Below are 49844 nucleotides of genomic sequence, written 5' to 3' on the forward strand. Positions count from 1 at the left end.
CGCCGGGATGGGCGAGGTCGCCGGGCCGATCGGCCAGCTGCAGGCGGGCTGGTCCCCGGGATACGGCTTCACGGCGATCATCGTGGTGTTCGTCGGGCGGCTGCATCCGCTCGGGATCGTGCTCGCGAGCCTGCTGATGGCGCTTCTCTACCTCGGCGGCGAGGCGGTGCAGACGTCGCTGCAACTGCCGCAGGCGCTCGCGGGCGTGTTCCAGGGGCTCCTGCTCTTCTGCCTGCTCGGCTGCGACCTGTTCGTCAACTATCGCGTGCGGCGCCGGGTTCCCGCGCATCACGCCGCGCATTCCTGATTCTTCCGGGGCTCATAGCAAGATGGACATCAATCAGGCCAGCACGCTCGCATCGAGCGCCGTCGTCGCCGCGATCCCGCTGATGTACGCGGGCGCGGGAGAGCTCGTCGCCGAGAAGTCCGGCGTGCTCAATCTCGGCGTCGAAGGGATGATGCTGATGGGCGCGGTGAGCGGCTACGCCGTCACCGCGATCACGGGCAGCCCGTGGCTCGGCATCTGCGCGTCGGTTCTCGCGGGGCTCGCCATGTCGCTCCTGTTCGGCTTTCTCACCATCACGATGCTCGCGAACCAGGTCGCGACGGGTCTGTCGCTCACGATCTTCGGCATCGGCTTTTCGGCGTACGTGGGCAAGCCGTACACGTCGGCGGCGGTGCGGGCGTCGATCGACGCGATGCCGATTCCGGGCCTCGCATCGATTCCGGTCATCGGCCCCGCGTTCTTCTCGCTCACGCCGCTTGGCTATCTCGCGTTCATCATGTTCGGCGTGATCGGCTGGTTCCTGTACCGCACGCGCGCGGGGCTCGTGCTGCGCTCGGTGGGTGAATCGCCGGCGGTCGCGCATTCGGTGGGCTTTCCGGTGGTGGGCGTGCGCTATGGCGCGACGCTCTTCGGCGGCGCGATGGCGGGCATCGCGGGCGGCTACTATTCGATCGTCTACCTGCACATCTGGCAGGAGCAGCTGACCTCGGGCCGCGGCTGGATCGCGCTCGCGCTCGTCGTGTTCGCGACATGGCGCCCCGGGCGGCTCATGATCGGCGCGCTCCTCTTCGGCGCGGTGATGGCGCTGCAGTTCTACGCGCAGGCCGTCGGCGTGCCCGTGCCGACGCAGTTTCTCGCGATGCTGCCGTATCTCGCGACGATCGTCGTGCTCGTGCTGATCTCGCGCAATCCGAACACGATCAAGCTGAACGCGCCGGCGTCGCTCGGCAAGCCGTTCTTCGCGGCAAGCTGATCGACGGCAATTGACGACGGCCGGCGTGCCGGGTCGCGCAACGGAAGGCAAACCGGCTGCGCACCGGGCGGCGCATCCGTGCTGCAGATTCGCCCGTCATCGCGACCCCGCGCATCGGGCGCCCGCTTGCAGCCCCTGTGTTGCGCAGCGGCAGCACGCGACCGCACGCGGTTCCGCTCCCATTTTTGACCGCCGAAACTGGCACGATTTCGTTTCATACACAACATCGCATACAACATCGACGAGGAGAATCACAATGAACAAGCCATGGCTGAACGCGGTGACCGCGGCGGGCGCGGCGCTCGCGCTGTCCGCGACGCTGGCGGCGGCGAGCGCGAACGCGGCGGACGCGCCGGGCATCGCGTTCGTCTATCTGGGCAATCCCGGCGACGCGGGCTGGACCTACGCGCACGACGTCGGCAGCAAGGAAGCTGAGGCGAAGTTCGGCAACAAGATCAGGATTTCGCGCATCGAGAACGTGCCCGAATCGGCGGATTCGGAACGTGTGTTCCGCGATCTCGCGAACAAGGGCAACAAGGTCATCTTCGGCACGAGCTTCGGCTATCAGGACTTCCAGCTGAAAGTGGCGAAGGACTTCCCGGACACCATTTTCCTGACGGCGACCGGCTACAAGAAGGCGAAGAACTTCGGCACCTACGACGTGCGCATGTACCAGGGCGCGTATCTGGCGGGCGTCGCCGCGGGCTACGTGACGAAGACCAACACGCTCGGCTTCGTGGCGTCGGTGCCTATCCCCGAGGTGATCCGCAACATCAACGCCTACACGATGGGCGCGCGCTCGGTGAACCCGAAAGTCCACACCAAGGTCATCTGGATCAACAGCTGGTTCGATCCGGGCAAGGAAAAGCAGGCGGCCGAAACGCTGATCGGCCAGGGCGCCGACGTGCTCCTGCAAAACACCGATTCGAACGCGACGCTCGCCACCGCGGCCGAGAAGAAGGTCTACGCATTCGGCTGGGATTCGAACATGAAGAAGTTCGGCCCGAGCGCGCATCTGGGCTCGGTGGTCGCGCACTGGGGCGTGTATTACACGGCGGTGATCCAGCAGGTCCTCGACGGCAAGTGGAAGAATGATCCGGTATGGCTCGGCATGCCGCAGAAGGCGGTCGACCTGGAGGACCTGAACGGCGGCGCGATCCCCGCCAACGCGATGCAGGCCGTGAGCGCGAAGCGCGAAGAACTGCACGGCGGCAAGTGGGACGTCTTCACCGGCCCGATCAAGGATCAGACGGGCGCGGTGAAGATTCCCGCCGGCAAGACGCTCACCGATCCGGAATTGCAGCGCATCAACTGGTATGTGGAAGGCGTGGACGGCTCGCTGCCGAAGTGATGTCGCGGTGATGCCGCGATGACGCCGACGTGAACCATGCGCCGGAACGGCCGGCGCGTGGCAAAAGGTACACGGCGCATGGAGCGGTCGCGCCGGGAAGGGAACAAAAAAGCCGCGCTTCGAACTGAAGCGCGGCTTTTTTCGTGTCGCGTGCACGCTCGGGTGTGGCGTGCGCGCCGTGCCCGCTCAGTCCTCGATGCGAAGTCCGACCTTGAGCGTCACCTGCCAGTGCAGGACCTTGCCGTCCTCGATGTGCCCGCGCGTCTCGGTCACTTCGAACCAGTGCATGTTGCGCAGCGTCCTGGATGCCTTCATCAGGGCGACACGCACGGCGTCGTCGCTCGATTGCGGGGACGAGCCGGTGAGTTCGATGTGCTTGTATACGTGTTCCGACATGGTCTTCTCCTTGGGGTGAGGCGGTTGGCGTTGCATCGCGAGGCGTGCAACGGTGTTGCAGCAAGGTGTGCGCCACGGCTTTGCTGGTTATGCTCTCGAGATGCGAGATGGCGGTGCGTTCGCCATGTGATTTCAATTAAAGGACATGAAGGAGCGACGGTGAAGATCGGATTTTGTGGGCCGGGGCTGATGGGTGCGCCGATGATCCGGCATCTGCTGAAGGCCGGGCATGCGGTGTCGGTATGGAACCGCTCGCGCGAGAAGGCGCTTGCGCTCGCCGCCGACGGCGCGCAGGTCGTCGATACGCCCGCCGCGCTGTCGGGCTGCGAGGCGGTGTTCCTGTGCCTGTCGAATGGGCAGGCGGTGGGCGAAGTCGTGTTCGGCGACGGTGGCGTGCTGAACGCGCCGGGTGCGGCGGTGCGCCCCGCCTGGATCGTCGACCATTCGAGCATCCGGCCCGACGCCACGCGCGATTACGCCGCGCGCGCAGCGGACCTGGGTGTCGCGTGGGTCGACGCGCCGGTGTCGGGCGGAGTCGGCGGGGCCGTGGCCGGCACGCTCGCGGTGATGGCGGGCGGCGACGCCGCCGCGATCGACGCGCTGCGCGGCGTGATTGGCGCGTATGCGTCGCGGGTCACGCACATGGGGCCGTCGGGCGCGGGGCAGACGTCGAAGCTGTGCAATCAGGCCATCGTGTCCGCGACGATCGCCGCCATTGCCGAGGCGGTGAACCTCGCGCAGAAGAGCGGGATCGACGCGGCGCGCCTCACCGAAGCGCTCGCGGGCGGCTGGGCGGATTCGGTGCTGCTCCAGACGTTCGTGCCGCGCATGACGCGCGACGAGCGCCCCGTGACGGCCACGATCCGCACGATGCAGAAGGATACCGAGGCGATCGCCGCGGCGGCGGCGCAGGCAGGCGCGCCGATGCCGGTGCTGGATGCGACGCGCGCCGTGCTCGCGCAGGCGGCCGGACGCGGACTGGCCGAAGCCGACCTGTCCGCGATGATCGAAGTGTTGAAGTCGCCCGGAGCGTGAGCCGTCCGGCGAAAGGGCAGAAGATTCAGCGCAGCGGCCGCGAGGCCGCGTCGCCGGCGTCCTGCCGGCGTGTGCCGCGACGCGTGCGCGACGAGGCGGTTGCACCAAATTCGCTCAGGATCTGCGAGCGGGCGCGGCTCGCGAACACGAGAAAGCCGAAGCCGTTTGCCTCGTACCAGTAGCCGCCGTTTTCCAGGCCGTCGAGCGGCTGTTCGAGCGCATTGGTGATCGATTCGACACAGCGCCGGTGCAGTTCCTCGATGGCGGGATAGGGCGGCTGCGCACCCCGCACGCTGCACAAGAGGACGTCGAGGCCGGGCAGGACGTGAGCGTAGAGCACCGGCTCGTCCTGCGCGCGTGCGCGCGCGATCTTCGTGTCGAGCTGGCCGAAGGCTTTGAAATGCCGAAGCACGGCGAGAAACGACTCGTCCCCGTCGACCTTCACGCGCTTACGCTTTTTCGGGAAGGACATAAAAATTCGCCTGAAAAAGAATTGCAAGAAACGCAGCGTCCTCATGCGGCCACTCCCGTCTTGCGGGCCGCACGTCGATCTTTTATAGCACATCGAAGTGGTCGATTCACGGCGATTCGGATGGACGCTGCACGTCGCCGGCGATTGTTCGCCCGGACGATGCGCTACGCGCACGAATCGTGCCGAAAACCTGCGGCGGCTCGCTTGGCATCAGTCTCAATAATAGTCCCGCAAATCTGCGCGCGACGAAAATTCGTGAAGAAAAAAGATGGTGTGCGCACGCTTTCAGTGTAGCGGCAATAAAAAACCCGCGCCGAAGACGCGGGTCGGGTGCGGCTCGAATGCGGGTCCGTTGCGGACCGCCGGGCGGCGCAGGTTTGGGCTTGCGCTTTACGCGCGCGGCGGATTCTTCAGCGAGTCGCGGATTTCGCGCAGCAGCAGCACGTCCTCGGGCGTCGCGGCGGGCGCGGATTCCTGGGGCTTCTTCAGATTGTTGATGAACTTGACCATCAGGAAAATGATGAACGCGAGAATGATGAAGTTGATCAGCACGGTGATGAACGAGCCGTAACCGAACACGGCGATGCCCGCCGTCTGGAGGTCCTTGTACGAGTCCGGATTGCCCTTGAAGGTGGGCGGTATGTTGCCGAGCCTCACGAACAGATTCGAGAAATCGAGTCCGCCCGTCGCGAGCCCGACGACCGGCATGATCAGATCCTTGACGATGGAGTTCACGATGGTGGAGAACGCCCCGCCGATGATCACGCCGACAGCGAGGTCCATGACGTTGCCCTTCAGGGCGAAGTTCTTGAATTCGTCGATCATGCTCATGCGTGGCTTCCTCGGGTTGAAGTTCGTGAAATCGGCAGCAGACGCGCCAGCAAGGGCCATGCCATGACAGGTGCAGTGGCGGGGCCGTTGCGCGGGCGCCGCGCCGGGAGCAGGTGAATGATAGCCAATCGATCGCGCGCCCGTGTGTAGTTTTTTCCGCTTTGCGTTGCGATCGTCTTCTCGTCACGCGCACTTTCCCTCAGGCGAAAATGCGCGCGGCGTCAGGACTTTTCTTCCGGTGCCGCCTCGATGCGCCCGCTCGCGATCGCCTCGGTGAACGCGGCGTGGTCCGCCACCGTCTGCGTGCCGTAGCGCTCGGCCCAGCCCGCGCAGGCGGCGTCGAACTTGTCGGAGCTGCCGCAGTAGCCGGCGATCAGCGCGGCGTCGCCGCTTCTCGCATGGGCGCGCGCGAGCAGGAGGCCGAGACACCACGCGTAGAAGTCGAAGGTCGCGCCGTGCAGCCAGTCGACGGGCACGGAGCCGCGGATGTTCTTCATCTGGCGCACGTAGAAGTCGCGCCCCGAGATCGTCGTCCAGCCGAGCAGCGGGTCCGACGAACTCTGCAAGAGGCGCTGGCCGTGCACGACGCGCCGCCCCTGATGCTGGAACGGCTCCTCGAGCGGCGGCACGAAGGGCGCGGCAGCCGGCACGATGCCTTCCTTCACCTGCATGAAAAGCGGGTCGCCGAGCGCGCGCCCGAGCATCAGCACGAGGTACGCGCGCGTGCCGACGCTGCCTACGCCCACCACCCGGTGCGCGACATCGGCGACGTCGTAGCGTTCGAGCATCATCCGCCATTCGCCTGCGATCGTCTGCAGCGACGCCTTCAGCCCGTCGATCACGTGGTTCTTCTCGGCAGCGTCTAGCTTCGTGAGGATCGGCGGGTCGACCTTGAAGCGAAAGCCCTTGCCCGCCGGCTCGGCGACCTTCGCCAGCATCGAGGCGTGCGAGCGCTTCATCGCGCGCTCCACGGTGCGCTCGATCGTGGCTTTCTCTTCGGCGTCGAGGGGCGTGGGCGGGTCGATGTGCAGCGCGCTTGCGTACGAGCGCATCTGCCAGAGCTCGTACGCGCTCACCTTCGCGAGGTCGGCCATCGTCTTGCGATAGGCGGCCGCGGCGGCGCACACGGCGCGCTCGCGGCCGCTCTCGTCGACGCCGTTCTCGCGTGCCGCGACATTGATGCTCGCCGTGAGCCGCTTGAGGTCCCACTCCCACGGCGCAACGAGCGTTTCGTCGAAGTCGTTCAGGTCGAAGACCACGTCGTGGCGCGGCGTGCGAAAGAGGCCGAAATTGTTCAGGTGCGCGTCGCCGTCGATCATCACGTTGTGGCCGATCGAGGGCGAATGCGCGAGGTCCCACGCCATCACGTTCGCCGATCCGCGCAGGAAAGCGAACGGCGACTCCGCCATGCGCGCCATGCGCAGCGGAATCAGCCGCTCCTGGCGCCCCGCGTTGTTGGCGAGCACGCGCTCGACCGGATCGGGGCGCGCGGGGGCGGGCTGCCAGTCCGCGTGGGCGTCGAACGGCACGGCGTCGCGCAGTTCGCGTCCCGCCGCACGGCTTTCGTCGGCGGTACCGTAGGCGGCCGCCTGGCTGGCGGGCGAATGCTTCGTGGCTGGCGGGCGGGTCGGCAAGCGGATTCTCCCTTCGCGGATGGGGATGGATGGACGCATCGGACGGCATGTTCGGCGTCATGAAAGCGACTGCGGGCGAAACGATTGAGCACATCAGGTAAGCACAACAGGCAAGCACAACGCACGCCATGCCGCGAGCGCGCCCGACGAGTATCTTTTACATCGTCCGCGGACATGCGCGGCATTTTTCTCCATCGCGCGCGACATGCTGCGGCGCACTCCCTGCATCATGCTCCGTATTCGCCTGCGTTCCCCGACACCGGCGGGGATACCTCACGAGTCAGTCGCACGCGGGCATGCAATCTGCTTCTAACGACCCGCCCGGAGCGGGACGCCGCGCCTCGCCGCCCGCGTGTCCATCCGCTCCGCCCGCCGCGCTGCGTCTCTCGCGCGGCGCACCTCAACTTCCGGGAACGATCATTCCATGCCGAACGATATCCGCATTGCCGAAGGGTCGCCGTTTCCGCTCGGCGCCACCTGGGACGGCGAAGGCGTCAACTTCGCGCTCTTTTCCGCGAATGCAACGAAGGTCGAACTGTGCCTCTTCGACGAGAAGGGCGAGAAGGAACTGGAGCGCATCGAGCTGCCCGAATACACCGACGAAGTCTGGCACGTGTACGTCTTCGGCCTGAGGCCAGGGGCCGTGTACGGCTATCGCGTGCACGGCCCCTACGAGCCCGAAGCCGGGCACCGCTTCAACCCCAACAAGCTGCTGCTCGACCCGTACGCGAAGGCGCACGTCGGCGAGCTGAAGTGGGACCCCGCGGTCTTCGGCTATACGCTGAACGCCGACGGCGACGACCTCACCTTCGACGAACGCGACAGCGCGCCTTTCATGCAGAAGTGCCAGGTGGTCGACCAGACCTTCACCTGGACCCACCCGACGCGCGTGCGCGTGCCGTGGGAGCACACGATCTTCTACGAGACCCACGTGCGTGGCTACACGAAGCGCCATCCCGCCGTGCCCGAGGCCATGCGCGGCACGTTCGAGGGGCTCGGGCAGCAGGAGGTGATCGAGCACATCAAGAGCCTTGGCGTGACCTCGGTCGAGCTGCTGCCGATCCACTCGTTTCTCAACGACAGCCATCTCACCGAGAAGGGCCTCACCAACTACTGGGGCTACAACACGATCGGCTTCTTCGCCGCCGATCCGCGCTTTTTCGCGCGCGGGCCGGGCGTCGTCGCCGAGTTCAAGGAGATGATCGACCGGATGCACGAGGCCGGTCTCGAAGTGATCCTCGACGTGGTGTACAACCACACGGCCGAAGGCAACGAGCGCGGGCCGACGCTGTCGTTTCGTGGCATCGACAACGCGTCGTACTACCGCCTGATGCCGGAGGAGAACCGCTACTACATCAACGACACCGGCACCGGCAACACGCTCAATCTCGCGCATCCGCGCGTGCTGCAGATGGTCACCGACAGCCTGCGCTACTGGGTGACGGAGATGAACGTCGACGGCTTCCGGTTCGATCTCGCGACGATCCTCGGGCGCGAGCCCTACGGCTTCGACGAGGGCGGCGGCTTTCTCGACAGCTGCCGGCAGGACCCGATTCTCTCCAGCGTGAAGCTGATCGCGGAACCGTGGGATTGCGGCCCGGGCGGCTATCAGGTCGGCGGCTTTCCGCCCGGCTGGGCCGAGTGGAACGACCGCTACCGCGACACGGTGCGCTCGTTCTGGAAAGGCGACGATGGCGTCGCCGCTGAACTCGCGACGCGCATCACCGCATCGGGCGACAAGTTCAATCATCGCGGACGCCGCCCGTGGGCGAGCGTGAACTTCATCACCGCGCACGACGGCTTCACGCTGAACGACCTCGTCTCGTACAACGAGAAGCACAACGACGCCAACGGCGAGGACAACAACGACGGCCACTCCGACAACAAGTCATGGAACTGCGGCGTCGAAGGCCCGAGCGAGGACCCCGAGATCCGTACGCTGCGCGAGCGCCAGAAGCGCAACATGCTCGCGACGCTGCTGTTCTCGCAGGGCACGCCGATGGTGCTCGCGGGCGACGAGTTCGGCCGCACGCAGCAGGGCAACAACAACGCCTATTGCCAGGACAACGAGATCAGCTGGGTGGACTGGGAGGGCATCGACGACGACGGGCGCGCGCTCATCGAATTCGTGCGCAAGCTCACGACGTTGCGCCACACGCTGCCAGTGCTGCGTCGCGGGCGTTTTCTGACGGGTGAATACCACGAGGACCTGCAGGTTACCGACGTCAAGTGGCTGAGCCCCGCGGGCGACGAACTGATGCCCGAGCAATGGGACGATCCGTCGATGCGCTGCTTCGGGCTTGTGATCGACGGCCGCGCGCAGGCGACCGGCATTCGCCGTCCCGCGTCGGACGCGACGCTGCTGGTGGTGGTGAACGCGCATCACGATGTCGTCGATTTCACGCTGCCCGAGGTGCCGGGCAGCGATCAGTGGAGCTGCCTCATCGACACCAACGCGCCGATCCGCGAGGAACTGGAGGACTTCGATTCCGGCGATGTCTATCAGGTGACGGGGCGCTCGCTGCTGCTCTTCGCGCTGCATGCACGGGGCGCGACCAAGCGCATCTTCAAGCGCCTCGAAGAAGCGCTCACCGACGAGGTCGAACCGGAGAGCGCCGAGCCGAAAACCTGAGGCAAGGCAGGCTCAGGCCCGGTAGCCCATGCGCAGGCCGCCCCAGTGGCGGCCCGCGACGATGATCGGCGCACTCGCGTCCTTCATCAGCACGAACTCGCCGCCGCCCATGTCGCGCCGGTAGGTCTGCAGCAGGAAGCGCTTGGTGTTGCGCCCGGCGGCGAGGCCCGTGCGGTCGTCGAAGATGCGGCGGTTGCGGCAGTGCGCCGCGTTCCACACAGGATCGTCCCCTTGCGGCTGCGAGAACGCGCGGTTGTGCGTCGGCAGATAGCCGTTGTCGTCGACCGCCGCGCAGAACGCGACGCGCGGGTCGAGCGCGAGGAGCGGCTCCTGAAGCGCAGGCAGCACGCGGTCGGTGAAGGCCGTGAAGCGCGTGAGGTGTTGCGGCGGATGACTGCCCGTGACCGGCCGGTAGTCGCGGTCGAAGAGATCGTCGAGCGTGATCTCGCCGCGCGCGAGCGCCGCGTCGAAGCGCCTGGCGATCTGCGCCGCCGTGCGCTCGACGGCCTCGATGAACGGCGTGTCCGGCGTGCGCACGCCGGTGGCCGCCGTCAGCTCGATCAGCGTCTCCGACACCGACAGCAGGCGCCCTAACCGGTCCTTCGCCTGCACGAAGTTGCGGCTCGAATCCTCGACGCCGCTTGCCAGTTCCTCCACGCTCGCTTCGAGCCCGTTGCAATGCGCCTCGATCTCGCCCGAGAGCGTCGCGATCTTCCCGGCCTGGTCGTCGAGGTGCGTGATGGCTTCGCCCGTTGCGTGCACGACGTCGCTGATCGTGCGGGTGCCTTCGCGCACACGCTCGGCGCGGCGCGTGTTGCGCGCGCCTTCGTCGATCAGCGCCTCGGTCTGCCGCGTGAGTTTCGCAAGGGTGCTTTCGATCTGCGAGGTCGCGAGCGCGGTCTTGCCCGCAAGATTCTTCACCTCGGATGCGACCACCGCGAAGCTCTTGCCGAATTCGCCCGCGCGCGCCGCCTCGATGGCCGCGTTCAGCGCGAGCAGGTTGGTCTGGCGCGCGATGAGCGCGATCTCCTCGGACACCTGGCTCACGTGCGCGAGTGCGGCGCGCAGCTCGCCCATGCGGCTTTCGATGACGGTCACGCCCTCCGCGAGCCCGTGGATGTCGGCGAGAGACTGTTCGATGGTCGCCTGCGATCGCTCGACTTCGCCTGCCGCCCGCTGCGAGACGACACGCGCGTGCTGCGCGGCTTCCGCGATGCGGCGGTTGCCGTCGAGCGTGACGGCGGTGTTCTCGCGCAGGGTCCGGCACACGAGCGCCTGGCGCTGGATGCGCGAGGCCACTTCCTCGACGTGCCCGGACACGTCGCAGATCTCGATGCCGAGCTTGCCCGCCTGCGCGGCGATGTCTCCCATCGCCGATTTAGCCGAGGCCGACGCAGGAGAAAAGTACGACGCGTGCTGCCCGCGGCGAAAGCCAAACAAAGCCATGCTGGTCTCCTTCGGCTGCCGGTTCGGGCGCCGGTCGTGTGTGGATATTCTTGTAGGTGACTGCTTTACGGCGACGCCCGCAGGAACTTTAGACGGCGCGAAAGGATTAGACGTAAGGCTCAGGCGCTATCATGCGGGGTGGTCGAGGCGGCGTGAGCCGCTTTTTTTTTTCACGCGACTTTAAAGGGAACGATGAACAAGACGACTCGGCAACGCCGGCGATGCCTCATCGGGGCGACATGATTTTCGAGGTGATCGCGCGCGTCGCGGGCTGGGACCAGCTTGCGCGCGTGTGGGAGTTCATCATCGGGTTCTTCACGTTTCTGTGGGGGCTGCTGCGCTTTCTCGGCGGTGGGTGATGCCGGGATGATGTCGCGCGGGTCCCGGCGCGGGAATAAAAAAAGGCCCCGAACGGATCGGAGCCTTCTCTCGCGCTGAAAGCAGCAAGCCTTACGTGTCGTTCACGTATCGCGCCAGTTGTCGTCGTTGTTGCCGAGGTCGACGCCTCCGCCAGAATCGTCGTTCCAGTCGTTGGAGCCGTTGCCGAAGTCGAGGCCGCCATCGGCATTGCCTCCGAGCCCGCCGTTCCCGCCGCTCTGGTCCGGCGCGGGCACTTGCCGCTCGATCACGCGGTCGCGTCCATGCGACAGCGCTTCTCCGAGCAGCACGCCGGTGAGCAGGCCGCCCATGCCGCCGCCGAATCCGCCGCCGCCTTGCTGGATGATCACGGGCTGCTGCTGCTGCGGCGCAGGCTGGGGCGGGTACGGATAAGGCCCCTGCTGATTGCGGCCGAAGCGCTCGGCTTCCTGCGCATACACCGAGTCGCTTTCGCGCGCAGGCGGCGCGGCGTTGGGATCGGGCCGGCCCTCGGCGCGTGCCTTCAGGCTCTCGACCTGATTGCCGAGTTCCTCGACCCGGTACGGCGGCACCGGATTCTTCGCATTCGAAAGTGCTTCGGTCAGCTCGCGCAGTTCCGCCTCGACGCCTTCCACTTCCTTCAGCAATGCTTCATGGCCGGGCGTGGTCGAAAGCCGCACGTCGAGCTTGAGCGTGCGCACTTCGTTGAGCAACTCGGTGGCGCGTTTGAGCTGCGTGCGGCGGTCGTCGTCGGCGCGGCCGTCGTCTTTCGCGCGGGCGCGCCGCAGGCCCCAGCGCAGCACGAGCGCGATGCCGGCGAACAGCACCGCGATGCCGACCCACGCGCCGATGCCCGGCCCGTGTTTTTCCTGCGCTGCCGCCGGACCCTGATTGAACGGGTTCTGCGCGACCGTGCCGGTCTGGGCGGGCGTGTTGTCCACGGCGTTGCCGCCTACCTTCGCGCGATTGGCGTCCGCGCGGATGCGTGCCTCCGTCGACGCGAAACGCATCGGGTCGGTGAACTTGAGCTGGGGATCGAGCGACTTCGCCTGCCGCAGGTGGGAGAGGGCGTCGGCGTAACGGCCTTCGCGGTCGAGCACCTGCGCGTACAGATAGTGCGCGTGGGCGTTGTTCGGATGCGCCTCGAGCACTTCGGTCAGGCCGGCGTCGGCTTTCTGCCAGTTGCCCTGCGTCATCGCCTCTTCGATCTGCCGCGCGGTCGGCACGGCGAACGCGGCGGTGCAGACGAGCATCAGCGATGCCACCAGAGCCGTCAAAAGTTTTTTCATGATGCGGGCCGGGCGCGATAAACGCCCGCCTCCTGTCGATCACACATTCCAGTGCGACCGGACGGCGCACGCGGAAGTTCGCGCTTTCGCCGCTCCGGTCGCCAGCCGGTGCGCCAATCCGTTTACTGCGCGGGCGTGTCCAGCTGTTTCTTCAACGCTTCCAGCCGGTCCTCGACCGACGGTCCGCGGGTCAGTGCCGCGAGCTTGTCGTCGAGCGCCTTGCCGCTCTTCTGGTCCGCCGAGTTCAGGCGCGCGTCCGAACGGGCGTTGGCGAGCTGCACCTTGTCCTCGAGCTTCTGGAAGTCTTCCGACAGGTTCTTCCCGCCGATGCCGCCGAGCGCGGTGGCCGCGACATCCTTCGCCTGCGCGATCTGCTGCTTTGCCTGCAGGATGTTCGAGCGGGCATTCAGGTCGTTGCGGCGCTGGCGCATGTCCCCGATCTGCTGCTTCAGATGATCGACCGACGGCTCGAGCGTGGCAAGTTCGGCGGCGAGCGCGTCACGTTCGGTTTCCGCGTTCGCCTGTGCAGAGAGCGCTTCGCGCGCGAGCCCTTCGTCGCCGGACTGCAGCGCGCGCTTCGCGCCGTCTTCGTACTTCTTCGCCTTCTCGGCGGCGACGTCGCGCTTGCTTTGCTGCGTGGCGACCTGCGCCTCGATCTCGATCAGCGCGTTTTCCGCTTTCGCGATGCTGTCGTCGAGTTCGCGGACGATCTGGCGCGAATCGCGTGACGGGTCCTGCATGGTATCGGCTGCGTCGTTCAGCAAGCCCTTGACGGTGCGCGTAATGGAATCCAGAAGCGACATGTGTTTCTCCTTGAGAAGGCGGCGGCCGCTGTACCGCGAGTGTGCCGTATTGCCGTTTGTGATGCTCGTGATCGCTCGTGAGCCCTGGTGTGGCGTTCATGGGCGTTCATGCGGCGCGCATCGCTCGATGCGCGCCGCGAACATGCGGTCGAGCGCGTGAATTGCAAGCGCAAGGCTTCAATTTACACCCGCTCGAGCTTTCACTTTTGCGTCGTGTATTAGAGCACGGCACGGCTTAAGCCGGACTTAACCAACGTTAAGGAATGTAACGGACGCTGAATCGCCGGACACGCTAGTCCGGCAAGGCAGTGATGTGGAAGAGACATGCCGTTTTGTTCGTGCAAGAAGGGCACTCGGCGAGCCCGCCCCGGGGGCAATCTCGCGCGCCCCTGTCATGGGTGAACACTTCGCGCGCGGTGTCGGCGCATGTCGATGGATCGCGCCTCTGAGCCCGGTGAGGGCCGCGCGGTTCGTGCTGGCCAAGGCCGATGATGGTGCGCGGCGGCGCGCTTCGTGTCCCCGATGCGCCGTCGCCCGGTGTGGATTACTGGCGCGAGCGGCCGCCCGTGAGCGATGCGTCTTCGCCGGCTCCGCTCGCGTCGTCGGCCTCGTCGCTCTCGTCGATGTTTTCGCTGCGCGGCGGCTTCACACTCGCTGCCGCCTTTTCCGCGGCCGCAGCGTTTGCCGCCGCCTTGGCCGCCGCATCGCGGGCTTCGCGCGCCGCCGCCCTCTCGGCGACATGCCGCAGCGCGACATCGAGCGGATCGGGCGCTTTCGGCGCCCGCAGGCGGTCGACGATCCCCGCGACCTTGATCTGCTCGCTCGTCGCGTTGAAGTTCAGCACGGCCCGCCGCATGAGTTCGCTGATGCTGATGCCGAGGCTCTCGGCCGTGTTGCTGATCGCGAGTTTCTGCGCGGGAGTCACGAAAACAACAATGCGTTCGCTGGGTTTGGTAGTCATGAGCGGCTCGCAAACAGTAAGGCAATTGCAATCGGACGGCGACAAATTTACCGCAACGCAGATGTCGAGAATGTCCGTTTTGACCGGCAATCGACGCATCCATCATATCGGTTTGTGCTGCGGCGTGCGTGCGCTGGGAAACCAGCGCTGCAAATGAGGCGCGCCGCGAAAGTGGCGTGCGCTCAATGACTTGGCTATTTTCTCATAGGGTTGTCCACAAGGCTCTCAACACTTTCTGTGGGTAACCGGGCGGTGCGCACGGCCACCATTGGCGTGATTTACTTACAAAAAAATCGGCCGTATCGCGTTGAGGCGCGCTCGAATTCTTTAAAATGCGCTGTTACTCTGCGTGCGGGGAACGCGAAGCGGGTTCCGCCTTGCCAGGCCTCGAGCCCGGTCCGGCCTAGAAGGCCTTATGCGGACCCATGCCGGTCTCGTGCGGCTCTCGTGCGATGGCGCACGAAACTGACGCGTGAAAGTGACACTCGAAGGTGATGCGCGTCATCGCGCGCGGCCCGGGTTCATCGGCACGCGCTGCGCGTCATGCCGCGGTCATGTTCCCGCCATCGAAGCAATGCCGCCGCGGCCGTCCGCCGCTTGACCACGGCCATCATTCATCGCTGCGCGGTTTTCGTCGACGCGCGCAGCGCGCAAGGCGCGAGCCGGCGCGCCGAACAATCGAAAGCATGCCAATCATCAAACGACCCGACCCCTCGAACGCACCGCGCGACAACCGAGACAATCACCGCAGCACGTCGTCCCGCCGCAATGATCGCAATGAGCGCCACGAGAGCGCAGGGCGCTCGCTCGCGCTTTCCGTTTCGCTGTGGTTCGCGGGGCTCGCCGCGCTCGCCGCGGTGGTGGGCGCGCTGATCATCGGCTATGCGCTCGTCGTGATGGGGCCGAACCTGCCGTCGCTCGACGCGCTCACCGACTACCGCCCCAAGGTGCCGCTGCGCGTGTACACGGCGGATCATGTGCTCATCGGCGAGTTCGGCGAGGAGCGGCGCAGTCTCGCGCGCTTTCAGGACATCCCCGACCAGATGAAGAAAGCGGTGCTCGCGATCGAGGACTACCGCTTCTACGATCACGGCGGCGTCGACTTCATCGGCATCCTGCGCGCGGGCGTGACCGACCTGATGCACGGCGGCGCCTCGCAGGGCGCGAGCACGATCACGATGCAGGTGGCGCGCAACTTCTTCCTGTCGAGCGAGAAGACCTACACGCGCAAGGTCTATGAAATGCTGCTCGCGTACAAGATCGAAAAGGCGCTCACGAAGGACCAGATTCTGGAGCTGTACATGAACCAGATCTATCTGGGCGAGCGCGCCTACGGCTTTTCGGCGGCGGCGCGCGTGTATTTCGGCAAGGACCTGAAGGACATCACGCTCGCGGAAGCGGCGATGCTTGCCGGGCTGCCGAAGGCGCCGTCGGCTTACAACCCGGTCGTCAATCCGAAGCGCGCGAAGATTCGCCAGCAGTACATCCTCAAGCGCATGCTCGATCTGAACTTCATCACGCGCGCGCAGTATGACCAGGCGGTCGCCGAGGAGATCCACACCAAGTCCTCGGGCACCGAGTACGGCGTGCATGCGGAGTACGTCGCGGAAATGGTGCGGCAGATGATGTACGCGCAGTACAAGGAAGAAACGTACACGCGCGGCCTGACGGTCACGACCACGATCGATTCCGCCGACCAGGACGCTGCCTATCGCGCGGTGAGAAAGGGCATCATGGATTACGAGCGGCGCCACGGCTATCGCGGGCCGGAAGGCTTCGCGAATCTGCCGCAAGACGCCGACGACCGCGAGCAGGCGATCGAGGACGCGCTCGTCGATCATCCCGACAACGGCGATCTGGTGGCCGCCGTCGTCACGGCCGTGAGCCCGAAGCAGGTGACGGCCGAGTTCGTCGGCGCGGACCCCGTGACGATCTCGGGCGATGGCCTGCGCTTCGCCGCGCCGGGGCTGCGCAGCAATGCGGCAGCGGCGCTGCGCATCAAGACGGGTTCGATCGTGCGCCTCACGAAGGACGCGAAGAACAACTGGCAGATCACGCAGTTGCCGCAGGTGGAAGGCGCGCTCGTGTCGCTCGTGCCGCAGGACGGCGCGATTCGCGCGCTCGTCGGAGGCTTCGACTTCAACAAGAACAAGTTCAACCACGTGACGCAGGCGTGGCGCCAGCCGGGTTCCAGCTTCAAGCCATTCATCTATTCGGCCGCGCTCGACAAGGGCCTGGGGCCGGCGACCGTCATCAACGACGCGCCGCTCTATTTCCCGCCGAGCACGCCGGGCGGCCAGGCGTGGGAGCCGAAGGACGACGATCAGCCCGACGGCCCGATGTCGATGCGCACCGGCCTGCAGCGCTCGAAGAACCTCGTGTCGATCCGCATCCTGTCGTTCATCGGCACGAACTACGCGCAGGATTACGTCACGCAGAAGTTCGGCTTCGATCCCGACAAGACGCCGCCGTACCTGCCGCTCGCGCTCGGTGCGGGGCTCGTCACGCCGCTGCAGCTCTCCGGCGCGTATTCGGTGTTCGCGAACGGCGGCTATCGCATCAATCCGTACCTGATCGCCGAAGTCGCCGATGCGCGCGGCACCGTGATCTCGCGCGCCGATCCGCTGACCGCGGGCCGCAACGCGCCGCAAACGATCGATCCGCGCAATGCCTACATGATGAACAGCCTGCTGCACACGGTCGCGACCTCGGGCACGGGCGCGGGCACGAACGTGCTCAAGCGCAACGACCTGCAGGGCAAGACCGGCACGACCAACGACGCGAAGGACGGCTGGTTCGCGGGCTATCAGCGCTCGCTCGTCGCGGTGGCGTGGATGGGCTACGACCAGCCGAAGTCGCTCGGCAGCAAGGAGTTCGGTGCGCAGCTCGCGCTGCCGATCTGGGTGGACTACATGGGTCGCGCGCTGCGCGACGTTGCGCAGCAGCAGATGCCGATGCCCGACGGCATCACGAGCGTCGACGGCGAGCTGTTCTATGCGGACCGGACGCCGGGGAACGGCTTTATCGCGAGCATCGGGATGGATGCGGCCAGTCCGACCGAAGGCGTCGCCAACGCAGAGGGCGGCGTGGGCCCGGCGGGGCTGCAGACGCCCGCCGTCAATCCGGACGAGCGCAAGCAAATCATGGATCTGTTCAGCAAGCCGTAGCCGGTTCTCTCAGCCGGAAAAAAAGCGCGCCGCAAGCGATTGCGGCGCGCTTTTCATTTGCAGGCGCTCATTTGCAGGCGCTCATTTGCAGGCGCTCATTTGCAGGCGCCCATTAGCAGGCGCTCACTAGCAGGCGCTCACTAGCAGGCGCTCACTAGCAGGCGCTCACTAGCAGGCGCTCATTGAAAGATGCTCAGTTGCCGAGCGCCGACGCAGGCTTGACCGCGCAGTTCGTCGTGATGGTCGACTGGTCGGCGAACGTGAGCGACAGCGGTATCGTCGAGCCGATCTTGAGCGGCTTGCCCGGCGTTTCCAGCATCAGGTGATAGCCCTTCGGCGCGAAGCGCAGCGTGCCGTGCGCGGGGACCTCGGCGGCATCGACGTGCGACATCGTCGCGGTGCTGCCATTGCTCTCGGACTTGTGCAGCATTGCCATGCCGAAGGCGGGTGTCTCGGCGCCCGTGAGCGACGCGGGTTTGTCGCCGCTGTTGGTGACGACAAAGTAGCCCGACGACGGCAGGTTCGGCGGCATCGCGCGAATCCAGCAATCGCTCACGGCAAGCGCGGCGGGCGGGGCGGCGTGCGCGGCCTGGGCGGTGAAGGCGCACAGCAGCGCGCCGGCGAGGAAGGCGGGTTTTTTCATGCGGGCCTCACTTGACCTTGAAGTTGTAGTGTCCTTGCGTGCGATGGCCGTCGGCGGCAACCGCGGTCCACTTCACCTGATAGGCGCCGGGCGCAAGGCCGCCGAGCGCGACGCTCATGTGCTTCTTGTTGTTCGCATCGACGGCCGATTGCGCCGTGTTCACCTGCTTGCCCGACGCATCGAGAACGACGAGCGTGCTGAACGACGGTTCGAGCGCCTCGCCGAAGTCGATGGAGACTTCGGCCGGCGAAACGACTGCGCTGTCGGGCGCGGGGCTCTCCTGTTTCGGCATCGCGTGCGCGAACGCGAACTGCGCGGTGAAGAGAGTGCTTGCGGCGAGCGCGCCGCGAAAACCACGAATTGCAAACGATGAGTTCATGCCGGTTCCTTCCTGCTCGAGACGAAGATACTGAAGATGAGCGCGGCCCGCATGAGGCACGCTTGCCTCATGCGGGCGTACGGGAGTTGCGCGTATCAATGGCCGGATCAGGCAGGAAAGGGCGGGGCGCGCGGCTGTGCGGCGACGACGGGCGCGTAGGGCGGTGCGATGGCGCGACGATCGGCCGCGGGCTGCGACTCGCCCGGTGTTGCCGCGAGCGCGGCTGCCGCGGGTGGCGGCAGGAGCGGCGTGTGGGCGGAGAGATTGCAGTAGTCGCACGCTTGCAGGTGGCCGAGTGCGGGCGCCTTGTTGCCCTGCTGCTCGACATACCGGTTCTGCCCGCCCGTATCGGCCGTGCAGAACGTTGCGAGCATGGCCTCGATGCGCCCGCGCTCGAGCATCTGCGATGCGGCGGGGGCGAGCGTCGACATCAGGATCGCGAGCAATCCGACGAGACCGCCGATCTTCCGTATCAGGGCGCTACGCATCGCGCACGTGCATTCATCGAGTGGGGAAACGAGCGGACGATTATGCCACGCACCCGTGCGCGATGATTCGCACGCCAACTAGTTGTTGCGCCATGAGCGCCGCTGTCTTATAATCTTTTCTTCGACGGACGCGGGGTGGAGCAGTCTGGCAGCTCGTCGGGCTCATAACCCGAAGGTCGTAGGTTCAAATCCTACCCCCGCAACCAAGAATTCAAATGCAAAAAGCCCGGTCACGCCGGGCTTTTTGCATTTCGCTTTCCGGATTCCGCTTCATGCCGCAGGCGCAGCGCCGCCGCAGCGGTGGCAGCGGCGTCGTTTTCGATCCGGTTCATGACCGACCTGCACGCTTCACCGCGTCGCCCTCGTGTCAGAATCCAGCTTCGCGTGCTCGCTGCCATATGCCGCGACGCCGCGCATCCCGCACTCAGCAGCATCGCCATTCCAACGTTCAGCACAGGTTTTCGGAGGCCGCCGCCCATGGACATCCCGCACGATCTTCAGGCCATCGCGCATCAGGAAAAAGCGCTCGTGTTCCCCCAGTTCGACTCCGACCACGCATGGCAGATCGGCTCGCAGCTGCGCGAGATGGCGGTGGCGCGCGGCGCGGCCGTCGCCATCGACGTGCGCACGTTCGGCCACCGGCTCTTCTTTGCCGCGCTCGACGGCACGACGCCCGACAACGCGCGCTGGGTCGAACGCAAGGCGCGGACCGTCGAGCATTTCCGGCGCAGCTCGTATGCAATCGGCCTCGCGCTTCAGCAGGCGGGCACGACGCTCGCGCAGAAATACGGCCTGCCCGCCGACGAATTCGCGTCGCACGGCGGCGCGTTTCCGCTGCGGGTGGCGGGGGCCGGCGTGATCGGCTCGGTCACCGTGTCGGGGCTGCCGCAGCGCATGGATCATCAGATGGTGGTCGAAGCGCTCTGCGCGGTGCTCGGCCAGGACTTCGGCGCGCTCGCGCTCGCGCGGGAATGACGCCGGTGCGCTCGTCCGCGTACGTGCTGCTCGCGATCGCGATCGTTGCCGAAGTCGTGGCGACCTCCGCGCTGCGCGCCTCCGATGGCTTCACGCGCCTCATCCCGGCCATCGTCGTGGTAGTGGGGTACGGGATCTCGTTCTATCTGCTTTCGCTGACGCTGCGATCGATCCCGGTCGGCATCGTGTATGCGGTGTGGTCGGGCGCGGGCATCGTGCTTATCACGCTCGTCGCCGCGCTGCTCTTCAAGCAGATCCCCGACCTGCCCGCGGTGCTCGGCATGGGGCTGATCGTGGCGGGCGTGGTCGTGCTCAACGTGTTCTCGAAGGTGAGCGCGCACTGAGCTTCGCTCGACACTCGATGAAGGCTCGATGAAGGCGCGCACGAGCGGCGCACGTCCTTACTTGCAGCGCACGATCATCGACCGGTTCTTGACGTTCGCCGAAATCACGTTGGTGATGCCGCCGCCCGTCGGCCCGCCTTCCTCGTTGTCCTTCGACACGATGTCGTAGCCCGTCGCGCCGCATGCCTTGCCCGCGAGCACGTAGCAGCTTGCCCAGCTCGATCCCGCGTCGGCGCCGCTGCAATTGACCGCGTAGCCGGTCTGACCGTCGGGCAGGTTGATCAGCGACGCATTGTTCGACGACGCGCATCCGGCAAGGCTCGCCGCCGCGAGAAGCGCGATGCCGAAGGGCAGGGCGCGTGCCGCGGCCTGGGTCGCTGCCGTCATGAACGGCGATGCCGCGACGGCCGTTTTGTTTGCGCACGCGGGGTGGCGGCGCATGCGCCGCGTGATTTCCTTCATCTTTACCTCATGGAAGCTGATCGATGGACCGCGCATCTTGCGGCGTTGCACCGCGCGTCCGGTCCAGTCGGGAAGCGGCATTTTCCCACAGGCGCCCAGCGCGACGCGTAAGCGGTTGTTAGCGTTGCAACATGCGGGCGCGCGGCTTGCGGGATCAGGGCAGGACGCGGTGCGCATATCGGTCAAAAACGCTTCTGGCAAAATGATTGCGCGGCAATTTGTGCGCGGTGCGCGAACTCTTTGCCGACTTGCGGACCTACCTGGAGGCGGGACTGCGGGGCCGAAACGCCGGGCCGGAACTGCCGCACTCCGCGCGCCATTGCCCGGCGCGCGATGGCCGCCCGTTACGCCCGTCACGCCCGTCACGCCCGTCACATAAAAAAAGGAGAGAGATGCCATGGCCGAACGAGTCATCGGACCCTATCGGGGCTATTACATCAGCGCGTCGGCGCGCCTGATCCGTCCCCACGACAACACCGACGGCCACGCCGAGCCGCCGATCTACGTGGGCTCGGTGAGCCTCGCGCAAAAGGGCCCGGACGACGTGCATCGCTTCGAGGCGCTCGTCGACCTGGGCGCCGAGCAGCGCTTCGCAACCGAAGACGAGGCGCTCGCGCACGTCGAGCAGGCCGCGCGCAATTACATCGACCGTCTGCTGCAGGCCACCTGATGCGCCAGCTCCACTTTCGCCACGCCGTGCTCTACGACATCGCGCATTGCCTGCTCGATCTGTTTCCGAGCGATGCCGATGTGAGCGAGATCGGCCCCGAGCAGTCGCCGGCGCTCTTCGTGAGCTGGCGCACGAGCGGCGTGGCGAATCATCCCGGCAACATCGCGTGGGGCGTTCACTACCGTTTCGAGCCGGAGTTCCTGCGCGCCTACTCGGCTCTTGCCGGCGACGCGCAGCGCGAGGCGTGCGAGCGCGTGCGCGAATTGAGCCGCCACCTGCGCTTCGAATACCTCGATCCGGCCGCGGTTTCGCTCTTCGTCGTCGACGTCACGGCGGACGTCATCCACGCCTGATTCGCAATGGACCTCGTTGTGCGCGGGCGAGTACCATATTCGCCTGACCGATTTGCCGCACGGGCGCGAGGCCCGGCTTTCAGTTCCGCTACGAGGCGATCATGGATATCCACTTCCCCCCGGACGCACCCGACTACCGTGACTCGAACCTGACCGTCGTGTTCGCGGCGCTCGTCGACGGCCGGCGCGTGCCTTGCGCGATCTCGGTCGAAGCGCTCGAGGATCACTTCGACGCCCAGACCTTCGACAGCAACGGCTGGATCCGCGCGTTCGACGCAGGCCGCACCCGCATCGAAGCGGTCGCACGGGAACATTTACGGCTCACAAACGGCTCGCCGGTACTGCTGAAGAGCGGCCACTTCCCGCCGGGCAAGGTGATCGCGTGAGCCTGCGCGCGCCGCGCACCCCGCACATTTACACGGACGTGTAAGGCGTCCCGGCCGGGACGCCTTACGTCGCACGAAACGGCAACGCGCCGAAATCGCAATAAAGCCCCCGCGCGTCGTTTCATGCCGGTCCATTTGGGATTACCATCTCGAAAAGCGCCACATACAGCATCACCTACGGCGGCGCGCGATGCGATTCGCGCGGCACGCTCCTTGCTCCTCGGTTCCGGCTCACGAGAGAGCGCTAATTATAAAAATCGCACGGGGGTTGTCATGTTTCATTCGCTCGTTAGTTCGCTTGCCGAATTCAATGCGTTCTGGCTCATCTGGGCCGCCGTCGGCGTGCTGTTTCTCGCGGTCTGCATCGTGGTCGCCTCGGCGATCCGCAGCGAGGCCGAGGAGCCGTTCTACAGCGCGGCGCCACGACGGGCCGACGACCGCAAAATGATCATCTGAGTCGATCGGCCGTACCGGGCGCCAGCGTGTCCGGGCCGACCCTGCGACAAGGCCGTGCCGAGAGTACCCGCATGGGAATCCAGGAACGACGGACCGAACTGAGACAGGCGCTGCGCGACCGCATCCTCGATGCGTCGCGCGAGATCGTCGGTCGCGAGGGCATTGCCGCGCTCTCGATGCGCAAGATCGCGGAAGCAATCGACTATTCCCCCGCCTCGCTCTACCTGCACTTCAGGAGCCGCGCCGACATCGCACGGGCGTTGCGCGCGGAAGGGCACGCGCAGCTGCTGCAGGCTTTTTTGATCCATGCGACCATCGTCGATGCAGCGGCCCGGTTAAAGGCAATGGGGCAGGCGTATGTCGAGTTCGGTCTCGCGAATCCGGAGACCTACCGGCTGATGTTCATGGAGACGTCGGGTGCCGCAGCGCTTGCGGACCCGGGCGACGCCGATCCCGGCGCCGCCGCGCTGGCGATGATGGCCGACGCCTTTGTCGAGCTGCGCGCCGACGGGCGGCTGCCCGCGCATGCCGCGCCGCCGGAGTGCGCGCGAGCGCTGTGGGCGAACCTGCATGGCATCGTCGCCCTGGAGCTGACCCTGTACGCAACGCCCGCAGTGCCGCAAACGTCCGCGGAAACGCTCGCCGGGCTCACGCTCGGCGCCTGGTTCGGGCATGGCGCGGCATCCTCACCTGACACGTAATGCAACGATGACCACCCACGACATCCGCACTGAAACCGCCAATGGCATCGGCTTCATCGCGCTCGACCGGCCGCAGGCGCTCAACGCCCTCACGACGGCGATGCTGCACGCCATCCGCAATGCGCTCGACGGCTGGCGCCACGATCACGCGATCAAGGCCGTCGTGATCTACAGCCCGCATCCGCGCGCGTTCTGCGCGGGCGGCGACATCCGCTTCCTGTACGAGTCGGCGAAAGCGGGCGAACGCGCCGCGATGGACACCTTCTTTATCGACGAATACAGGCTCAATCACGCGATCTTCACCTATCCGAAGCCGTACATCGCGCTCGTGAACGGCGTGGTGATGGGCGGCGGCATGGGCATCTCGCAGGGCGCGCGGCACACGGGCGGGCTGCGCGTCGTGACCGGCTCGGTGAAGATGGCGATGCCCGAGACGCGCATCGGCCTTTTTCCCGACGTGGGCGTGAGCTGGTTCCTCGCGCGCGCGCCGGGCGCGATCGGACGCTACCTGGCCGCGACCGGCACGACGATCGGCGCCGCCGACGCGCTCTACGCGCGGCTCGCCGACGCCTACCTGGACGATGCCGCCGTGTCCGATCTCGTCGAGATGCTCAAGCGGCACCGCTTCCTCGACGGCGTGGACGTCATGCGCTTCGTCGAGGGCGAGGCGGTGAAGCACAAGGTGTCGCCGACGCCCGACGGCAGCGCGCTCGCCGCGGCGCGCACGCAGATCGACCGGCATTTCGCCGCGGGCAACGGCACCGCGGTGCTCGCCTCGCTCGAGCGCGAAGCGCAGGCCGACGGGCCCGGCAGCGAATGGGCCGCGCGCACCGCCGAGCAGTTGCGCGAGTGCTCGCCGCTGTCGGTGGATGTGTCGATGGAACTCGTCGATCGTGCGAGGCTTTCCAGCATGGCCGAGACACTGCGCCGCGACCTCGATCTCACGCGCACCGTGTTCGAGCGCGGCGACGTGGTGGAAGGCATCCGCGCGCGCATCATCGACAAGGACAACCGGCCGGCGTGGAAGGCGGCGCGCGTCGAGGACGTCACGTCCGACGAGGTGAGGCGCATGTTCGAGAGCGCGTGGACGCCCGACACGCATCCGCTGAAGCTCTTGCGCGACTAGTCGCTTTCGGTGCGGGCCATGAACGCCCGCATGAAGACGAGCGCGCCCCAGCCCCACATCCCGTTGCTGACGAGACCGAGCGCCACGCGCGGCAGCATGTTGCCGCTCGGCCAGATGCCGCGCAGCGGATCGACGAGGAACACGCTCGCCGCCGTGAGCACGATGCCGCCGAAGACGAGCGCGCCGATCCACGGCGCGTCGTGCTCCGGCGCGATGCGCAGCAGCCACGCCATCAGCACGCCGAAGACCGAACTCCACAGCGCGTTTGCGATGAATTCGGGGATGCCGAGCGGAAGAAACGGGGCGGTGGAGTAGCCGGCGGGGCCGACGACGCCGGCGGCGTGCAGAAGCGCGATGGTCGATTCGCGGAAAAAGAGCGCGGCGAGAAAGCCTGAAACGAACGGCAGAATGACTTTTTGCATTGAGTGCACCGCTTGGCGCGCGAACCGCCGCCGCGCCGGTTATTTTGGGATGTGCGCCATTATAGTGGCCGGGCATGCCGGGGCCACCGGCGTATGCGCGAGCGTCGGCCTAATCACCAAAGTGGAAATCCTAAGCTCGAAAAAATCGTTTTAAACGGATGGTGGGATCCCTAGACTGTTTCACGAGGGAGACGGGCAAGCCGTCTCATGCGAATGCGCGAAGCGCTCGAAGGCCGCCCGGCGCGGCGCGCGAGTGCGAGCCTGTCAAGGGAAACAGCCACGATGTCCTATGTAGTGTCGATCTCCGGAAGTCCCGCCGTCCAATCGCGCAGCACGCATCTGCTGTCGCTTGCCGAGGGCGCGCTGCGCGGGCGCGGCCTGAACGTCCGGCGCATCGACGCACGCGCGTTGCCGCCCGCGGCGCTCATGCATGCGGACTTCGCCCATCCGGCGATCCGCCAGGCGCTCGAACTCATCGAACACGCGCAGGCGGTCGTCATTGCGACGCCGCTCTACAAGGCCTCCTATAGCGGGCTCCTCAAGACCCTGCTCGATCTGCTGCCGCAGTCGGGCCTCGCCGGCAAGATCGTGCTGCCGATCGCGACGGGCGGCTCGCTCGCGCATCTGCTCGCGCTCGACTACGCGCTGAAGCCCGTGCTTTCGTCGCTCGGGGCGCGCCATCATCTTCCCAACGTGTTCGCCTCCGACGCCGATCTTCCGAAGGGCGAAGCCGGCTACACCGTACTCGCCGAGACGGGGCAGCGCGTGATCGCGTCCGTCGATGCGCTCGTGCACGCACTCAACGATCAGGCGCAATTGCGCGAACTGCGGCTGAAGGCATCGCCGCCGCAGGCCGTGAACCCATTGCGCCACGCGCCGGCGGCGGTCGTCGAACTGGTGCGCTGCGGGACCTGACGGTTTCCGCGCGTCGATTGCGCATCGATTGATGCATCTCGCGCACGTGAGCGCGCGTCGCCCGGCGCCGCTTGCCGCTTCTCCCCACACGATTCCAATACCCATACCGAACTGCCCCCGCAGGAGTTTCAGATGAATGTTTTCTGGTTCATTCCCACGCACGGCGACAGCCGCTATCTCGGCACGACCGAGGGCGCGCGCGCAGCCGACGCCGACTATTTCCGCCAGATCGCCGTGGCCGCCGACACGCTCGGCTACGAAGGCGTGCTGCTGCCGACCGGCCGCTCGTGCGAGGACGCGTGGGTCGTCGCATCCAGCCTGATTCCCGCGACGAAGCGCCTCAAGTTCCTCGTCGCGATCCGTCCGGGACTGTCGTCGCCGGGGCTCTCGGCGCGCATGGCGTCCACGTTCGACCGCCTCTCGGGCGGGCGCCTCCTCATCAACGTCGTGACGGGTGGCGATCAGGCGGAGCTCGAAGGCGACGGCGTGTTCCTCGATCACGACACGCGCTACGAAGTCACCGACGAATTCCTGCACATCTGGCGCAGGCTGCTGGAGGCGTCGCATACCAATGAATCGATCGATTTCGACGGCGAGCATCTCACGTCGAAGGGCGGAAAGCTGCTCTATCCGCCGGTGCAGAAGGGGCATCCGCCGCTGTGGTTCGGCGGCTCGTCGGCGGCGGCGCACGAGATCGTGGGCGATCACATCGACACTTACCTCACCTGGGGCGAGCCGCCCGCGGACGTCGCCAGAAAACTCGCCGATGTCAGAAAGCGCGCCGAGGCGAAAGGCCGCAAGCTCAAGTTCGGCATCCGCCTGCACGTGATCGTGCGCGAGACCGAGGAGGAAGCCTGGGCCGATGCCGGGAAGCTCATCAGCAAACTCGACGACGAGACGATCCAGCGCGCACAGGCCTCGTTCGCGAAGATGGATTCGGAAGGGCAGCGCCGCATGGCCGCGCTCCACGGCGGGCAGCGCGACAAGCTCGAGGTCTACCCGCATCTGTGGGCGGGCGTCGGGCTCGTGCGCGGCGGCGCGGGCACGGCGCTCGTCGGCAATCCGGAGCAGGTCGCCGGGCTCATGAAGGAGTACGCCGAACTCGGCATCGATACGTTCATCCTCTCCGGCTACCCGCATCTCGAAGAGTCGTACCGGTTCGCGGAACTCGTGTTTCCGCTCCTGCCGCGCGAGCAGAAGGAGCGCGTCTCGGGGCCGCTGTCCGGGCCGTTCGGCGAGGTGGTCGGCAATTCGTACCTGCCGCGCGCGTCCCAAAGCTGAACGCGGCACGCCATTCCCAAAGGAGCAGCAGACGTGGCTCATATCGATATCGCACAGCCGGCCGCCTCGCGTGATGCCGCGAGCGTCGGACGGCTCCTGAAACGCTTGCTTGCGCCGTGCGCGCCGTGGCTCGTGCCGCTCGCCGTGCTGATCGCGTGGGAGTTCGCGGCAAAGAGCGGTGGGCTGTCCACGCGCATCCTGCCCGAGCCGCTCGCCGTCGTGAAGGCGGCGTGGTCGCTCGTCGAATCCGGCGACATGTGGGCCAACGTGAAGGTGAGCACGTGGCGCGCGCTGTCGGGCTTTACGATCGGCGGCGGCATCGGCTTCGTGCTCGGGCTCGCGACGGGGCTCTTCCGGCCCGCCGAGACCGCCCTCGATTCCACCATCCAGATGATCCGCAACATCCCCGCGCTCGCGATGATCCCGCTCGTGATCCTGTGGTTCGGGATCGGCGAAGAGGCGAAGCTCTTTCTCGTCGCGCTGGGGGTGTTCTTTCCGGTGTATGTGAACACCTTTCACGGCATCCGCTCCGTCGATGCGAACCTGATCGAGATGGCGCGCAGCTACGGACTCTCGGGTTTCGCGCTCTATCGCGACGTGATCCTGCCGGGTGCGCTGCCGTCGATCCTCGTCGGCGTGCGCTTCGCGCTCGGGCTGATGTGGGTGATGCTGATCGTGGCGGAGACGATTTCCGCGCAGTCGGGCATCGGCTACATGACGATGAACGCGCGCGAATTCCTGCAAACGGATGTGGTGGTGGTCGGCATCCTGCTTTACGCGCTGCTCGGCAAGCTTGCCGACATGCTCGCGAAGGGCATCGAGCGCGTGACGCTGCGCTGGCACCCGGCTTACCAGAACGGAGCGACGCGATGAACGCAATCACTTCTTCGACGACCTTCGCGGGCATCGCCGGCGATGATCTCGAAACTGAGCTGCGCAAGCGCCCGGCCAATCACGACGACAGCAGCGCGCCGCGCCTGCGCACGGGACGAGCGGGAGGGACGGAACGTGCGGGCGGCGCCGCCGATCTCGCAATCGAGCTGCGCGGCGTCGCAAAGCGCTATGGCGACCGGGCGGTGCTGTCGGATTTCGATTTCGCGATCGAGCGGGGAAGTTTCGTTTCGATCGTCGGCAGGAGCGGCTGCGGGAAGTCGACGCTGCTGCGCCTCGTCGCGGGCCTCGAACAGACGTCGGGCGGCGTGCTGGAGCGGCGCGGCACGCGCGAGGGCGGGGCGCTGCAGACGCGCATCATGTTTCAGGACGCGCGCCTCTTGCCCTGGAAGACCGTGCTGCAGAACGTGATGCTCGGACTGCCGCGCTCGGCTGCCGACGACGCCCGTGCCGTGCTGGCCGAAGTGGGGCTGGCCGGCCGCGAAGGCGATTGGCCCGCGCAGCTCTCGGGCGGCCAGCGGCAGCGCGTCGCGCTTGCGCGGGCGCTCGTGCACCGGCCGGACCTGCTTTTGCTGGACGAGCCGCTCGGCGCGCTCGATGCGCTCACGCGTATCGAAATGCATGCGCTGATCGAGAGGCTGTGGCGCGAGCACCGCTTCACGGCGCTGCTCGTCACGCACGACGTGCAGGAGGCGGTGGCGCTCGGAGACCGCATCGTGCTGATCGACTCGGGGAGGATTTCCTTCGATGCCGCGATCGACCTGCCGCGGCCGCGCTCGCGCGCGTCGGCGGCGTTCGCGAAACTCGAGGAGGAGGTGCTCATGCGCGTGCTCGGGGGCGGAGCCGGCGGGGTCGAAGGCTTCGGGCAGGCTGGAGGTGATTCGCTTGCGGTGGTTTCGTCCGTCTGACGATTCGCTTTTTTATCACGTTCAATCGCAATTCAAGGGGCTGCAAGGATGACCGGCTTGGCAATCAACGTGCGCAATCAGTTCAAAGGCAAGGTCAGGGAGATCATCCGCGGGCCGGTGGTCTCGGAAGTGGACGTCGACACGCCGTTCGGCATCGTGACGTCGGTTATCACGACGCGCTCTGTGGATGAGCTCGAGCTGAAGGTCGGCGCGGAAGTGGTGGCGCTCGTGAAGTCGACCGAGGTGTCGATCGCGCGGCTCTGAGCGTTGTGATGGCCCCTGCGACAGCGCTTGCGCGCTACCTGGCGATGGCGTCGCTTGCCGGGCTGTTGTGCAGCATGCGGTCGCTGTTGGGCGGCGGCGCCGGACGCTTCATCGGCATGTTGTCGGGGTTGTTGGGGTTGTCAGGACGCGCAGGACTCGCGCCCGCAGCAGACGGGGGCTTGACCATCGATGCGGCGTCGCCCGGCCGCGCGGTCTGAGCCGGGGCGGCGGTGACCGCGCCGAGCAGCACGGCCGCGAGCGCGGCGGTGATTTTCCCTTTCATCATCTGTCCCTCCGGGGCTGCGGCGGCGCGCGTTCGGGCGTCGCCTTTCTTGTGTTGACAGGGGGAAGGGGGGAAGATTCGATTTTGGAGGTGTTGGGTGGATTGGCGGGCGAGGGACGAGCGTGGAGTGTGGTGCGAATCGAGGCTCGTGTCGAGGGCGCGCAAGGCCGCAGTGCTGTGGACGTTAAGAATTGACGCACGCAAACTAAAGAAGTAACCGGGGATTGATTTAGAAGACGAAGTTGGGGTGGCTGATGGGACTCGAACCCACGACGACAGGAATCACAATCCTGGACTCTACCAACTGAGCTACAGCCACCACTGACCAACTTGATTTGCTACTGCTTGCATCCCGGGCTCACCAAGAACTGGCTTGCCGATCGAGAAGCGAGATTATACGAATAAAGATTCCGTTTGCCTAGTCCCTGCGCGCATCAATTCGCGCGTCAGTCGGCCATTTCCACGGCCTCGCGCAGATGGCTGCGCGCTTCGTCGAATATGGCGAGATCGCCGGTGGCGAGCCTGCGGCTGTCCGAAAGCACCCGGCGCCATCCGCGTGCGCCCGCGGCGCCCCGGTACAAGCCGAGTGCGTGCCGCGTGATCGCCCCCAGATACGTCCCGTGCGCGACTTCGCGCCGAGCGTACTCGATCAGTTGCGCCTCGATTTCCTCGCGCGTCGGCGCGGGCGCGGCGTTGCCGTAGAAGCGCGCATCCACGCCCGCGAGCACGTACGGATTGTGATAAGCCTCGCGGCCGAGCATCACGCCATCGACGTGCTTCAGATGCTCCGCCACCTCGTCGAGCGTCTTGATGCCGCCGTTGATCGAAATCTCGAGGTGGGGAAAGTCGCGCTTGAGCTGATACGCGTACTCGTACTTGAGCGGCGGAATCTCGCGATTCTCCTTGGGGCTCAGACCCTTCAGGATCGCATTGCGCGCATGCACGATGAAGACCTCGCAGCCTGCATCGGCGACCGTGCCGACGAAATCCCGCACGAACTCGTAATCCTCCACTGCATCAACGCCGATGCGGTGCTTGACCGTCACCGGAATCGCGACGGCGTCGCGCATCGCCTTGACGCAATCAGCGACGAGTTGCGGCTCGTTCATCAGGCACGCGCCGAACGCACCGCGCTGCACGCGCTCCGACGGGCAGCCGCAGTTCAGGTTGATTTCGTCGTAACCCCATTGCTCGCCGAGCTTCGCGCTCCTGGCGAGATCGGCCGGCTCGCTGCCGCCCAGTTGCAGCGCAACCGGCGCTTCGTCGGGCGTGAACGCGAGATGGCGCGCCACGTCGCCGTGAAGCAGCGCGCCCGTTGTCACCATTTCGGTGTAGAGCCAGGCGTGACGCGACACGAGCCGGTGAAGCGACCGGCAATGGCGGTCAGTCCAGTCCATCATCGGGGCAACGCTGACGCGTCGCGGGCTGGGTTTGGAAGCTGCTGGCATGAAAAAACGCGTAAATAAAGGCGTGAAGCGCGGACAGGCGCCGAATTCGCAATTTTACCGCAGGGCGGCCAGTCCGTTCTTCCGGCGAACTTCCCCCAACTGCCGCCCGAACTGCTCCGTTCCCCTGGCCGACCGCTTGGGCGGCCACGCCGGTGCGAGGCTCGCGACCACGGCCAGCCGCACTTCAGCAAATACGGAACGCAGCCGGACGCGGCGGCACACGGAGCACCGGCTTCGCTCGCGCGAAGCGTGTTGCGCTCGCCCGCGCACATGCTACGATTTCCCGATACCACGAGTAGAACGGAGGCGGCTATGGCTACTTTGGCGATCGATGGTGTGCGCTGGACCAACGACCGTGTGACGAACGTGCGCTGGGGCAGCTTCGACGCGAGCACGAACAGCTGGACCACGCCGACCACCATCGTGGACGTCGCGCAGGTCGTCGATGCGATCAGGAGCGGAAAAGAGGTGCGCACGCTCTTCAAGCTCGGCGGCCGGACTTTCCTCGGCCCGAAGGTCACGGCCCTGCCGTACACCGGCGGCCACGTCGGCATCGAAGCGCGCGTGCAGGACGGCCAGCTCGAGAAGTCGCTCGAGGATCTGCCGCCCGTCTGAACCAGGCAGCCGCGGCGTGCGGGCGCAGCAAACCGAAAGAGTGCAAGGCGACGGGGAACGAAGTGGATCGCGAAAAAGCGCACCGTTTCGACACAGAATTCGCGCCGAGAATCGTCGAGAGAATTGCTGCGCTGCTCGATTCCGACGTAAGCATCGAAGTCATTGCACACGAAGGCGCCCGCCTGCCCACACGCGTGCGCATGTTTGCCGCGCGCACCGGATATGCGCGTGCGCATGCGCACCCGCTCGACCTGTCCCTCACGTGGGACGACGGCGAAATCGAACGTCTCTTCAGTGCGGGCGGCGAGGCACGTTTTGTGCGCTACCTGGACGCGCTTCCCCGTAAGCTGACCGCCTGGCAAGGCGCGCGCGACATCGACCTGCCGACGCGCTCGCAGGCGGACTCGACGGTGCTCGTCGGCGGGCTGGATTTCGAGGCGTGAGGCGCGTCGCGGCAAAATCGAAGCGCGCGTAACCGAAGGCGCGGAAAAGGATTAGGCTCTCGTTTCATGCTGCATTTTCCGAGCGAAATCTTTCAGGAGGAGGTCATCATGGCAACGGCGAACGATTCGAAACTGCGCGCGGTCGTGCAGACGGCGGAACAGGCGGGCGGCTTCGTTTGGGTGATCACGCTGGTCGACTTCGGCGCGGGTGAAGTCAAGCGCTCGATGGTGTCGGAGGAGAATTTCGCCACCTCCGATGCCGCGCGAGACGCCGGCAACGATCGCCTGAAGGCGATGGCCGCCGACCGTTAGCAAACATTCCCGAATTGCCATAAGCGGACGACCCGGCCGGATCGTGGTCCGGCCGGGTCGCGCTCGCCTCGTCGCTTCCCCGTTTTTTTCATCGTTCCCTCGGCTGCCGACGCACACGTTCGAAAACTTCGAACGTGTGCGTCGGAATCCTCGTACGGCAAGGCGCCTTTGGCCGTCCACAATCCTTTCACACTGATCAACGTTCAAAGGAGAACGTCATGAATCGCTTTGAAGGAAAGACCGTACTCGTCACGGGCGGCAACAGCGGAATGGGACTGACCACGGCGCAGGCCTTTGCATCCGAAGGCGCACGTGTGATCATCACCGGCCGCGATACGGCCACGCTCGCGGCGGCGAAGGAAACGCTCGGCGCGGGCTCGCTTGCGATCGCGAACGACGCCGGCTCGGTCGCCGCCGCGCGCGAACTGGCGCAGCGACTCGCCGCCGCGGATATCCGGCTCGACGCGGTGTTCATCAACGCCGGCATCGCGAAGTTCGCGCCGCTCGCGGACGTCGAGGAATCGATGTGGGACCAGACCTTCGACATCAACGTGAAGGGCGCGTTCTTCCAGATCCAGGCGCTCGCGCCGCTCCTGAACGAGGGCGCATCGATCGTGCTGAACGGCTCCATCAACGCGCGCATCGGCATGCCGGCTTCGTCGGTGTATGCGGCGAGCAAGGCGGCGCTCATCTCGCTCGCGAAGACGCTCTCCGCCGATCTGCTGTCGCGCGGCGTTCGCGTGAACGTGATCAGCCCCGGCCCGGTCGCGACGCCGCTGCATGCGAAGCTCGGCGTGACGGGCGACGTCGTCGCGCAACTGCAAAGCCAGATTCCGATCGGCCGCTTTGGCCGCGCGAGCGAGATTGCCGCGACGGTGCTTCATCTGGCTTCGCCGGAGTCGGGCTTCATCGTCGGAACGGAGATCGTGATCGACGGCGGAATGAGCCAGCTGTAAAGCCGCACATCGCGTCGCGCGCGGCTCGCGATGTTGCGGGCCGCGCCGCCGCACGGCAGCGACCGAAGGCGAGTTGCGGCGATCGCTGATGGCCGGTGACAGCCGTGGCGCCGCCCGATACGGCTGCTGATTGTGATTTCAACGCCGTCCGCCGCCGAATCCATGCATTCCGCCCCCGCCGTGCATGCCGCCGAATGCATGCATGTTGCCGCCGTGAAAGCCTCCGCCATGCGGCCTGCCGAAATGATCGTGGCCGAACTGGTGAAAATGATGGAAGTGGTGGAAGCGGTCGACGAAGACGAAGCTCGCCCCCACGCCGACGAAAAGCGGCGGTCCCCAGTACCACGGATCGGGATACGGATATGCGCCCGCCGGATACACGAGCACGCTGCCGTCGGAGTCGTCGCGCATCACCTGCCAGGTGCCGTCGGGCTGACGGCACGCGCGTCCGACGATCTCCTGCATGGTGCCGTCTATCTCGGCCTGTCCGTCGATCGCGCGGCAATCGGCGCTGCCAAACGGCGCGGACGGATCGTCGTCGGACTGCGCGAATGCGAAGGCGCGAAAGCCGAGAAGAAAGATCACGATCGACAGACGGAGAAGCTTGCACATGATGCGGTCCTGCCTTGTTTGCTGCATGGCGATGCGCGGCGGGCACATCGACCGGATTGCACGGAGCCGCGCCGCCGCGTGGTTGCCTGCTCGCGCGAAAAGCCGCGCGGTCTGATGGTTCAACGATCGACCAGGAGCGTTTATTCCGCTGCCTGAAACGTGTGCACGGCGTGGCGAAATGCGTGTCTGGTGCGAATGGCGTGCGCGGGTGAAAATCGGTGTTATCCGCCGGGACCATCGGACCGAGACCATGGACGAGCACGCGAACGAGTCACCCACGAACGAGTGCGAAGCGCGCTACCGCCGCTACGAGGCAGCGGGCGAGGCGTCGATACGCGCGCAGCTGGAAGAAGAGGGGTCGCCGGCGGACTCCGAGGCCCACGCGAAACGCGCGTGGCTCTTTCAGAAGGAAGCGGGCCGTCAGAACGAGGAGCGGCGCGCAATGTTCGCGTCGGTCGCGGCGGCGAACGACGCTGCGCAGATCGCGCGCGCGTCCGCCGAGGCGTCGCGCCGTTCGGCGTTCTGGACGATGATCGCGGCGCTCGCGGCGACGCTCGGCGTGCTCGTGAATGCGGCGATCGCGCTTGGCTGGCTCGACTGGCTCAGGCGCGCGGCGCCCTGATCATCGCGCGCCTTACGGGCCTTACGGGCCTTACGCGTCTCTCGCGCCCCAACCGCTTTACGCGCCGCGCGTCTTGCGCGGCCGGTGGCCGCTCACGACCGCGCCCGCATCGCGTGCGAGGCCGAAGAGGTCGGCGACGCCCACGAGTCCGACCACCGCGACGATCAGGAACGCCACGCTGAAATCGTCCGGCGCGATCGACTGCGAATCGTGCCCGTGCATCCATTCTGCGAGCCTCAGCGCGATGGCCCCGACCGCGACGCCGATCCCCATCGTCATCTGGAACAATGTGCTCGACAATGCCGAGGCGCCGCTCATCTGCGCCTTGGGCACGTCGGCGAAACTGAGCGTGTTGAGCGCGGTGAACTGCAGTGAGCGCGACAGGCCACTCGCGAACAGCACGGCGACGATCACGGTTTTGGGCGTCGCGGGCGAGAGCAGGCTCATCGCGGCGAGCGAGAGCGCCGCGAGCACGCCGTTGACGATCAGCACCGGGCGGAACCCGAAGCGCCGCATGACCGGCGTGGTGACGAGCTTCATCAGCAGGTTGCCTGCGAACACGGCGAGCGTGAGCAGCCCCGACTCGAATGCGTTCATCCCGAAGCCGACCTGGAACATCAGCGGCAGCAGGAACGGCACCGCGCTGATCGAGATGCGAAAGAGCGAGCCGCCGCCCATCGCGACGGCGAACGTCTTGACCTTGAGCGCCGACAGATCGACGACCGGCTCCCGCGCGCGGCGCAAGTGCAGCCATGCGGCCACGCCCGCCACCACGCCCACCGCGACGAGCGCGCTCGCGAGCGGCCAGGGCGTGTCGTTGCTGCCGATCAGTTCCATCGCGTAGAGCAGCGTCGTGCACGCGAGGCCGCAGAGCGCGAAGCCGGGCAGGTCGAAGCGGCGCGTGGCGTCCTCGCGGGTGTTGTCGAGATAGCGCAGCGCCACGAACATGCCGATGCAGCCGAGCGGCAGGTTGAGATAGAAGATCCAGCGCCACGACGAGTAGGTCGTGATGAAGCCGCCGAGCGGCGGCCCGATCACCGGCGCGACGAGCCCCGGCCAGGTGATGATCGCGATCGCGCGCATCAGGCCGTCCTTTGGCGTCGCGCGCAGCACGGCCAGGCGCCCGACGGGCACCATCATCGCGCCGCCGATGCCCTGCAGCACGCGCGCCGCGGCGAACGCGGGCAAGGTGGAGGTGGCCGCGCACAGCACGGAGGCCGCCGTGAAGACGGCGATCGCGCTCGCGAACACGGTGCGCAGGCCGAAGCGGTCGGCGGCCCAGCCGCTGATCGGAATGAAGACGGCGAGCGTCAGCAGATAGGCGGTGATGCCGAGGCTCATGTCGGCGGGGTGCACGCCGAACGAATGGGCCATTTGCGGTAGCGCGGTCGCAATGATGGTGCCGTCGAGGTTCTCCATGAAGAACGTCGCGGCAACCAGCGTCACGATCAGCGAGGCGCCACGGGGCGCGGAGCCGGAGGCGGCGGGGCGGGCGGGCGGATCGTGACGATCTGGACCATCGGGGGCCTGCATCGGCGGGAGTCTCCTGAGCGCGGTGTGCGTACTTCAATGAATTCGAGGACATGCGGCGCGAGCGCAACTGACGCGCCGGCCGACGGGCCGTCGGCTCGCCATTCTAGCGTCGAAGCGGGGCCAAAGCAGGCCAGGGCAGACCGAGGCTGATTCAAGGCACGACAGGCGCGGCTATGGTAGCGTCGATGTTGTCCTTGCAGCGCGGCCCCGGGCATCGATCCGTCCGACAAAAACAGCCGGGCTTTCATGGGTAAATGTCGCGGCGGCCCCTTGCGTCGCCGCGAATGTGGCAGCATGGGTGCGCGGCGCGGCTGCCGCCGGCTTCCCGCGGCTGTCATGATCCTGCCGCAACCGTGCCACGGCTCGCACGGTCTTTCATGCTGTAAGCCGCTGCTATCCCGGTTGCGGTGCGCCTTTGACGTTTTCCGATGCAGTGCCGCCGTCGAGGCACTACACTTGCTCGAATGACCTGGTTGCCCGCTGCGGCGCCTCTCGTGCCTCAGCGCGCGCTCTTTCCAAGGAGTCGTCGCTCATGTCACCAGCCTCTGCGAAGTCCCCCGCCGATCTCGACCAGCTGTGCATCAACACCATCCGGACGCTGTCGATGGATGCCGTCCAGAAGGCCAACTCCGGCCACCCCGGCACGCCGATGGCGCTGGCCCCCGTTGCGTTCCACCTGTGGCAGAACCATCTGCGCTACGACCCCGAGGCACCGCTGTGGCCCAACCGTGACCGCTTCGTCCTGTCGGTCGGGCACGCGTCGATGCTGCTCTATTCGCTGCTGCATCTCGCGGGCGTGAAGGCGGTCGGCGAGGACGGCAAGCCGACGGGCGGCCCCGCCGTCTCGCTCGACGACATCAAGCAGTTCCGCCAGCTCGACAGCAAGACGCCGGGCCACCCCGAATACCGGGAGACGACCGGCGTCGAGACCACCACCGGCCCGCTCGGGCAGGGCCTGGGCAACAGCGTCGGCATGGCGATGGCCGCCCGCTGGCACGAGGCGCATTTCAACCAGCCGGGCGCCGCGCTTTTCGGCTACCGCGTCTACGCGCTTTGCGGCGACGGCGACATGATGGAAGGCGTGTCGCACGAAGCGGCGTCGCTCGCGGGCCACCTGCGGCTCTCGAACCTGATCTGGATCTACGACAGCAACCGCATCACCATCGAAGGCCACACCGATCTCGCCTACAGCGACGACGTGGAGTCGCGTTTTCGCGGCTACAACTGGAACACGATGCACGTCGACGACGCCAACGACGAAGCCGCGCTCGAAGCTGCCATCAACAAGGCCAAGGCGACGACCGACAAGCCGACGCTGATCGTCGTGAAGAGCATCATCGCGTGGGGCGCGCCGAACAAGCAGGACACGTCCGCGGCCCACGGCGAGCCGCTCGGCGAGGAAGAGATCAAGCTCGCGAAGCGCGCCTACGGCTGGCCGGAAGACGCCCAGTTTCTCGTGCCGGAGGGCGTGCGCGAGCATTTCGCGGCGGGCATGGGCGCGCGCGGCAAGGCGGCGCGCGAGGAGTGGGAAAAGCGCTTCGCCGACTACGGCAAGCAGTTTCCCGAGCTTGGCGCGCAGTTCTCGCAGATGCACGCGAACGCGCTGCCCGACAACTGGGACGCCGACATTCCCGTGTTCGAGCCAGACGAAAAGGGCATCGCGACGCGCGAGTCGTCGGGCAAGGTGCTCAACGCGATCGCGCAGCGCATTCCGTGGATGATCGGCGGCGCGGCGGACCTCGCGCCGTCCACGAAAACCAACCTCAAGTTCGAAGGCGCGGGCAGCTTCGAGCACGACAGCTACGGGGGCCGGAACCTGCATTTCGGCATCCGCGAGCACGGCATGGGCGCGGTCGCGAACGGCCTCGCGCTCTCGGGCTTGCGGCCGTTCGCCTCGACGTTCCTGATTTTCAGCGACTACATGAAGCCGCCGATCCGCCTCTCCGCGATCATGGAGGTGCCGGTGGTCTACGTGTTCACGCACGATTCGATCGGCGTCGGCGAGGACGGCCCGACGCACCAGCCGATCGAGCAGCTCGCCTCGCTGCGCGGCGTGCCCGGGCTCACCACGCTGCGTCCCGCGGACGCGAACGAAGTGGGCGAGGCGTGGCGCGTCGCGCTGTCGCGCCCGCACGTGCCGGCGTGCATCGTCGTGACGCGCCAGCCGCTGCCCACCTTCGACCGCAAGAAGTACGGGCCGGCGGAGGGCGTGCGGCGCGGCGCCTACGTGCTCGCCGACGCGCCCGACGGCAAAAAGCCCGAGGTGCTTTTGCTCGCGACCGGCAGCGAAGTATCGTTGTGCGTCGCGGCATACGAGAAGCTGAAGGCGGAGGGCGTGGCGGCGCGCGTGGTGTCGATGCCTTCGTGGGACATCTTCGAGCAGCAGGACCACGCCTACAAGGACTCGGTGCTGCCGCCGGACGTGAACGCGCGCGTCGCGGTGGAGCAGGCGGCGACGCTCGGCTGGGACCGCTACGTGGGGCGCCTGGGCTCGCAGATCGTGATGCATACGTTCGGTGCATCGGCGCCGCTCAAGGCGCTGAAGACGAAGTTCGGCTTCACGCCCGAGCGTGTCTACGACGAAGCCAAGAAGCAGATCGAGCGCGTCAAATCCAACGGCAAGGAGTGAGTCATGCAGATCGGCATCGTGGGACTGGGACGGATGGGCGGCAACATCGGCAGGCGGCTCATGCGGGGAGGGCACAGCTGCGTCGTCTACGATCACAATCCTGAGGCCACTCAGGCGCTCGCGAAGGAGGGTGCGACGGGCGCGAACGATCTGGGCGACCTGGTCGCGAAGCTCGGCACGCCGCGCGTGATCTGGCTGATGCTGCCCGCGGGCAAGATCACCGAGGACACGCTCGACGACCTGCACAGGATTCTCGCCGCGGACGACGTGGTGATCGACGGCGGCAACAGCTTCTACAAGGACGACATCCGGCGCGCGGCGCAGTTTCGCGAGCAGGGCGTGCATTACGTGGATGTCGGCACCTCGGGCGGCGTGTGGGGCCTGCAGCGCGGCTACTGCATGATGATCGGTGGCGAGGACGACATCGTGCGCCGCATCGATCCGATCCTCTCCGTGCTCGCGCCGGGACGCGGCGACATTCCCGCGACGCCGGACCGCGACGGGCGCGATCCGCGCGTCGAGAACGGCTATATGCATACCGGGCCGGTCGGCTCGGGGCATTTCGTGAAGATGGTGCATAACGGTATCGAGTACGGGCTGATGCAGGCGTACGCGGAAGGGTTCCATATCCTCAAACACAAGGCGTCGCCGGATCTGGAGCCTGACCAGCGCTACGACCTCGACCTCGCGGACGTCGCGGAAGTGTGGCGGCGCGGCAGCGTGGTGTCGTCGTGGCTGCTCGATCTCACCGCCGGCGCGCTCGCGCAGGACGGCACGCTCGAACATTTCTCGACGGAAGTCGCGGACAGCGGCGAAGGCCGCTGGACCATCGAGGCGGCGATCGAGGAGGCGGTGCCCGCGCAGGTGCTGTCGGCTGCGCTCTATACGCGCTTCAGGTCACGCGACGCCGAGTCGTTCCCCGAACGGGTGCTCTCGGCGATGCGCTTCGGCTTCGGCGGGCACAAGGAGTTTCCGGTGAAGTGACGCGTCGCGCCCGGCGCGCAAACGAGAAGGGCCGCATGTTTTTTCATGCGGCCCTTTTCAGTTTCGACGCGCGATGCGCTCACTTTCACTTCATCATACGCCGTCGAAACAGCACCGCGCAGATGAAGAACGGCACGACCGCGTAGGCGAGCAGGACGCCGACATGTACGGCCAGATGATCGACGGGGCGATCCAGCATCAGCGGCCGGATCAGCTCCACCGCGTGCGAGAGCGGCAAAAGCAGCGCGACGTGCTGCGCGAGCGCGGGCAACTGCGTGATCGGGAAGAACACCCCGGAGAGCAGCAGCATCGGCGTGAGCGCGAGCGTCTGGTAGAACATGAAGAAGTCGTAGCTCGGCGCGATTGCCGTGACGATCATCGCGGTGCTCGCGAACGCAAGGCCCGCCAGCACGATCACGGGCAGCGCGTAGAGCATCGACGGAAAGCTCGCGTAGCCGAGCACGCCCGCCACGAGCATGATCGCGACGCCCGAGAGCACCGACTTGCTCGCCGCCCAGATCACCTCGCCGAGCACGATGTCGCCGAGCGTGAGCGGCGTGTGCATGATCGCCTCCCACGTGCGCTGCACGTGCATGCGCGAAAAGCCCGAATACATCGACTCGAAGCTCGCCGACATCATCACGCTCGAGGCCACCGTGCCCGCCGCGAGAAACGCGATGTAGGACACGCCGTCCACGCGCCCGACCATCAGGCCCAGCCCGAGCCCGAGGCCGAAGAGGTAGATCATCGGATCGGCGAGATTGCCGAACATCGACGCCACTGCCAGCTTCTTCCAGACGAGATAGTTGCGCCGCCAGACCGAGATCCAGTGGGTGGCGTTGGCCGGCATCGCGGACGCGTGGCGCGGGGCGCCCGCGTGATCGTGCGTCTTGCTGCGTGTGCGCGTGCCTGGCACGCGGGTCTGATCCAGGGAATCCATGGCGCTTGTCTAGTCCACCATCTCGCGCCCGGTCAGGCGCAGGAACACGTCTTCGAGATTCGCCGGCCGGTGCAGATAGCGCACGCCCGGGCGCCCGCGCACGCGCTGATGCACGGGCTGCGGATCGTCGACATAGCAAAAGAGCGTCTCGCCGCTGATCTCCATTCGCTCGACGAACGGCGCGAGTTCGGCGCGCAGCGCCTGCGGATCGGAACCGTAGATTTCGATCACGTCGCAGCCGATCACCGACTCGACCAGCTCGTGCGGCCGGCCCTCGGCGATCTTGCGGCCTTCCTCGATCACGCACAGCCGGTCGCAAAGGCGCTCTGCCTCTTCCATGAAGTGCGTAGTGAGCAGGATCGTCTTGCCGCGCGCGAGCAGCGAGCGCAGCCGCTCCCAGATCAGGTGGCGCGCCTGCGGGTCGAGGCCCGTGGTGGGTTCGTCCATCACGAGCACGTCGGGGTCGTTGACGAGCGCGCGCGCAAGCGTAAGCCGCCGCTTCATTCCGCCCGACAATTCGCCGACGCGCGCGTTCGCCTTGCTTTCGAGCCGCGCGAATTCGAGCAGCGACGGCACGAGCGCCTCGATCTCATGGCCGCTCATGCCGAAGTAGCGGCCGAACACGAGCAGGTTTTCGCGCACGGTGAAGTCGGGGTCGAGATTGTCGAACTGCGGCACGACGCCCACGCGCTGGCGCGCGAAGCGGGCGCGCGAGGGAATCGGTTCGTCGACCAGCCGGATCACGCCCGCATCCGGCGACGCGATGCCAAGCAGCATCCTGAGCGTAGTGGTCTTGCCGGCGCCGTTCGGGCCGAGGAGTCCGAAGCACTCGCCCGGCCGGACGAAAAACGACAGGCCGTCGACGACGGTCTTGTCGCCGTAATGCTTTATGACCTCGGAAAATTCGATTGCCGGCGCGCTCTCGTCGGCCGCCGTGACGGCCCCGGGCGGCCTGGTCTCCATTTCTGCCTCTGACATTCTCGGGTCCAGCTTATTGAGGAAGCACAGCGGGCTAGTTTAATCCATTGCACCATTCGGGCGCTCGGGCTGCGTCCTTTGCACCGCTCGCGCGCACGATGGCGCCGCCGCAGCGGCAAAACGGGCGCCAGCGCGCCGGCCGAAAACGCCAGCGCCTTGTCCGGCAAGACCTGCGGGCTTCTGGCACGGTGCAAGCTTGGAGCGGTGCTCGTAGGCGTTTTCCATCGTTGCCACCCGCACGGCGACGCACGATCATGCAGGCACCACTCCCGCCGATTTCATGCAGCCTGGAGAACCACCATGTCGAGCTACCAGAAAATCCTGCTGTGCTACGACGGTACCCGCGAAGGGCGCAAGGCACTGCGCCACGGCGCCAATCTGGCACTCGACCTGAAGGCCGAGACCCACGTGCTGGCCGTCGTCGACATGCGCTCCAGCATCGCGCAAAGCGCGGGTCTCCTGACCGACATGGCCTGCGGACGTTTCGAGGACGCCGCCCGCGACATCCTCCAGGAAGGCGTCGACTGGCTCACCGAACGCGGCCTGCACGCGCAGGGGCATTTCGCGTTCGGCCATCCGATCGATGAAATCGCGAGTCTCGCCGACAGCCTGAAGGTGGATCTCGTGGTGGTCGGCCATCGCTGCCGCAGCGGGCTTGCGCGCTGGTGGATGGGGGCGGGCAATACCCCGCTGCTCGACCGCGTGTCGTGCAGCATTCTCGTCGCGGTGTGTCAGGCGGGCGAATCGGCCGATGCCGAGGAGGACGCGGCACACGCCGCGAAGCCCGTGAAGACGGAGGTCAGCGCCTGATCCCGACGCTCGCGGCGTGCGCGGGTTCGTCGGTCGGGCGCACGCGCCGGCGTGACGGCAGAGCGGACCGCACCGGATGCTTCGTCCGCCTGTTGCCTTGCGCGCGCCTCAGCCGTTCAGGTCCACCGCGACCAGCTTCCAGGAGACGAGGCCACTGCGCCGGAAAATCGCTGAATAGTGCGCGTCGCCCGCGCCGTGCTGGTAGGTGACGACGAACGTGTCGAAACTGCGGTAGCCCGCCGTGGTTTGTGGCGGCTGGCGCGGCGACTCCTGAGCCGTGGCGATTCCGGAAGCCGGCGCGGGCGCCGGAGTTTCCTGATTCGCCTGATTCGTCCCCTCCGATGGGGCGCCCGCCGCAGGCGGCGCGGGCGGCCGCTCGCCCGGATTCCCGCGCGGCGGAATGCCGTTCAGAATCGCGGCGACGCCGTCGGGCGTCGCGTAGGAGTCGATGATCGGCCCCACGAGCGCGGCACCGATCATCGCGCCGATAACGGCGAGCGGATTGCCGCTTTTCTGAATATCGACACGCCGAGTGAGCAACTCGGTTATCTGCTGCTTCAGGCTGTCGCGCAGCGCCGGAAAATCGACGTACTGATTGACCGTCTGCGCATCGCGCGCGTCGGCGGCGCGTTTGACGCGATCGAGCGCGATGTAAGGCGACGCATAAATGTAGGCGAGCGCCGCGACCACGACGATGACAACGAGCGTGACAACAACCGACTTGCTGGTGCGGGTCATACGATTGGATACCTCTTGGCTGGACGTGAGTCTAGGAATGGACCACGCAAGCGCAGGAATTATCCCGTGACCGGCAAACGCATGAAGCTGTCGGGCGAAGTTGCCAGACGCCGGCGCTCAGGCGAAGAGCCCGTCTGCCAGCCCGGCGCGTTCCTCGTCGATGCAACGGTCGATCATTCGCGACACTTCGTCGATATTGCCGACCATGATGACGCGCGATTCGCCGCGATAGATCCGCACCGGCGCGCGCCGCTCGGCCTGCGCATGCACCGCCGAACTCAGCGAGACGCGCGCGAACGCCGGCTGGCGGGACGGCAGCGCGGGCAGGTCGTCGAACAGGCCGGGGCCCGTTGCAGCATCCGCCTGCGGGGCGTTGCAGGCAACGAGCGAGCGCAGATGGCGCAGACGGCCGAACTGGCGAAAGGGCAGCAGACGGGCAAATCGTTCCATGATGTTTCTCCAGGCGATAGGGCACACCGCGGCCTGCCGCAGGCGGCGGCCGTCGCGCTTTGTTTCTCGATTGATGTAAGGACCGGCGCGGACTATCGCGCCGCAGACGAACGCGAATACCGCCTCGTCAGAACTCGCCGGGCCGGATCAGCCCGACCGCGATGCCTTCGAGCGCGAAATCCGTGCTGCCGGACTTGACGAAGATGTTCTCGTAATCCGGGTTCTCGGCGATCAGTTCGACGCCGCCCGGATGGCGCTTCCAGCGCTTCACGGTGACATCGTCGCCCAGACGCGCGACGACGATCTGGCCGTCCTTCGCCTCATTCCTTTTCTGCACCGCGAGCAGGTCGCCGTCGAAAATGCCCGCGTCGCGCATGGAAAGGCCGCGCACCTTCAGCAGATAGTCGGGCTTTGCCGAGAAGAGCGCCGGGTCGCACGTGTAGGTTTGCGAGATATGTTCCTGCGCAAGGATGGGGCTCCCCGCCGCTACCCGGCCGACCAGCGGCAACTGCATGATGCTCGCGTGCGGCAGCGTGAACTGATGCGGCGCGTCTTCGGTGCTGATGAGCCGGATGCCCCGCGACGCCCCCGCAGCCAGTTCGATCACGCCCTTGCGGGCGAGCGCGCGCAGATGTTCTTCGGCTGAGTTCGCCGAGCTGAAACCGAGCTCGGCGGCGATCTCCGCGCGCGTGGGCGGGAAGCCGGTGCGGTCGATCGCGCGCTGGATCAGTTCGAACACCTGCTGCTGCCGTGCGGTTAGTTTGCTCATTTTGGTCACTGGCTCGGGCCTCTGGTGCACTGTATGGATGGACAGGTGACTGTATTTTTATACAGTATTTCGCGCTTTTCAAGGTTTACTTTAAGTTCGCCGCGCAATCGACCGGACGGGCACCGGTCCGCAGGCCGCTGAGGGCGCATTTGCAGCGGTTCCGACGCCGCAACGCCGCGCCGGGCGGTCGTTAGCACTTTTGCATCTTAAAAAATGAAGAACGATTATTTTTAATAATGAAACCTCGTCGATAGACTGCCTTCGTCCACTCAAAAAGACGGAGAACGGGGAATGCAAAGTCGTAAATCGGGTTTGGGCGCGCGCACGCGGCGCCTTTTTGCGGCGCTGGCGCTCGGCGCCGCGACGGGCTTCACCGCCGTTTCCTCTGCGCACGCGGACACCGCGTTCCTCAATGTTTCCTACGACCCGACGCGCGAGCTGTATCAGGACTTCAATCAGGCGTTCGGCAAGAAGTGGAAGGCCGAGACCGGCGAATCGGTGACGTTCAAGCAGTCGCACGGCGGCTCGGGCGGGCAGGCGCGCGCGGTGCTCGACGGCCTGCAGGCCGATGTCGTGACGCTCGCGCTCGCGTACGACATCGACGCGCTCGCGGCCAAGGGCCTCATCAGCCAGGACTGGCAGAAGCGGCTGCCGGACAACGCGTCGCCTTACACCTCGACCATCGTGTTTCTGGTGCGCAAGGGCAACCCGAAGCAGATCAAGGACTGGAACGACCTCACGAAACCGGGCGTCTCGATCGTGACGCCGAATCCGAAGACCTCGGGCGGCGCGCGCTGGAACTACCTTGCGGCGTGGGCGTATGCGCAGCACCAGCCGGGCGGCAGCGAGCAGACGGCCAAAGACTTCGTGACGAAGCTGTATAAGAATGCAGGCGTGCTCGACTCGGGCGCGCGCGGCGCGACGACGAGCTTCGTGCAGCGCGGCCAGGGCGACGTGCTGATCGCCTGGGAAAACGAGGCGTTCCTGTCGCTGAAGGAATTCGGCTCGGACAAGTTCGAGATCGTGGTGCCGTCGGTGAGCATTCTGGCGGAGCCGCCGGTGGCCGTCGTCGACAAGGTGGTCGAGCGGCACGGCACCCGCAAGCTCGCGGAGGCCTACCTGAAGTATCTGTACAGCGAGGAAGGGCAGGAGATCGCCGCGCGCAACTTCTACCGGCCGCGTTCGTCGAAGGTCCCGGCCGCGCTCACGAAGCAGTTTCCGAAGCTGAAGCTCTACACCATCGACGACACTTTCGGCGGATGGACCAAGGCGCAGAAGACGCACTTCGCCGACGGCGGCGTGTTCGACTCGATCTATCAGCCGCAGTAAGGCTCTTGAAGGACGCGGCATTGCAGGGCTCCTGCGATGCCGCGCGCATCGGAAGGCTTGCAGGAACGCAGCACGGCAGCACCCAAGCGGCGCACCACGACGACCGCATACAAACACAAGCAGGGCAAGGCGCCACACCCCGGCGCGCTGGAACAGGATGAACCAAGGATGACGACCTTCACTTTCCGCAAGCCGAGCGCGCTGCCCGGCTTCGGGCTGACACTCGGCATCACGGTGGCTTACTTGAGCCTCGTGGTGCTGATTCCGCTCGCGGCCACGTTCGCCAAGACGGCGACGCTCGACTGGGCGCAGTTCGTGCGTGCCGTGACTTCGCCGCGCGTGCTCGCCTCGTACCGGCTCACGTTCCTCGCGGCGCTCGGCGGCGCGCTCATCAACGCCGTGTTCGGCTTTCTGGTTGCGTGGGTGCTCGTGCGCTACACGTTTCCGTTCAAGCGCATCGTCGACGCCGTGGTCGACCTGCCGTTCGCGCTGCCCACGTCCGTCGCGGGCATTTCGCTCGCGGCCGTCTATGCGAGCAACGGCTGGATCGGTCAGTATCTCGCGCCGCTCGGCATCAAGGTGGCGTTCACGCCGCTCGGCGTGCTGGTCGCGCTCACGTTCATCGGCCTGCCGTTCGTGGTGCGCACGGTGCAGCCCGTGCTCGAGGACTTCGAGCGCGAGCAGGAGGAGGCCGCCGCCTGCCTCGGCGCCACGCGCTGGCTCACGTTCCGCCGCGTCGTGCTGCCCTCGCTCTTTCCCGCGCTCCTGACGGGCTTCGCGCTTGCGTTCGCGCGCGCGCTCGGCGAATACGGCTCGGTGATCTTCATCGCGGGCAACGTGCCGATGAAGTCGGAGATCACGTCGCTCCTCATCATCACGAAGCTCGAACAGTACGACTACGCGGGCGCGACCGCGCTTGCCGTCGTGATGCTGTGCGTGTCGTTCCTGATGCTGCTCCTCATCAACACGCTCCAGTGGTTCCTGCAGCGACGCACGAGCAGGACGGGCGCGGTGCCCGCGGTGGCGGGTTCGCTGCACATCGAAGGGGGCAAGGCATGAGCACGCCGACCCGTAACGCCGGCGCGGCCGACGTGCCCGCGCGCCTTGCCGAACACAAGCTCGATCCCGTCACGGAATCGCGCGCGGTGCGCTGGATTCTCACGACGATCGCGCTCCTCTTTCTCGCGCTTTTTCTCGTGGTGCCGCTTGCCGCGGTATTCGTGCAGGCGTTCAGCAAGGGCATCGACTTCTACTTCGAGTCGCTCAGGGACCCCGACGCGTGGTCCGCGATCAAGCTTACGCTCCTGACGGCGGCGATCGCCGTGCCGCTCAACGTGGTGTTCGGGCTCGCGGCGTCGTGGGCGATCGCGAAGTTCGAGTTCAAGGGCCGTGCCTTGCTCACGACGCTCATTGACCTGCCGTTCTCCGTCTCGCCGGTGATCTCGGGCCTCATCTACGTGCTGATGTTCGGCGCGCAGGGCTGGTTCGGTCCGTGGCTCATGTCGCACGACGTGCAGATCATCTTTGCCGTGCCCGGCATCGTGCTCGCGACGATCTTCGTGACGTTTCCCTTCGTCGCGCGCGAGCTGATCCCGCTGATGCAGGCCCAGGGCAACGACGAGGAAGAGGCCGCTCACGTGCTCGGTGCATCGGGCTGGCAGATCTTTCGCCGCGTGACACTGCCGAACGTGAAATGGGGCCTGCTGTACGGCGTGATCCTCTGCAACGCGCGGGCGATGGGCGAGTTCGGCGCGGTGTCGGTGGTGTCGGGCCACATCCGCGGACAGACCGACACGATGCCGCTGCACGTCGAAATCCTCTACAACGAGTACAACTTCTCGGCCGCGTTCGCGGTGGCGTCGCTGCTCGCGCTGCTCGCGCTCGTCACGCTGGGCCTCAAGCTGCTCGCGGAGCGCCGCATGTCGCAATCGATCAGGCAAGCGCAGGCGCTGCCGCACGAAGCGCCCGTCGCGTCCATCCAGAACTGAAGGCGAGAGAAATCATGAGCATCAACGTTCGCAATCTGCACAAGCGCTTCGGCGACTTCACCGCGCTCGACAACGTCACGCTCGACTTCCCGGCGGGCGAGCTCGTCGCGCTGCTCGGGCCGTCCGGCTGCGGCAAGACCACGCTGCTGCGCGTGATCGCGGGCCTCGAATATGCCGACGCGGGACAGGTCGTGCTGCATGGCGAGGACGTCGCGGAAGTCGGCGCGCGCGAGCGCCAGGTCGGGTTCGTGTTCCAGCACTACGCGCTGTTCCGTCACATGACGGTGTTCGAGAACGTCGCGTTCGGCCTGCGCGTGAAGCCGCGGCGCGAGCGGCCGTCGGAAGCGGTGATCCGCGAAAAAGTGCACGAACTGCTCAAGCTCGTGCAACTCGACTGGCTCGCCCAACGCTTTCCTTCCGAGCTTTCGGGCGGACAGCGGCAGCGCATCGCGCTTGCCCGCGCGCTCGCGGTGGAGCCGAAAGTGCTGCTGCTCGACGAGCCGTTCGGCGCGCTCGACGCCAAGGTCCGCAAGGAACTGCGCAGCTGGCTGCGGCGCCTGCACGACGACCTGCACATCTCGACCATCTTTGTCACGCACGACCAGGAAGAAGCGCTCGAAGTGGCGGACCGCATCGTCGTGCTGAATCGCGGGCACGTAGAGCAGGTGGGCAGCCCGCAGGACGTCTACGACCATCCGCAGACGTCGTTCGTCTACGAGTTCCTCGGCGCGGCGAACCGGCTCAAAGGCAGTGTCGATGCGAGCGGCTTCGTTGCACAGGGAGCGGCCAAGCCGATCGCGGCGGTTGCGCACTTCACCGGGCCGGCGCTCGCTTACGTCCGGCCGCACGACCTCACGCTCTATCCGACCGACTCGGGGCATCGCGACGGGATCGTCGTCGGCGTGCGGCGCGTCGTCACGCTGGGCGGCTCGGTGCGCATCGAGCTCGAGGGCAGCGAAGGCAACGTGCTCGAAGCGGAGCTCGACCGCGAGACGTGGCGCGAGCTGAACCTGAATGTCGGCGACGGCGTGACAGCCGTGCCGCGCGTGCTGCGGGTGTTTCCCGCGCAATAACATCAATAAGAGAGGCTGACATGAACTTCCAGCAACTTCGCTTCGTGCGCGAGGCCGTGCGCCAGAACATGAACCTGACCGAGGTCGCCAATGTGCTTTACACGTCGCAGTCGGGCGTATCGAAGCAGATCAAGGATCTCGAGGACGAACTGGGCGTCGACATCTTCATTCGCCGCGGCAAGCGCCTGACGGGTCTCACCGAGCCGGGCAAGGAAGTGCATCAGCTGATCGAGCGCATGCTGCTCGACGCGGAGAACCTGCGGCGCGTCGCGCGCCAGTTCGCGGACCAGGACAACGGGCATCTGGTGGTCGCGACGACCCACACGCAGGCGCGCTATGCGCTGCCGAAGGTGATTCGCCAGTTCACGGAAGTGTTCCCGAAGGTGCACCTCGCGCTGCGCCAGGGCAGCCCGCAGCAGATTGCGCAGATGATCATCAACGGCGAGGCGGATATCGGCATTTCGACCGAGGCGCTGGACCGCTATCCGGATATCGTCACGTTCCCGTGCTACTCGTGGCATCACACGGTGGTCGTGCCGAAGGACCACCCGCTCGTCGGGCGCGAGCACATTACGCTCGATGACATTGCCGAGTATCCGATCGTCACCTACGACAATGACTTCACGGGCCGTTCGCACGTCGACCAGGCGTTCGCGAAGGCGGGGGCGATGCCGGATGTCGTGCTTACCGCGATCGACGCCGACGTGATCAAGACGTATGTCGAGCTCGGGATGGGCATCGGCATCGTGGCGGCGATGGCGTACGACGCGAAACGGGACACCGAACTCGTGGCGCTCGACACGCAGCATCTGTTCGAGGCGAGTACCACTCGCGTGGGATTGCGCAAAGGCGCGTTTTTGCGGGCGTATGCGTATCGGCTGATTGAGATGTTTGCTCCGCAGCTCGATGAGGCGCAGATCGCGAGTCAGTTGCGCGAAGCCGCGTAGGGCTTTTTTTCTTTCTGCGTGTGGTGTTTGTGCTGGTTCGGTTACACCGTCTGATGCGCTCGTGCTTCTATGGAACTTGTATTGGCTT

Annotated in this window: 55 protein-coding genes and 2 tRNA genes (1 of these 57 cut by a window edge); 34 read left to right on the forward strand and 23 right to left on the reverse strand. The window is 66.3% G+C overall.

Features of this window, described 5'->3' with window-relative positions; all coding sequences use genetic code 11:
* The 3 genes from BG61_RS16185 to BG61_RS16195 all read left to right on the forward strand — a co-directional run.
* Positions 1–307, forward strand: the 3' portion of a protein-coding gene (locus BG61_RS16185; protein WP_035933206.1) for an ABC transporter permease. Its footprint begins 806 nt before the window's first position; only the last 307 of its 1113 coding nucleotides appear in the window; the start codon falls outside the window, past its left edge; its stop codon occupies positions 305–307.
* Positions 308–329: 22 nt separating this feature from the next.
* The gene (locus BG61_RS16190; protein ID WP_035933204.1) at positions 330–1259 is read left to right on the forward strand and encodes an ABC transporter permease; all 930 of its coding nucleotides are present in this window, start codon (positions 330–332) and stop codon (positions 1257–1259) included.
* Between the two features lie 256 nt (positions 1260–1515).
* Entirely contained in the window at positions 1516–2610 is a 1095-nt protein-coding gene (locus tag BG61_RS16195; RefSeq protein ID WP_051672566.1) for a BMP family ABC transporter substrate-binding protein, read from the forward strand.
* Positions 2611–2796: 186 nt separating this feature from the next.
* Here BG61_RS16195 and BG61_RS16200 read toward each other — a convergent pair whose 3' ends face one another.
* The gene (locus BG61_RS16200) at positions 2797–3006 is read right to left on the reverse strand and encodes a dodecin (protein WP_035933202.1); all 210 of its coding nucleotides are present in this window, start codon (positions 3004–3006) and stop codon (positions 2797–2799) included.
* A gap of 159 nt (positions 3007–3165) precedes the next feature.
* Here BG61_RS16200 and BG61_RS16205 point away from each other — a divergent pair, with 159 nt between their 5' ends.
* Positions 3166–4041, forward strand: a complete 876-nt coding sequence (locus BG61_RS16205) for an NAD(P)-dependent oxidoreductase (protein ID WP_035933199.1) — start codon at positions 3166–3168, stop codon at positions 4039–4041.
* 25 nt (positions 4042–4066) lie between these two features.
* On the opposite strand, the gene BG61_RS16210 is transcribed toward BG61_RS16205, so the two are convergent.
* The 3 genes from BG61_RS16210 to BG61_RS16220 form a co-directional block, all read right to left on the reverse strand.
* Positions 4067–4558 carry a hypothetical protein gene (locus BG61_RS16210; RefSeq protein WP_035933197.1) on the reverse strand — a complete coding sequence of 164 codons (492 nt, stop codon included), beginning with the start codon at positions 4556–4558 and terminating at the stop codon, positions 4067–4069.
* Positions 4559–4903: 345 nt separating this feature from the next.
* A complete protein-coding gene (gene mscL, locus BG61_RS16215) occupies positions 4904–5344 on the reverse strand; it encodes a large conductance mechanosensitive channel protein MscL (protein WP_035933196.1) in 441 nt (146 codons plus the stop codon).
* Positions 5345–5565: 221 nt separating this feature from the next.
* Positions 5566–6978 carry a DUF2252 domain-containing protein gene (locus BG61_RS16220; RefSeq protein WP_035933193.1) on the reverse strand — a complete coding sequence of 471 codons (1413 nt, stop codon included), beginning with the start codon at positions 6976–6978 and terminating at the stop codon, positions 5566–5568.
* 424 nt (positions 6979–7402) lie between these two features.
* On the opposite strand from BG61_RS16220, the gene glgX reads away from it, so the two are divergent.
* Positions 7403–9610: a glycogen debranching protein GlgX gene (gene glgX / locus BG61_RS16225; RefSeq protein ID WP_035933191.1), complete on the forward strand. Its 2208-nt coding sequence runs from the start codon at positions 7403–7405 to the stop codon at positions 9608–9610.
* Between the two features lie 12 nt (positions 9611–9622).
* Here the strand turns inward: glgX and BG61_RS16230 are convergent, their stop codons facing one another.
* Positions 9623–11056: a methyl-accepting chemotaxis protein gene (locus tag BG61_RS16230; protein ID WP_035933189.1), complete on the reverse strand. Its 1434-nt coding sequence runs from the start codon at positions 11054–11056 to the stop codon at positions 9623–9625.
* A gap of 221 nt (positions 11057–11277) precedes the next feature.
* Here BG61_RS16230 and BG61_RS43285 point away from each other — a divergent pair, with 221 nt between their 5' ends.
* Positions 11278–11415 carry a hypothetical protein gene (locus tag BG61_RS43285; protein WP_158447108.1) on the forward strand — a complete coding sequence of 46 codons (138 nt, stop codon included), beginning with the start codon at positions 11278–11280 and terminating at the stop codon, positions 11413–11415.
* Between the two features lie 102 nt (positions 11416–11517).
* Here BG61_RS43285 and BG61_RS16235 read toward each other — a convergent pair whose 3' ends face one another.
* From BG61_RS16235 to BG61_RS16245, 3 genes are all read right to left on the reverse strand, one after another.
* Positions 11518–12702 carry a tetratricopeptide repeat protein gene (locus BG61_RS16235; RefSeq protein ID WP_035933184.1) on the reverse strand — a complete coding sequence of 395 codons (1185 nt, stop codon included), beginning with the start codon at positions 12700–12702 and terminating at the stop codon, positions 11518–11520.
* A gap of 122 nt (positions 12703–12824) precedes the next feature.
* Positions 12825–13505, reverse strand: coding sequence for a PspA/IM30 family protein (locus tag BG61_RS16240; RefSeq protein ID WP_035933182.1), 681 nt, complete (start codon positions 13503–13505; stop codon positions 12825–12827).
* A gap of 544 nt (positions 13506–14049) precedes the next feature.
* A complete protein-coding gene (locus BG61_RS16245; protein WP_035933179.1) occupies positions 14050–14466 on the reverse strand; it encodes a plasmid mobilization protein in 417 nt (138 codons plus the stop codon).
* 686 nt (positions 14467–15152) lie between these two features.
* On the opposite strand from BG61_RS16245, the gene BG61_RS16250 reads away from it, so the two are divergent.
* On the forward strand, positions 15153–17633 hold the full coding sequence (locus tag BG61_RS16250; protein ID WP_035933278.1) for a penicillin-binding protein 1A: 2481 nt from the start codon (positions 15153–15155) through the stop codon (positions 17631–17633).
* Between the two features lie 193 nt (positions 17634–17826).
* Here the strand turns inward: BG61_RS16250 and BG61_RS16255 are convergent, their stop codons facing one another.
* The 3 genes from BG61_RS16255 to BG61_RS16265 all read right to left on the reverse strand — a co-directional run bounded on the left by BG61_RS16255 (position 17827) and on the right by BG61_RS16265 (position 19143).
* A complete protein-coding gene (locus BG61_RS16255) occupies positions 17827–18276 on the reverse strand; it encodes a copper chaperone PCu(A)C (RefSeq protein ID WP_035933177.1) in 450 nt (149 codons plus the stop codon).
* A 7-nt stretch (positions 18277–18283) separates the two neighbouring features.
* The gene (gene copC, locus BG61_RS16260; protein WP_035933174.1) at positions 18284–18655 is read right to left on the reverse strand and encodes a copper homeostasis periplasmic binding protein CopC; all 372 of its coding nucleotides are present in this window, start codon (positions 18653–18655) and stop codon (positions 18284–18286) included.
* A gap of 107 nt (positions 18656–18762) precedes the next feature.
* Positions 18763–19143: a DUF2946 domain-containing protein gene (locus BG61_RS16265; protein ID WP_035933172.1), complete on the reverse strand. Its 381-nt coding sequence runs from the start codon at positions 19141–19143 to the stop codon at positions 18763–18765.
* Positions 19144–19272: 129 nt separating this feature from the next.
* Here BG61_RS16265 and BG61_RS16270 point away from each other — a divergent pair.
* The 3 genes from BG61_RS16270 to BG61_RS16280 all read left to right on the forward strand — a co-directional run bounded on the left by BG61_RS16270 (position 19273) and on the right by BG61_RS16280 (position 20462).
* Positions 19273–19349 (forward strand) — tRNA-Met (locus BG61_RS16270).
* 271 nt (positions 19350–19620) lie between these two features.
* Positions 19621–20118, forward strand: coding sequence for a heme-degrading domain-containing protein (locus BG61_RS16275; protein WP_035933169.1), 498 nt, complete (start codon positions 19621–19623; stop codon positions 20116–20118).
* Positions 20115–20462, forward strand: a complete 348-nt coding sequence (locus tag BG61_RS16280; protein WP_063741041.1) for a DMT family transporter — start codon at positions 20115–20117, stop codon at positions 20460–20462. Before BG61_RS16275 ends, BG61_RS16280 begins: the two co-directional genes overlap by 4 nt.
* Positions 20463–20519: 57 nt before the next feature.
* On the opposite strand, the gene BG61_RS16285 is transcribed toward BG61_RS16280, so the two are convergent.
* Complete coding sequence (locus tag BG61_RS16285; protein ID WP_081868093.1) at positions 20520–20849, reverse strand: hypothetical protein; 330 nt, start codon at positions 20847–20849, stop codon at positions 20520–20522.
* Positions 20850–21321: 472 nt separating this feature from the next.
* Here BG61_RS16285 and BG61_RS16290 point away from each other — a divergent pair, with 472 nt between their 5' ends.
* The 6 genes from BG61_RS16290 to BG61_RS16315 all read left to right on the forward strand — a co-directional run bounded on the left by BG61_RS16290 (position 21322) and on the right by BG61_RS16315 (position 24616).
* Positions 21322–21594, forward strand: a complete 273-nt coding sequence (locus BG61_RS16290; RefSeq protein WP_035933167.1) for a hypothetical protein — start codon at positions 21322–21324, stop codon at positions 21592–21594.
* Complete coding sequence (locus BG61_RS16295; RefSeq protein ID WP_232256181.1) at positions 21594–21947, forward strand: hypothetical protein; 354 nt, start codon at positions 21594–21596, stop codon at positions 21945–21947. Before BG61_RS16290 ends, BG61_RS16295 begins: the two co-directional genes overlap by 1 nt.
* A gap of 101 nt (positions 21948–22048) precedes the next feature.
* A complete protein-coding gene (locus BG61_RS16300) occupies positions 22049–22333 on the forward strand; it encodes a DUF1488 family protein (protein ID WP_035933166.1) in 285 nt (94 codons plus the stop codon).
* Between the two features lie 273 nt (positions 22334–22606).
* The gene (locus BG61_RS16305) at positions 22607–22789 is read left to right on the forward strand and encodes a hypothetical protein (RefSeq protein WP_035933162.1); all 183 of its coding nucleotides are present in this window, start codon (positions 22607–22609) and stop codon (positions 22787–22789) included.
* 71 nt (positions 22790–22860) lie between these two features.
* Entirely contained in the window at positions 22861–23490 is a 630-nt protein-coding gene (locus BG61_RS16310) for a TetR/AcrR family transcriptional regulator (RefSeq protein WP_035933161.1), read from the forward strand.
* A gap of 7 nt (positions 23491–23497) precedes the next feature.
* A complete protein-coding gene (locus BG61_RS16315) occupies positions 23498–24616 on the forward strand; it encodes an enoyl-CoA hydratase/isomerase family protein (RefSeq protein ID WP_035933158.1) in 1119 nt (372 codons plus the stop codon).
* Here BG61_RS16315 and BG61_RS16320 read toward each other — a convergent pair.
* Positions 24613–25038: a hypothetical protein gene (locus BG61_RS16320; protein ID WP_035933155.1), complete on the reverse strand. Its 426-nt coding sequence runs from the start codon at positions 25036–25038 to the stop codon at positions 24613–24615. The two genes, BG61_RS16315 and BG61_RS16320, sit on opposite strands and share 4 nt — an antisense overlap.
* Positions 25039–25320: 282 nt before the next feature.
* Between BG61_RS16320 and ssuE the strand changes: the two genes are divergently transcribed.
* From ssuE to BG61_RS16345, 5 genes are all read left to right on the forward strand, one after another.
* Positions 25321–25953 carry an NADPH-dependent FMN reductase gene (gene ssuE / locus BG61_RS16325; protein ID WP_051672569.1) on the forward strand — a complete coding sequence of 211 codons (633 nt, stop codon included), beginning with the start codon at positions 25321–25323 and terminating at the stop codon, positions 25951–25953.
* 132 nt (positions 25954–26085) lie between these two features.
* Entirely contained in the window at positions 26086–27234 is a 1149-nt protein-coding gene (ssuD, locus tag BG61_RS16330; RefSeq protein WP_035933153.1) for an FMNH2-dependent alkanesulfonate monooxygenase, read from the forward strand.
* 96 nt (positions 27235–27330) lie between these two features.
* On the forward strand, positions 27331–28107 hold the full coding sequence (gene ssuC / locus BG61_RS16335) for an aliphatic sulfonate ABC transporter permease SsuC (protein WP_232256187.1): 777 nt from the start codon (positions 27331–27333) through the stop codon (positions 28105–28107).
* Positions 28104–29033 carry an ATP-binding cassette domain-containing protein gene (locus BG61_RS16340; protein WP_035933151.1) on the forward strand — a complete coding sequence of 310 codons (930 nt, stop codon included), beginning with the start codon at positions 28104–28106 and terminating at the stop codon, positions 29031–29033. Before ssuC ends, BG61_RS16340 begins: the two co-directional genes overlap by 4 nt.
* Positions 29034–29081: 48 nt before the next feature.
* The gene (locus BG61_RS16345; protein ID WP_035933149.1) at positions 29082–29297 is read left to right on the forward strand and encodes a TOBE domain-containing protein; all 216 of its coding nucleotides are present in this window, start codon (positions 29082–29084) and stop codon (positions 29295–29297) included.
* A 34-nt stretch (positions 29298–29331) separates the two neighbouring features.
* Here BG61_RS16345 and BG61_RS16350 read toward each other — a convergent pair whose 3' ends face one another.
* The 3 genes from BG61_RS16350 to dusA form a co-directional block, all read right to left on the reverse strand.
* Positions 29332–29583, reverse strand: coding sequence for a hypothetical protein (locus BG61_RS16350; RefSeq protein WP_035933146.1), 252 nt, complete (start codon positions 29581–29583; stop codon positions 29332–29334).
* A gap of 240 nt (positions 29584–29823) precedes the next feature.
* Positions 29824–29899: transfer RNA gene (locus tag BG61_RS16355), tRNA-His, on the reverse strand.
* A gap of 127 nt (positions 29900–30026) precedes the next feature.
* On the reverse strand, positions 30027–31028 hold the full coding sequence (gene dusA / locus BG61_RS16360; protein WP_035933144.1) for a tRNA dihydrouridine(20/20a) synthase DusA: 1002 nt from the start codon (positions 31026–31028) through the stop codon (positions 30027–30029).
* Between the two features lie 312 nt (positions 31029–31340).
* On the opposite strand from dusA, the gene BG61_RS16365 reads away from it, so the two are divergent.
* The 4 genes from BG61_RS16365 to BG61_RS16380 all read left to right on the forward strand — a co-directional run bounded on the left by BG61_RS16365 (position 31341) and on the right by BG61_RS16380 (position 33354).
* Entirely contained in the window at positions 31341–31643 is a 303-nt protein-coding gene (locus tag BG61_RS16365) for a hypothetical protein (RefSeq protein WP_035933141.1), read from the forward strand.
* 62 nt (positions 31644–31705) lie between these two features.
* On the forward strand, positions 31706–32086 hold the full coding sequence (locus BG61_RS16370; RefSeq protein WP_035933139.1) for a DUF5594 family protein: 381 nt from the start codon (positions 31706–31708) through the stop codon (positions 32084–32086).
* 108 nt (positions 32087–32194) lie between these two features.
* Positions 32195–32398 (forward strand): hypothetical protein, encoded by a 204-nt coding sequence (locus tag BG61_RS16375; RefSeq protein WP_035933265.1) that lies wholly within the window; start codon positions 32195–32197, stop codon positions 32396–32398.
* A gap of 218 nt (positions 32399–32616) precedes the next feature.
* The gene (locus BG61_RS16380) at positions 32617–33354 is read left to right on the forward strand and encodes an SDR family oxidoreductase (RefSeq protein ID WP_035933138.1); all 738 of its coding nucleotides are present in this window, start codon (positions 32617–32619) and stop codon (positions 33352–33354) included.
* A 138-nt stretch (positions 33355–33492) separates the two neighbouring features.
* On the opposite strand, the gene BG61_RS16385 is transcribed toward BG61_RS16380, so the two are convergent.
* A complete protein-coding gene (locus BG61_RS16385) occupies positions 33493–33966 on the reverse strand; it encodes a hypothetical protein (protein ID WP_035933263.1) in 474 nt (157 codons plus the stop codon).
* A gap of 250 nt (positions 33967–34216) precedes the next feature.
* On the opposite strand from BG61_RS16385, the gene BG61_RS16390 reads away from it, so the two are divergent.
* Positions 34217–34588 carry a hypothetical protein gene (locus tag BG61_RS16390; protein WP_035933136.1) on the forward strand — a complete coding sequence of 124 codons (372 nt, stop codon included), beginning with the start codon at positions 34217–34219 and terminating at the stop codon, positions 34586–34588.
* 57 nt (positions 34589–34645) lie between these two features.
* Here the strand turns inward: BG61_RS16390 and BG61_RS16395 are convergent, their stop codons facing one another.
* Positions 34646–36121, reverse strand: coding sequence for a DHA2 family efflux MFS transporter permease subunit (locus BG61_RS16395; RefSeq protein WP_081868091.1), 1476 nt, complete (start codon positions 36119–36121; stop codon positions 34646–34648).
* 532 nt (positions 36122–36653) lie between these two features.
* Here BG61_RS16395 and tkt point away from each other — a divergent pair.
* Together tkt and gnd are read left to right on the forward strand one after the other, a co-directional pair.
* On the forward strand, positions 36654–38750 hold the full coding sequence (gene tkt / locus BG61_RS16400) for a transketolase (RefSeq protein WP_035933133.1): 2097 nt from the start codon (positions 36654–36656) through the stop codon (positions 38748–38750).
* A gap of 3 nt (positions 38751–38753) precedes the next feature.
* Positions 38754–39734: a phosphogluconate dehydrogenase (NAD(+)-dependent, decarboxylating) gene (gene gnd, locus BG61_RS16405; RefSeq protein ID WP_035933130.1), complete on the forward strand. Its 981-nt coding sequence runs from the start codon at positions 38754–38756 to the stop codon at positions 39732–39734.
* Between the two features lie 85 nt (positions 39735–39819).
* On the opposite strand, the gene BG61_RS16410 is transcribed toward gnd, so the two are convergent.
* Positions 39820–40584 (reverse strand): ABC transporter permease, encoded by a 765-nt coding sequence (locus BG61_RS16410; protein ID WP_232256184.1) that lies wholly within the window; start codon positions 40582–40584, stop codon positions 39820–39822.
* Positions 40585–40683: 99 nt separating this feature from the next.
* Positions 40684–41637, reverse strand: coding sequence for a nodulation factor ABC transporter ATP-binding protein NodI (gene nodI, locus BG61_RS16415; protein WP_035933128.1), 954 nt, complete (start codon positions 41635–41637; stop codon positions 40684–40686).
* Between the two features lie 315 nt (positions 41638–41952).
* Between nodI and BG61_RS16420 the strand changes: the two genes are divergently transcribed.
* Positions 41953–42462: a universal stress protein gene (locus BG61_RS16420; RefSeq protein WP_035933127.1), complete on the forward strand. Its 510-nt coding sequence runs from the start codon at positions 41953–41955 to the stop codon at positions 42460–42462.
* A gap of 108 nt (positions 42463–42570) precedes the next feature.
* Here BG61_RS16420 and BG61_RS16425 read toward each other — a convergent pair whose 3' ends face one another.
* The 3 genes from BG61_RS16425 to lexA all read right to left on the reverse strand — a co-directional run bounded on the left by BG61_RS16425 (position 42571) and on the right by lexA (position 44419).
* The gene (locus tag BG61_RS16425) at positions 42571–43200 is read right to left on the reverse strand and encodes a DUF2939 domain-containing protein (protein ID WP_035933124.1); all 630 of its coding nucleotides are present in this window, start codon (positions 43198–43200) and stop codon (positions 42571–42573) included.
* Between the two features lie 117 nt (positions 43201–43317).
* Positions 43318–43650, reverse strand: a complete 333-nt coding sequence (locus BG61_RS16430) for a hypothetical protein (RefSeq protein ID WP_035933122.1) — start codon at positions 43648–43650, stop codon at positions 43318–43320.
* A gap of 127 nt (positions 43651–43777) precedes the next feature.
* Positions 43778–44419 (reverse strand): transcriptional repressor LexA, encoded by a 642-nt coding sequence (gene lexA, locus BG61_RS16435; RefSeq protein ID WP_035933120.1) that lies wholly within the window; start codon positions 44417–44419, stop codon positions 43778–43780.
* 291 nt (positions 44420–44710) lie between these two features.
* On the opposite strand from lexA, the gene BG61_RS16440 reads away from it, so the two are divergent.
* The 5 genes from BG61_RS16440 (at position 44711) to BG61_RS16460 (ending at position 49756) form a co-directional block, all read left to right on the forward strand.
* Positions 44711–45748: a sulfate ABC transporter substrate-binding protein gene (locus BG61_RS16440; protein ID WP_035933118.1), complete on the forward strand. Its 1038-nt coding sequence runs from the start codon at positions 44711–44713 to the stop codon at positions 45746–45748.
* Between the two features lie 168 nt (positions 45749–45916).
* Entirely contained in the window at positions 45917–46807 is an 891-nt protein-coding gene (cysT, locus tag BG61_RS16445; protein WP_035933256.1) for a sulfate ABC transporter permease subunit CysT, read from the forward strand.
* Positions 46804–47736 carry a sulfate ABC transporter permease subunit CysW gene (cysW, locus tag BG61_RS16450; protein ID WP_232256179.1) on the forward strand — a complete coding sequence of 311 codons (933 nt, stop codon included), beginning with the start codon at positions 46804–46806 and terminating at the stop codon, positions 47734–47736. The genes cysT and cysW overlap by 4 nt, the downstream gene beginning before the upstream one ends.
* A gap of 14 nt (positions 47737–47750) precedes the next feature.
* Positions 47751–48809 (forward strand): sulfate/molybdate ABC transporter ATP-binding protein, encoded by a 1059-nt coding sequence (locus BG61_RS16455; RefSeq protein WP_035933116.1) that lies wholly within the window; start codon positions 47751–47753, stop codon positions 48807–48809.
* A gap of 20 nt (positions 48810–48829) precedes the next feature.
* On the forward strand, positions 48830–49756 hold the full coding sequence (locus BG61_RS16460; protein WP_035933113.1) for a CysB family HTH-type transcriptional regulator: 927 nt from the start codon (positions 48830–48832) through the stop codon (positions 49754–49756).
* Positions 49757–49844: the final 88 nt, after the last annotated feature.

It is taken from the genome of Caballeronia glathei, assembly GCF_000698595.1.
Taxonomy (GTDB): Bacteria; Pseudomonadota; Gammaproteobacteria; order Burkholderiales; family Burkholderiaceae; genus Caballeronia; species Caballeronia glathei.

Coding starts and splice junctions, on each gene's coding strand:
- BG61_RS16190 (WP_035933204.1), top strand. CDS start 330: ATGGACATCAATCAGGCCAGCACGCTCGCATCGAGCGCCGTCGTCGCC.
- BG61_RS16195 (WP_051672566.1), top strand. CDS start 1,516: ATGAACAAGCCATGGCTGAACGCGGTGACCGCGGCGGGCGCGGCGCTC.
- BG61_RS16200 (WP_035933202.1), bottom strand. CDS start 3,006: ATGTCGGAACACGTATACAAGCACATCGAACTCACCGGCTCGTCCCCG.
- BG61_RS16210 (WP_035933197.1), bottom strand. CDS start 4,558: ATGAGGACGCTGCGTTTCTTGCAATTCTTTTTCAGGCGAATTTTTATG.
- mscL (WP_035933196.1), bottom strand. CDS start 5,344: ATGAGCATGATCGACGAATTCAAGAACTTCGCCCTGAAGGGCAACGTC.
- glgX (WP_035933191.1), top strand. CDS start 7,403: ATGCCGAACGATATCCGCATTGCCGAAGGGTCGCCGTTTCCGCTCGGC.
- BG61_RS16230 (WP_035933189.1), bottom strand. CDS start 11,056: ATGGCTTTGTTTGGCTTTCGCCGCGGGCAGCACGCGTCGTACTTTTCT.
- BG61_RS43285 (WP_158447108.1), top strand. CDS start 11,278: ATGCCTCATCGGGGCGACATGATTTTCGAGGTGATCGCGCGCGTCGCG.
- BG61_RS16235 (WP_035933184.1), bottom strand. CDS start 12,702: ATGAAAAAACTTTTGACGGCTCTGGTGGCATCGCTGATGCTCGTCTGC.
- BG61_RS16240 (WP_035933182.1), bottom strand. CDS start 13,505: ATGTCGCTTCTGGATTCCATTACGCGCACCGTCAAGGGCTTGCTGAAC.
- BG61_RS16245 (WP_035933179.1), bottom strand. CDS start 14,466: ATGACTACCAAACCCAGCGAACGCATTGTTGTTTTCGTGACTCCCGCG.
- BG61_RS16250 (WP_035933278.1), top strand. CDS start 15,153: ATGCCAATCATCAAACGACCCGACCCCTCGAACGCACCGCGCGACAAC.
- BG61_RS16255 (WP_035933177.1), bottom strand. CDS start 18,276: ATGAAAAAACCCGCCTTCCTCGCCGGCGCGCTGCTGTGCGCCTTCACC.
- copC (WP_035933174.1), bottom strand. CDS start 18,655: ATGAACTCATCGTTTGCAATTCGTGGTTTTCGCGGCGCGCTCGCCGCA.
- BG61_RS16265 (WP_035933172.1), bottom strand. CDS start 19,143: ATGCGTAGCGCCCTGATACGGAAGATCGGCGGTCTCGTCGGATTGCTC.
- BG61_RS16275 (WP_035933169.1), top strand. CDS start 19,621: ATGGACATCCCGCACGATCTTCAGGCCATCGCGCATCAGGAAAAAGCG.
- BG61_RS16280 (WP_063741041.1), top strand. CDS start 20,115: ATGACGCCGGTGCGCTCGTCCGCGTACGTGCTGCTCGCGATCGCGATC.
- BG61_RS16285 (WP_081868093.1), bottom strand. CDS start 20,849: ATGACGGCAGCGACCCAGGCCGCGGCACGCGCCCTGCCCTTCGGCATC.
- BG61_RS16290 (WP_035933167.1), top strand. CDS start 21,322: ATGGCCGAACGAGTCATCGGACCCTATCGGGGCTATTACATCAGCGCG.
- BG61_RS16295 (WP_232256181.1), top strand. CDS start 21,594: ATGCGCCAGCTCCACTTTCGCCACGCCGTGCTCTACGACATCGCGCAT.
- BG61_RS16300 (WP_035933166.1), top strand. CDS start 22,049: ATGGATATCCACTTCCCCCCGGACGCACCCGACTACCGTGACTCGAAC.
- BG61_RS16305 (WP_035933162.1), top strand. CDS start 22,607: ATGTTTCATTCGCTCGTTAGTTCGCTTGCCGAATTCAATGCGTTCTGG.
- BG61_RS16310 (WP_035933161.1), top strand. CDS start 22,861: ATGGGAATCCAGGAACGACGGACCGAACTGAGACAGGCGCTGCGCGAC.
- BG61_RS16315 (WP_035933158.1), top strand. CDS start 23,498: ATGACCACCCACGACATCCGCACTGAAACCGCCAATGGCATCGGCTTC.
- BG61_RS16320 (WP_035933155.1), bottom strand. CDS start 25,038: ATGCAAAAAGTCATTCTGCCGTTCGTTTCAGGCTTTCTCGCCGCGCTC.
- ssuE (WP_051672569.1), top strand. CDS start 25,321: ATGTCCTATGTAGTGTCGATCTCCGGAAGTCCCGCCGTCCAATCGCGC.
- ssuD (WP_035933153.1), top strand. CDS start 26,086: ATGAATGTTTTCTGGTTCATTCCCACGCACGGCGACAGCCGCTATCTC.
- BG61_RS16340 (WP_035933151.1), top strand. CDS start 28,104: ATGAACGCAATCACTTCTTCGACGACCTTCGCGGGCATCGCCGGCGAT.
- BG61_RS16345 (WP_035933149.1), top strand. CDS start 29,082: ATGACCGGCTTGGCAATCAACGTGCGCAATCAGTTCAAAGGCAAGGTC.
- BG61_RS16350 (WP_035933146.1), bottom strand. CDS start 29,583: ATGATGAAAGGGAAAATCACCGCCGCGCTCGCGGCCGTGCTGCTCGGC.
- dusA (WP_035933144.1), bottom strand. CDS start 31,028: ATGCCAGCAGCTTCCAAACCCAGCCCGCGACGCGTCAGCGTTGCCCCG.
- BG61_RS16365 (WP_035933141.1), top strand. CDS start 31,341: ATGGCTACTTTGGCGATCGATGGTGTGCGCTGGACCAACGACCGTGTG.
- BG61_RS16375 (WP_035933265.1), top strand. CDS start 32,195: ATGGCAACGGCGAACGATTCGAAACTGCGCGCGGTCGTGCAGACGGCG.
- BG61_RS16380 (WP_035933138.1), top strand. CDS start 32,617: ATGAATCGCTTTGAAGGAAAGACCGTACTCGTCACGGGCGGCAACAGC.
- BG61_RS16385 (WP_035933263.1), bottom strand. CDS start 33,966: ATGTGCAAGCTTCTCCGTCTGTCGATCGTGATCTTTCTTCTCGGCTTT.
- BG61_RS16390 (WP_035933136.1), top strand. CDS start 34,217: ATGGACGAGCACGCGAACGAGTCACCCACGAACGAGTGCGAAGCGCGC.
- BG61_RS16395 (WP_081868091.1), bottom strand. CDS start 36,121: ATGCAGGCCCCCGATGGTCCAGATCGTCACGATCCGCCCGCCCGCCCC.
- tkt (WP_035933133.1), top strand. CDS start 36,654: ATGTCACCAGCCTCTGCGAAGTCCCCCGCCGATCTCGACCAGCTGTGC.
- gnd (WP_035933130.1), top strand. CDS start 38,754: ATGCAGATCGGCATCGTGGGACTGGGACGGATGGGCGGCAACATCGGC.
- BG61_RS16410 (WP_232256184.1), bottom strand. CDS start 40,584: ATGCCGGCCAACGCCACCCACTGGATCTCGGTCTGGCGGCGCAACTAT.
- nodI (WP_035933128.1), bottom strand. CDS start 41,637: ATGGAGACCAGGCCGCCCGGGGCCGTCACGGCGGCCGACGAGAGCGCG.
- BG61_RS16420 (WP_035933127.1), top strand. CDS start 41,953: ATGTCGAGCTACCAGAAAATCCTGCTGTGCTACGACGGTACCCGCGAA.
- BG61_RS16425 (WP_035933124.1), bottom strand. CDS start 43,200: ATGACCCGCACCAGCAAGTCGGTTGTTGTCACGCTCGTTGTCATCGTC.
- BG61_RS16430 (WP_035933122.1), bottom strand. CDS start 43,650: ATGGAACGATTTGCCCGTCTGCTGCCCTTTCGCCAGTTCGGCCGTCTG.
- lexA (WP_035933120.1), bottom strand. CDS start 44,419: ATGAGCAAACTAACCGCACGGCAGCAGCAGGTGTTCGAACTGATCCAG.
- BG61_RS16440 (WP_035933118.1), top strand. CDS start 44,711: ATGCAAAGTCGTAAATCGGGTTTGGGCGCGCGCACGCGGCGCCTTTTT.
- cysT (WP_035933256.1), top strand. CDS start 45,917: ATGACGACCTTCACTTTCCGCAAGCCGAGCGCGCTGCCCGGCTTCGGG.
- cysW (WP_232256179.1), top strand. CDS start 46,804: ATGAGCACGCCGACCCGTAACGCCGGCGCGGCCGACGTGCCCGCGCGC.
- BG61_RS16455 (WP_035933116.1), top strand. CDS start 47,751: ATGAGCATCAACGTTCGCAATCTGCACAAGCGCTTCGGCGACTTCACC.
- BG61_RS16460 (WP_035933113.1), top strand. CDS start 48,830: ATGAACTTCCAGCAACTTCGCTTCGTGCGCGAGGCCGTGCGCCAGAAC.